The 56,201-nt window shown below is 48.7% G+C and carries 59 protein-coding genes and 1 CRISPR repeat array (2 of these 60 cut by a window edge); of the genes, 37 read left to right on the forward strand and 22 right to left on the reverse strand.

Going from position 1 to position 56,201, the window contains the following annotated elements; all coding sequences use genetic code 11:
* Positions 1-746: the 5' portion of an SDR family oxidoreductase gene (locus ACYQ2L_RS00255; RefSeq protein WP_460049806.1), read on the reverse strand. The gene continues 211 nt to the left of window position 1, outside the view; only the first 746 of its 957 coding nucleotides appear in the window; the start codon lies at positions 744-746; the stop codon falls past the left edge of the window.
* A 192-nt stretch (positions 747-938) separates the two neighbouring features.
* Here ACYQ2L_RS00255 and ACYQ2L_RS00260 point away from each other — a divergent pair, with 192 nt between their 5' ends.
* Together ACYQ2L_RS00260 and ACYQ2L_RS00265 are read left to right on the forward strand one after the other, a co-directional pair.
* Positions 939-1,349: an RrF2 family transcriptional regulator gene (locus ACYQ2L_RS00260; protein WP_460049808.1), complete on the forward strand. Its 411-nt coding sequence runs from the start codon at positions 939-941 to the stop codon at positions 1,347-1,349.
* Positions 1,346-2,074: a Crp/Fnr family transcriptional regulator gene (locus ACYQ2L_RS00265; protein ID WP_460049810.1), complete on the forward strand. Its 729-nt coding sequence runs from the start codon at positions 1,346-1,348 to the stop codon at positions 2,072-2,074. The genes ACYQ2L_RS00260 and ACYQ2L_RS00265 overlap by 4 nt, the downstream gene beginning before the upstream one ends.
* On the opposite strand, the gene ACYQ2L_RS00270 is transcribed toward ACYQ2L_RS00265, so the two are convergent.
* Positions 2,028-2,726: a ferric reductase-like transmembrane domain-containing protein gene (locus tag ACYQ2L_RS00270; RefSeq protein ID WP_460049812.1), complete on the reverse strand. Its 699-nt coding sequence runs from the start codon at positions 2,724-2,726 to the stop codon at positions 2,028-2,030. The genes ACYQ2L_RS00265 and ACYQ2L_RS00270 overlap by 47 nt on opposite strands.
* 85 nt (positions 2,727-2,811) lie before the next feature.
* Here ACYQ2L_RS00270 and ACYQ2L_RS00275 point away from each other — a divergent pair, with 85 nt between their 5' ends.
* The gene (locus ACYQ2L_RS00275) at positions 2,812-3,399 is read left to right on the forward strand and encodes a plastocyanin/azurin family copper-binding protein (protein WP_460049814.1); all 588 of its coding nucleotides are present in this window, start codon (positions 2,812-2,814) and stop codon (positions 3,397-3,399) included.
* A 42-nt stretch (positions 3,400-3,441) separates the two neighbouring features.
* A complete protein-coding gene (locus ACYQ2L_RS00280) occupies positions 3,442-4,746 on the forward strand; it encodes a plastocyanin/azurin family copper-binding protein (RefSeq protein WP_460049816.1) in 1,305 nt (434 codons plus the stop codon).
* A gap of 102 nt (positions 4,747-4,848) precedes the next feature.
* Here ACYQ2L_RS00280 and ACYQ2L_RS00285 read toward each other — a convergent pair whose 3' ends face one another.
* A complete protein-coding gene (locus ACYQ2L_RS00285) occupies positions 4,849-5,133 on the reverse strand; it encodes a metal-sensitive transcriptional regulator (protein WP_460049818.1) in 285 nt (94 codons plus the stop codon).
* 122 nt (positions 5,134-5,255) lie between these two features.
* On the opposite strand from ACYQ2L_RS00285, the gene ACYQ2L_RS00290 reads away from it, so the two are divergent.
* Genes ACYQ2L_RS00290 through ACYQ2L_RS00300 form a run of 3 tightly spaced genes read left to right on the forward strand, consistent with a single transcriptional unit; the run spans position 5,256 to position 7,408 of the window.
* Positions 5,256-5,834 carry a CueP family metal-binding protein gene (locus tag ACYQ2L_RS00290; protein WP_460049820.1) on the forward strand — a complete coding sequence of 193 codons (579 nt, stop codon included), beginning with the start codon at positions 5,256-5,258 and terminating at the stop codon, positions 5,832-5,834.
* Complete coding sequence (locus ACYQ2L_RS00295; RefSeq protein WP_460049822.1) at positions 5,827-6,804, forward strand: nickel/cobalt transporter; 978 nt, start codon at positions 5,827-5,829, stop codon at positions 6,802-6,804. Before ACYQ2L_RS00290 ends, ACYQ2L_RS00295 begins: the two co-directional genes overlap by 8 nt.
* 1 nt (position 6,805) lies before the next feature.
* Positions 6,806-7,408 carry a DUF1007 family protein gene (locus ACYQ2L_RS00300; RefSeq protein WP_460049824.1) on the forward strand — a complete coding sequence of 201 codons (603 nt, stop codon included), beginning with the start codon at positions 6,806-6,808 and terminating at the stop codon, positions 7,406-7,408.
* On the opposite strand, the gene ACYQ2L_RS00305 is transcribed toward ACYQ2L_RS00300, so the two are convergent.
* Both ACYQ2L_RS00305 and ACYQ2L_RS00310 read right to left on the reverse strand, forming a co-directional pair.
* A complete protein-coding gene (locus ACYQ2L_RS00305) occupies positions 7,405-7,599 on the reverse strand; it encodes a hypothetical protein (RefSeq protein WP_460049826.1) in 195 nt (64 codons plus the stop codon). The two genes, ACYQ2L_RS00300 and ACYQ2L_RS00305, sit on opposite strands and share 4 nt — an antisense overlap.
* Entirely contained in the window at positions 7,596-8,507 is a 912-nt protein-coding gene (locus tag ACYQ2L_RS00310; protein WP_460049828.1) for a hypothetical protein, read from the reverse strand. The genes ACYQ2L_RS00305 and ACYQ2L_RS00310 overlap by 4 nt, the downstream gene beginning before the upstream one ends.
* An 89-nt stretch (positions 8,508-8,596) precedes the next feature.
* Between ACYQ2L_RS00310 and ACYQ2L_RS00315 the strand changes: the two genes are divergently transcribed.
* Positions 8,597-8,929, forward strand: a complete 333-nt coding sequence (locus ACYQ2L_RS00315) for an LDCC motif putative metal-binding protein (protein WP_460049830.1) — start codon at positions 8,597-8,599, stop codon at positions 8,927-8,929.
* Here ACYQ2L_RS00315 and lnt read toward each other — a convergent pair.
* Complete coding sequence (lnt, locus tag ACYQ2L_RS00320) at positions 8,847-10,436, reverse strand: apolipoprotein N-acyltransferase (RefSeq protein ID WP_460049832.1); 1,590 nt, start codon at positions 10,434-10,436, stop codon at positions 8,847-8,849. The two genes, ACYQ2L_RS00315 and lnt, sit on opposite strands and share 83 nt — an antisense overlap.
* A gap of 3 nt (positions 10,437-10,439) precedes the next feature.
* Positions 10,440-11,294 carry a prolipoprotein diacylglyceryl transferase gene (lgt, locus tag ACYQ2L_RS00325; protein ID WP_460049834.1) on the reverse strand — a complete coding sequence of 285 codons (855 nt, stop codon included), beginning with the start codon at positions 11,292-11,294 and terminating at the stop codon, positions 10,440-10,442.
* Positions 11,295-11,494: 200 nt separating this feature from the next.
* Here lgt and ACYQ2L_RS00330 point away from each other — a divergent pair, with 200 nt between their 5' ends.
* From ACYQ2L_RS00330 to ACYQ2L_RS00355, 6 genes are all read left to right on the forward strand, one after another.
* Entirely contained in the window at positions 11,495-13,534 is a 2,040-nt protein-coding gene (locus ACYQ2L_RS00330; protein ID WP_460049836.1) for a heavy metal translocating P-type ATPase, read from the forward strand.
* Positions 13,531-13,908 carry a hypothetical protein gene (locus tag ACYQ2L_RS00335; protein ID WP_460049838.1) on the forward strand — a complete coding sequence of 126 codons (378 nt, stop codon included), beginning with the start codon at positions 13,531-13,533 and terminating at the stop codon, positions 13,906-13,908. Before ACYQ2L_RS00330 ends, ACYQ2L_RS00335 begins: the two co-directional genes overlap by 4 nt.
* Positions 13,901-14,518, forward strand: coding sequence for a DUF305 domain-containing protein (locus ACYQ2L_RS00340; protein WP_460049840.1), 618 nt, complete (start codon positions 13,901-13,903; stop codon positions 14,516-14,518). Before ACYQ2L_RS00335 ends, ACYQ2L_RS00340 begins: the two co-directional genes overlap by 8 nt.
* A 33-nt stretch (positions 14,519-14,551) precedes the next feature.
* Positions 14,552-14,887 carry a thioredoxin domain-containing protein gene (locus tag ACYQ2L_RS00345; RefSeq protein ID WP_460049842.1) on the forward strand — a complete coding sequence of 112 codons (336 nt, stop codon included), beginning with the start codon at positions 14,552-14,554 and terminating at the stop codon, positions 14,885-14,887.
* 48 nt (positions 14,888-14,935) lie between these two features.
* Positions 14,936-15,742, forward strand: a complete 807-nt coding sequence (locus ACYQ2L_RS00350; protein ID WP_460049844.1) for a CPBP family intramembrane glutamic endopeptidase — start codon at positions 14,936-14,938, stop codon at positions 15,740-15,742.
* Positions 15,743-15,826: 84 nt separating this feature from the next.
* Positions 15,827-19,426, forward strand: a complete 3,600-nt coding sequence (locus ACYQ2L_RS00355) for a DUF1565 domain-containing protein (protein WP_460049846.1) — start codon at positions 15,827-15,829, stop codon at positions 19,424-19,426.
* A gap of 36 nt (positions 19,427-19,462) precedes the next feature.
* On the opposite strand, the gene ACYQ2L_RS00360 is transcribed toward ACYQ2L_RS00355, so the two are convergent.
* From ACYQ2L_RS00360 to ACYQ2L_RS00370, 3 genes are read right to left on the reverse strand one after another with little or no spacing between them, the layout of a single operon-like run.
* A complete protein-coding gene (locus ACYQ2L_RS00360) occupies positions 19,463-19,834 on the reverse strand; it encodes a type II toxin-antitoxin system VapC family toxin (RefSeq protein WP_460049848.1) in 372 nt (123 codons plus the stop codon).
* Between the two features lie 2 nt (positions 19,835-19,836).
* Entirely contained in the window at positions 19,837-20,136 is a 300-nt protein-coding gene (locus tag ACYQ2L_RS00365) for a type II toxin-antitoxin system Phd/YefM family antitoxin (protein WP_460049850.1), read from the reverse strand.
* Positions 20,137-20,174: 38 nt separating this feature from the next.
* Positions 20,175-20,687: a hypothetical protein gene (locus ACYQ2L_RS00370; protein ID WP_460049852.1), complete on the reverse strand. Its 513-nt coding sequence runs from the start codon at positions 20,685-20,687 to the stop codon at positions 20,175-20,177.
* A gap of 145 nt (positions 20,688-20,832) precedes the next feature.
* Here ACYQ2L_RS00370 and ACYQ2L_RS00375 point away from each other — a divergent pair, with 145 nt between their 5' ends.
* Both ACYQ2L_RS00375 and ACYQ2L_RS00380 read left to right on the forward strand, forming a co-directional pair.
* A complete protein-coding gene (locus ACYQ2L_RS00375; protein WP_460049854.1) occupies positions 20,833-22,014 on the forward strand; it encodes an ATP-binding protein in 1,182 nt (393 codons plus the stop codon).
* Between the two features lie 287 nt (positions 22,015-22,301).
* On the forward strand, positions 22,302-22,598 hold the full coding sequence (locus ACYQ2L_RS00380) for a hypothetical protein (RefSeq protein ID WP_460049856.1): 297 nt from the start codon (positions 22,302-22,304) through the stop codon (positions 22,596-22,598).
* Here ACYQ2L_RS00380 and ACYQ2L_RS00385 read toward each other — a convergent pair.
* Positions 22,567-22,935: a hypothetical protein gene (locus ACYQ2L_RS00385; protein WP_460049858.1), complete on the reverse strand. Its 369-nt coding sequence runs from the start codon at positions 22,933-22,935 to the stop codon at positions 22,567-22,569. The genes ACYQ2L_RS00380 and ACYQ2L_RS00385 overlap by 32 nt on opposite strands.
* 142 nt (positions 22,936-23,077) lie before the next feature.
* On the opposite strand from ACYQ2L_RS00385, the gene ACYQ2L_RS00390 reads away from it, so the two are divergent.
* Complete coding sequence (locus tag ACYQ2L_RS00390) at positions 23,078-24,061, forward strand: DUF1295 domain-containing protein (RefSeq protein WP_460049860.1); 984 nt, start codon at positions 23,078-23,080, stop codon at positions 24,059-24,061.
* A gap of 42 nt (positions 24,062-24,103) precedes the next feature.
* Here the strand turns inward: ACYQ2L_RS00390 and ACYQ2L_RS00395 are convergent, their stop codons facing one another.
* Positions 24,104-24,538 (reverse strand): type II toxin-antitoxin system VapC family toxin, encoded by a 435-nt coding sequence (locus ACYQ2L_RS00395; RefSeq protein ID WP_460049862.1) that lies wholly within the window; start codon positions 24,536-24,538, stop codon positions 24,104-24,106.
* Positions 24,535-24,780: a type II toxin-antitoxin system Phd/YefM family antitoxin gene (locus ACYQ2L_RS00400; protein ID WP_460049864.1), complete on the reverse strand. Its 246-nt coding sequence runs from the start codon at positions 24,778-24,780 to the stop codon at positions 24,535-24,537. Before ACYQ2L_RS00400 ends, ACYQ2L_RS00395 begins: the two co-directional genes overlap by 4 nt.
* Positions 24,781-24,916: 136 nt before the next feature.
* Between ACYQ2L_RS00400 and ACYQ2L_RS00405 the strand changes: the two genes are divergently transcribed.
* Positions 24,917-25,165, forward strand: coding sequence for a DUF6364 family protein (locus ACYQ2L_RS00405; protein ID WP_460049866.1), 249 nt, complete (start codon positions 24,917-24,919; stop codon positions 25,163-25,165).
* On the forward strand, positions 25,165-25,584 hold the full coding sequence (locus ACYQ2L_RS00410; RefSeq protein WP_460049868.1) for a PIN domain-containing protein: 420 nt from the start codon (positions 25,165-25,167) through the stop codon (positions 25,582-25,584). Before ACYQ2L_RS00405 ends, ACYQ2L_RS00410 begins: the two co-directional genes overlap by 1 nt.
* 40 nt (positions 25,585-25,624) lie before the next feature.
* On the opposite strand, the gene ACYQ2L_RS00415 is transcribed toward ACYQ2L_RS00410, so the two are convergent.
* The gene (locus ACYQ2L_RS00415; RefSeq protein ID WP_460049870.1) at positions 25,625-25,867 is read right to left on the reverse strand and encodes a hypothetical protein; all 243 of its coding nucleotides are present in this window, start codon (positions 25,865-25,867) and stop codon (positions 25,625-25,627) included.
* Positions 25,868-25,869: 2 nt separating this feature from the next.
* The gene (locus ACYQ2L_RS00420) at positions 25,870-26,262 is read right to left on the reverse strand and encodes a type II toxin-antitoxin system VapC family toxin (protein WP_460049872.1); all 393 of its coding nucleotides are present in this window, start codon (positions 26,260-26,262) and stop codon (positions 25,870-25,872) included.
* A 224-nt stretch (positions 26,263-26,486) separates the two neighbouring features.
* On the opposite strand from ACYQ2L_RS00420, the gene metA reads away from it, so the two are divergent.
* Complete coding sequence (gene metA, locus ACYQ2L_RS00425; RefSeq protein WP_460049874.1) at positions 26,487-27,416, forward strand: homoserine O-acetyltransferase MetA; 930 nt, start codon at positions 26,487-26,489, stop codon at positions 27,414-27,416.
* A 13-nt stretch (positions 27,417-27,429) separates the two neighbouring features.
* On the opposite strand, the gene ACYQ2L_RS00430 is transcribed toward metA, so the two are convergent.
* Positions 27,430-28,641, reverse strand: coding sequence for an ATP-binding protein (locus ACYQ2L_RS00430; RefSeq protein ID WP_460049876.1), 1,212 nt, complete (start codon positions 28,639-28,641; stop codon positions 27,430-27,432).
* A gap of 211 nt (positions 28,642-28,852) precedes the next feature.
* Here ACYQ2L_RS00430 and ACYQ2L_RS00435 point away from each other — a divergent pair, with 211 nt between their 5' ends.
* A complete protein-coding gene (locus ACYQ2L_RS00435) occupies positions 28,853-29,431 on the forward strand; it encodes a helix-turn-helix transcriptional regulator (protein ID WP_460050469.1) in 579 nt (192 codons plus the stop codon).
* A 16-nt stretch (positions 29,432-29,447) separates the two neighbouring features.
* Here the strand turns inward: ACYQ2L_RS00435 and ACYQ2L_RS00440 are convergent, their stop codons facing one another.
* Entirely contained in the window at positions 29,448-30,008 is a 561-nt protein-coding gene (locus ACYQ2L_RS00440; RefSeq protein WP_460049878.1) for a hypothetical protein, read from the reverse strand.
* Between the two features lie 229 nt (positions 30,009-30,237).
* Between ACYQ2L_RS00440 and ACYQ2L_RS00445 the strand changes: the two genes are divergently transcribed.
* The 10 genes from ACYQ2L_RS00445 to ACYQ2L_RS00490 all read left to right on the forward strand — a co-directional run bounded on the left by ACYQ2L_RS00445 (position 30,238) and on the right by ACYQ2L_RS00490 (position 47,359).
* Positions 30,238-31,236, forward strand: a complete 999-nt coding sequence (locus tag ACYQ2L_RS00445; protein WP_460049880.1) for a helix-turn-helix transcriptional regulator — start codon at positions 30,238-30,240, stop codon at positions 31,234-31,236.
* 105 nt (positions 31,237-31,341) lie between these two features.
* Positions 31,342-33,630, forward strand: coding sequence for a CRISPR-associated helicase Cas3' (gene cas3, locus ACYQ2L_RS00450; RefSeq protein WP_460049882.1), 2,289 nt, complete (start codon positions 31,342-31,344; stop codon positions 33,628-33,630).
* An 11-nt stretch (positions 33,631-33,641) separates the two neighbouring features.
* Positions 33,642-34,313 carry a type I-C CRISPR-associated protein Cas5c gene (gene cas5c / locus ACYQ2L_RS00455; protein WP_460049884.1) on the forward strand — a complete coding sequence of 224 codons (672 nt, stop codon included), beginning with the start codon at positions 33,642-33,644 and terminating at the stop codon, positions 34,311-34,313.
* On the forward strand, positions 34,310-36,073 hold the full coding sequence (cas8c, locus tag ACYQ2L_RS00460; RefSeq protein ID WP_460049886.1) for a type I-C CRISPR-associated protein Cas8c/Csd1: 1,764 nt from the start codon (positions 34,310-34,312) through the stop codon (positions 36,071-36,073). Before cas5c ends, cas8c begins: the two co-directional genes overlap by 4 nt.
* On the forward strand, positions 36,066-36,941 hold the full coding sequence (cas7c, locus tag ACYQ2L_RS00465; protein WP_460049888.1) for a type I-C CRISPR-associated protein Cas7/Csd2: 876 nt from the start codon (positions 36,066-36,068) through the stop codon (positions 36,939-36,941). The genes cas8c and cas7c overlap by 8 nt, the downstream gene beginning before the upstream one ends.
* 61 nt (positions 36,942-37,002) lie before the next feature.
* Entirely contained in the window at positions 37,003-37,656 is a 654-nt protein-coding gene (cas4, locus tag ACYQ2L_RS00470) for a CRISPR-associated protein Cas4 (RefSeq protein WP_460049890.1), read from the forward strand.
* Positions 37,641-38,672, forward strand: a complete 1,032-nt coding sequence (cas1c, locus tag ACYQ2L_RS00475) for a type I-C CRISPR-associated endonuclease Cas1c (RefSeq protein ID WP_460049892.1) — start codon at positions 37,641-37,643, stop codon at positions 38,670-38,672. The genes cas4 and cas1c overlap by 16 nt, the downstream gene beginning before the upstream one ends.
* Positions 38,673-38,677: 5 nt before the next feature.
* Positions 38,678-38,968 carry a CRISPR-associated endonuclease Cas2 gene (cas2, locus tag ACYQ2L_RS00480; RefSeq protein WP_460049894.1) on the forward strand — a complete coding sequence of 97 codons (291 nt, stop codon included), beginning with the start codon at positions 38,678-38,680 and terminating at the stop codon, positions 38,966-38,968.
* A gap of 185 nt (positions 38,969-39,153) precedes the next feature.
* Positions 39,154-44,882: a CRISPR direct-repeat array (repeat unit 32 nt; unit sequence ATCGCTCCCCGTGCGGGAGCGTGGATTGAAAC).
* Between the two features lie 392 nt (positions 44,883-45,274).
* Positions 45,275-46,393 carry a HigA family addiction module antitoxin gene (locus ACYQ2L_RS00485; RefSeq protein WP_460049896.1) on the forward strand — a complete coding sequence of 373 codons (1,119 nt, stop codon included), beginning with the start codon at positions 45,275-45,277 and terminating at the stop codon, positions 46,391-46,393.
* 3 nt (positions 46,394-46,396) lie between these two features.
* Positions 46,397-47,359: a virulence RhuM family protein/type II toxin-antitoxin system death-on-curing family toxin gene (locus tag ACYQ2L_RS00490; protein ID WP_460049898.1), complete on the forward strand. Its 963-nt coding sequence runs from the start codon at positions 46,397-46,399 to the stop codon at positions 47,357-47,359.
* Positions 47,360-47,418: 59 nt separating this feature from the next.
* Here ACYQ2L_RS00490 and ACYQ2L_RS00495 read toward each other — a convergent pair whose 3' ends face one another.
* Together ACYQ2L_RS00495 and ACYQ2L_RS00500 are read right to left on the reverse strand one after the other, a co-directional pair.
* Positions 47,419-48,180, reverse strand: a complete 762-nt coding sequence (locus ACYQ2L_RS00495; RefSeq protein ID WP_460049899.1) for an RIO1 family regulatory kinase/ATPase domain-containing protein — start codon at positions 48,178-48,180, stop codon at positions 47,419-47,421.
* Between the two features lie 233 nt (positions 48,181-48,413).
* Complete coding sequence (locus tag ACYQ2L_RS00500) at positions 48,414-49,043, reverse strand: TetR/AcrR family transcriptional regulator (RefSeq protein ID WP_460049901.1); 630 nt, start codon at positions 49,041-49,043, stop codon at positions 48,414-48,416.
* A gap of 61 nt (positions 49,044-49,104) precedes the next feature.
* On the opposite strand from ACYQ2L_RS00500, the gene ACYQ2L_RS00505 reads away from it, so the two are divergent.
* From ACYQ2L_RS00505 to ACYQ2L_RS00530, 6 genes are all read left to right on the forward strand, one after another.
* Positions 49,105-49,830, forward strand: a complete 726-nt coding sequence (locus ACYQ2L_RS00505) for an ABC transporter ATP-binding protein (RefSeq protein ID WP_460049903.1) — start codon at positions 49,105-49,107, stop codon at positions 49,828-49,830.
* 1 nt (position 49,831) lies between these two features.
* Positions 49,832-50,554 (forward strand): ABC transporter permease, encoded by a 723-nt coding sequence (locus tag ACYQ2L_RS00510; protein WP_460049905.1) that lies wholly within the window; start codon positions 49,832-49,834, stop codon positions 50,552-50,554.
* Positions 50,555-50,692: 138 nt separating this feature from the next.
* Entirely contained in the window at positions 50,693-50,917 is a 225-nt protein-coding gene (locus tag ACYQ2L_RS00515) for a hypothetical protein (RefSeq protein WP_460049907.1), read from the forward strand.
* 11 nt (positions 50,918-50,928) lie between these two features.
* Positions 50,929-51,891 carry a DUF6976 family protein gene (locus ACYQ2L_RS00520; protein ID WP_460049909.1) on the forward strand — a complete coding sequence of 321 codons (963 nt, stop codon included), beginning with the start codon at positions 50,929-50,931 and terminating at the stop codon, positions 51,889-51,891.
* Between the two features lie 250 nt (positions 51,892-52,141).
* A complete protein-coding gene (locus ACYQ2L_RS00525) occupies positions 52,142-52,393 on the forward strand; it encodes a hypothetical protein (RefSeq protein ID WP_460049911.1) in 252 nt (83 codons plus the stop codon).
* Between the two features lie 113 nt (positions 52,394-52,506).
* The gene (locus ACYQ2L_RS00530; RefSeq protein ID WP_460049913.1) at positions 52,507-54,027 is read left to right on the forward strand and encodes a methyl-accepting chemotaxis protein; all 1,521 of its coding nucleotides are present in this window, start codon (positions 52,507-52,509) and stop codon (positions 54,025-54,027) included.
* A gap of 4 nt (positions 54,028-54,031) precedes the next feature.
* Here ACYQ2L_RS00530 and ACYQ2L_RS00535 read toward each other — a convergent pair whose 3' ends face one another.
* The 3 genes in view from ACYQ2L_RS00535 to ACYQ2L_RS00545 are tightly spaced (each overlapping or abutting the next) and all read right to left on the reverse strand, a layout consistent with a single transcriptional unit that may run on beyond the window.
* Entirely contained in the window at positions 54,032-55,054 is a 1,023-nt protein-coding gene (locus ACYQ2L_RS00535) for an alpha/beta hydrolase (protein WP_460049915.1), read from the reverse strand.
* Positions 55,048-55,749 carry a hypothetical protein gene (locus ACYQ2L_RS00540; protein ID WP_460049917.1) on the reverse strand — a complete coding sequence of 234 codons (702 nt, stop codon included), beginning with the start codon at positions 55,747-55,749 and terminating at the stop codon, positions 55,048-55,050. Before ACYQ2L_RS00540 ends, ACYQ2L_RS00535 begins: the two co-directional genes overlap by 7 nt.
* Positions 55,746-56,201, reverse strand: the 3' portion of a protein-coding gene (locus tag ACYQ2L_RS00545) for a response regulator transcription factor (protein WP_460049919.1). 402 nt of this gene lie beyond the right edge of the window; the window shows 456 of its 858 coding nt (coding positions 403-858); the start codon falls outside the window, past its right edge; its stop codon occupies positions 55,746-55,748. The genes ACYQ2L_RS00540 and ACYQ2L_RS00545 overlap by 4 nt, the downstream gene beginning before the upstream one ends.

Genomic DNA, 56,201 nt, shown 5'->3' on the forward strand with positions numbered 1-56,201 from the left:
ATAATATTTGACCGGATGCCGTAGGGAGCGAACTCAACTGCAATCGAGCGGCTTACTGCTTCGAGGGCTGTTTTCGCGGCGGAAACTGCAGCATATCCGCGCCAGGCAATGTCGTTGCCCTCGCTGGTCATGCCAAATACACGGGCATCTGCTGCAAACATGCCGTCGGCATGAAGGGCCTGAACCCAGGTCAGCAGGCTGGTTCCCATGCTGTATATAGTGCGATCCATATCTTCTTTTTCTATAAGATTATCGCCGTATACGGGTGGAACAAGCGCTGAAACGGCATCGTGACCTTCATCCAGCAGTTTTGCGAGAGCAGCCTGAACCGCATCGGAATTGCTGCCCAGTTCGTCTGCCAGGCGTGCCAGAAGGGCAGCATTTGCTTCCTGCCTGTCTTTTTTGACAGGGGCGATTGGTTTCAGGTTTCCGAAAGCTATCGAGTGCAGTAATACGCGGACGTTTCCGGCAGCTCCGGCATCTTTCAGTTCATTTATGGTTGTGGTCAGGCCTTCCGGGCTGAGCGCATCAAGATTAAGTGCAAGAAACCGGGCATTCCCCTGCAGGGAATTGCGTATAGCCGCGAACTCCTGCTCTATACGTGCCATGGCTCCTTTACGGTCCCGATGTACAACACAGACCGAGAGTCCTGCTTCACTCATGCGTTTGGCGGTGGCCAGGCCGAAGCCGCTTGAGCCTCCGAGAATAACAGCCCATTCCTGATCATTAAAAGCTAGTGATTTCATAGTTTTTATTTAGTCGGTTATTGACCGACATGTCAAGCCGGTTATCGACCGACTATCAATTTGGCGCACATCTTGAATTCGCTACTGATATGAAGAGGAAATTGCACGTAATTCTGCAATTTCCTCTGACAAAACGCGGATTTAATGCGATAATAGCATGTACTTATCCTATTTAACAGGAAGGAGCTAACTATGCTTTCAGTTACTGCTTTGCATGCCATAAAAGCCGCGGCCAGTCTTTCGGGCTTGCCGGAGGGAGAATTCGCCGGGGCGGGGGCTATTGCTGACTCCACCGGGGCGCCACCAAACTATCTTTCCAAGTTACTTAAGGGCCTGGCGGAACAAGGAGTTCTTGTTTCACGTAAGGGTGCCGGTGGCGGGTTTCGACTCGCTCGTGCTGCTGAGCTCATTTCACTCTATGAAATTGTCGAGCCGATTGACCGGGTCAGTCGATGGGAAGGGTGTTTTCTGGGACAGAAGGCCTGCTCGGATCCGCATGAGTGTTCTATACACAGGCGATGGCAGCCTGTTCGGGATCAGTATCTGGGTCTGCTTCATGATGCGACCGTTGCGGAAGTTGCCGCAGGGAGGGTAGAGGTATGAATATCTGCGTAACAGGTGTCAGATCAACTCGTGAATACCATGCCCAGGCGGGACACTGCTGCGCCAGGTGTTTTTTTCGATGCAGTCCGTCGGCAGAATCCAGCCGCATGATATCCAGTAACCGGGTTGATATCAATAAAGATCGTGGTCAGTATCTATTTCATACCGGGGATCAGCCATCCGGAATCTGGGTTATCTGTAAGGGAACAATAAAGGTATTCCAGGAAACCGAGGAGGGTAAGCAGCTGACCCTGAGAATACTGGGTCCTGGTGATATTGTGGGCTATCAATCCCTGTTGGCTGGTCATCCATTCAGTCATTCGGGTATTGCCCTGGAGGACACCAGAATTACCTTCCTGCCTGCTGGAGTAATAAAATCACTCATTGCCTCTGATCCCCTTGTCAGGGATGCGATCATCCATTTGCTGGCAGTCGAGGTGGATCATGCCGAGCAGCTGGCAACAAGAATGGCCTATTGCAGTTCAGGGCAGCGCTTGATCAGTGCATTCCGGGAAATGTGCAGTAAAACCAATGGTTGCGATATGCACGAACCCATGGAGATTACTGCTCCCCGGCAGGAACTTGCGGAGCTCGCAGGAATGACGGTGGAGGCTACCGTACGTACCCTGCGCCGGCTTGAGGACGCAGGGATAGTAAAGGCACATGGCAGGAAAATCCTTATCCTTGATCCACTGCGGCTTGCCGAGGACGCTGCTTCTTTCTGAAATCCTGTACAGCCTGCTGCGTACGGCGAACCAGGGTTACGAGATATATCCCGCCAAGGGCATAGAATAGTCCCATCAGCCAGCGGCTGCTCTGCAGGCTGGTTCCAAGGGCAATTGCATGATACAGCGCAAGCGGAAGTACCAGATATATCAGCCGGTGAATAGCCATCCAGGTTTTTCGTGAGAGTTTCAGCGGCTTCCACCACAAGGCAGCGCCTACCGATATAATCAGGATAAGCAAAGAGACGATACCGGCAAGTCGGGCTGCATCAAGCTGTACGGTACCTGACATTACAATGTCAAAGACAAGCATGAATAAACCATGCATCAGCATCAGCAGGAATCCGGTTAACCCAAGGTTTTTGTGCAGTTTGAATATGAGTGGCCGGGTGAAGGCCTTTTCTATGACTGCAAAACGGGTCGACATTACAAACTGATATACCATCAGTACAAATCCAACCAGACCCAGGGCGCGGGCCGGCAGATAAATCAGAGTGAACCAGCCCATGCCCATGGCCTGGTATATCGGGTAGGTTGTCTGCAACCAAACCACAATCGGCAGCAGGGGAAGGGTAATAGCGATCAGCGTAATAATCCAGCGTGCGCTCCGCATCTCGGGGGGTAACTTCAAGACAGTTTTTTTCTTACTCATATCAATAGAATAATCCGGAAAATAGCTGATTAAATTGATCAGGATCAATTTCGGTAGACTTTTTCTGCTGTATTCTGACTTTGTTATGAAATACACAACACGTTTATTGGCCGTCATTATGACCATGGTTCTGTTGGGATTCACTGGATGCGATTCGGATGAAACTGTTTCAGAGGCAGCATCAGAACAGAGTTCTGATCACACCGAAACTCAGGAGCAGACTGATTCCGGGAGCACCGAGCGTCAGATCGAAACAGATAATGGTGTAGTGATAATTGGAATGTATACCAGCGGAGGAAGCAGTTACAGCGATCCGGTTGGTATTCACGTGGAACCGGGGACTACAATCCGCTTTGTGAATCGATCCGGCATGCACTCAGCTACCGCCTATCATGGAGACTTCGGCAGAACGCTTCGGATACCGGAAGGGGCTGAACCCTGGGATACTTCACTCCTGACCCGGAGAAACGAGGAGTTCGAGATAACCCTGACAGTAGAGGGTGTCTATGACTATTTCTGCATACCTCATGAAGCATCCGGACATGTCGGGCGGATTATTGTCGGGAGTCCCGATGCATCACCCGCAGTTGATACGGCAGGCCTGCCGGCAGGCGCAGTCCGTGCATTGCCCGATGTCGAGCAGATTATGCGTGACGGCGTGGTGTTCTACTGATCAGAGATAGATCAGAGCTTGATATTGGACAAGGAGATAATTATGAAAGGAATGATACTGAAATCTGCCATGCTGGTTGCAATTCTGGTATTGCTGCTCAGCAGTTGTGATACCGGTACACAAGGTGGCGAGCTGCGGCAATTTGAACTGATTACCCGTTCGGACACCCTGAATATAGGTGACGGCGTGACTTTTGACGGCTTTACTTTTAACGGAATTATGCCGGGGCCACAGTTGATGGTGAATGAGGGAGATACCGTCGAAATCACCGTAATCAATGAGGACTCTGTAACCCATGGACTATCAATCCATGCAGCCAACGCACAAACCTCGAATTTTGTGGGAAATATTCCTCCCGGGGAAACCCGGACACTGACCTTCACCGCTGATTTTCCCGGGGTATTCATGTACCACTGTGCTCCAGGCGGGCACGGAATCATGACCCATACCATGGGTGGTCAGTTCGGAATGATGGTGGTCGAACCTAAGGAACAGTACCAGATGCAGAAGGATCTCGGCCGGGAACCAGATGTGAAGGTCTACCTTATTCAGCACGAGGTCTATGCCGATGGTCGTGATTTCTTTGACGGGAAAGCCCTGTACGTTATGTTTAATGGAGAAACCTTCCGTTACGTCCGTGATCCTATTCTGGTGCGTCCGGATGACTACGTACGCTTTTATTATCTGAACGTCGGACCGAACATGACATCAACATTTCATGCAGTCGGTGGAATCTGGGACCACATCTACTACGGAGGGAATCCGGAAAACCTCATGAAAGGTACGCAATCGGTGGTCAGCGGACCGACAGACAGCTGGGTAATCGACTGGATTGTGCCGGGAGAAGGCCCCTTCACCCTGGTGACACATGCCTTCGGTACCCAGGCAATCAAGGGAGCAGTAGGAATTATGCACTCCAGTCCCGATCACCCAAGGATCAGTGAGGTGCGCAGTGAAGGACTTGGAACCGATCCCATAGATAATCCAAAACGATTTGTAAGCCCATTCGGACTCGGTGATGAAGAGCTGGATATTCCGGTCAGATACCGTGATGGCGACCGAGTATATATTCAGATGGTCGGTAACAGCTATGTCCCGAAACGAGCCGAAGTCCCGGTCGGCACCACCGTGACCTGGATCAACGAAGACGTGTTTGACATGCTCGAAGGCGAACAAACCGGCAAGCATGATGTAGTTGTGGTACGTGCAGACGGTAACGAGCGATTCAGATCAGAGCTGCTGGATCATGCGGAAACCTTCAGCATGACATTCAACGAGCCTGGAGAATATGAGTACATCTGCTCGATTCACCCCTACATGAGAGCTAAAATTACTGTTGTTGATTGATCTTTCAAGTGTAATTATGGTGCTATAAAGAAGGACGGTTCTGGCCCTTCGGCAGGTTCGGGAGGGGTCAGAACTCTTGTTTACGGGAGAGGGATACAGGAATCAGGTGCTTTTCCGTATCCTGCTGATCAGTTCCATGATTTCGTCCATTTTGCGTGACTGCTCGTTGTGATCGCCGCTGCGGATAGCTTCGGTAACGCATGTGTGCAGGTGGTTTTCCAGAATATATTCTTCCACGCCACGGATTGCTGCAAAGACTGAGCGTGTCTGGGTGAGGATATCCATACAGTACCGGTCTTCTTCGACCATCCTGCGAATTCCTCTGACCTGTCCTTCAATTCTGCTGAGTCTATCCAGAGCTTTTTGTTTTTGCTTATCATCCATCATAATGTATCCTCGAAGTTTAGTTGAATAGTCGGTCAGCGTCAATTAAGCGAGCTGTGTATATATGTGGACATACTATACCCCCGTAGGCTATTATGGTCTATCAACTACTGGAGGTTATACGGATGAAGAGAAGGTTTGTGATGACAGGCTCGTTGACAGTACTCGCGGTACTTGGTGTGCTGACATATACACTATTTATAAATTATGAAGCTGAGGCGCTGATACTGAGGACAGGATCTGATCTCGACGGACCAGGCCTGGTAAGCCTGATTACCGAATGGACTGAAAGTAGGGCTGTCGTTCAATCCTGGGTTGATGATGTATCGGTTAATGCTGTTTTTCCCGATGGTGAGAGAATCAGCTTTCCTCTGGACGAGGATCGGATGTATATAGCAGTTGCACCATTTCTGGACATGACGCATCCATGCGACGTTCATTATCTCAGCAGCTGTAGCGGCGAGCTGAAAAACAGAGACATGAACATCGTTCTTATCAATGAGGACGGGGATATTGTCCAGAATAGTCGGATTTCAACAGCCAGAAATGGTTTTTTTGAAATCTGGATTGATCGTGATGCCGTGTACACCCTGGAGATAGAAATGGATGGTGCTATTGGATCAGGGACTATTTCCGGCACTTCCGGCAGCCGGACCTGTGTTACTGACATTCAGCTGGTGCAAAGTGAGCAGAACAATGCATAAATTGAATCTGTTATTTCTAATTCTGTTTATATCAATAATTTCAATGATCCGGCTATCCCCTGCTGCATATGCGAATCCTTTTACCGATGGCACCGGACAGCAAATGACTCCTCGAGCTGGAACTGAGAATTCCAGTGAGGCGGTTGATGGAACTGTGTTTAGAAGGGTATCCGGAATCTTCCCGGCTCAGGTGCAGAGAAGCTTTAACCGGCAGCTATCTGAGCTGATGGATGGAGGAACTGAAGCTGGCTTTTTAACAATGTTTCTGATCGCAGCGATTGCTCTTGGATACGGCATGGTTCATGCAGCCCTGCCTGGACATAGAAAAACCCTGTTGCTGGCATATTTTATAGGATCAGATTCCAGACCACGTCATGCGGTCATAGCAGGGATCAGTACGGCGTTACTGCATTCCTTTGCCGCGGCAGTTGTAGTTCTGGTGGCCTGGTTTTTCCTGAATGTGTCAATTACTGCAGCGGTCGGAAGTACAACTGTTGTGATCCAGCGGATTACTGCCCTGGCGGCAATAGCAATTGGATTTGTCATGCTCTGGCCAAAAATCAGGCTGATTAAAACCCCTGGTGATCACCATAGTTCTCATGCCCATGATGAGAACTGCAGTTGTAACCGGCCACCAGGTCGAATTGCGAGATGGGTTGGGCAGGGAAGGATGCTTCCCGCAATCGTGCTATCCTCTACATTTCCGTGCCCGGGATCATCAATGATACTACTGTTTGCTCTGGCTGTCGGTAACCTTGCTGTCGGACTATTGGCAATATCTATGTTTGCATTTGGTATGGCGATTACCCTGGTTACTGTTTGTCTGCTCGCGGTTACCGGTAAACATCATCTTTTTGAGCATGTTGGGGGTCGCTTCGGCAATGTACTGCATCATGGTATCGAGATAGTCGCCGCTGTAGCGATTATACTGTTCGGTATTTTCTGGATGTGGAGTGGACCGGTGTATTGATATGAAAAAGCTATTAATTCTGTTGTGTTTGCTGATTCTCAGCCCTAAAATGATCACCGCTCATCCTCACGTTTTTATTGAATCCTCAGTTGAGATAGAGTTTTCTGATGGAGTACCACATGGAGTTCGATTTCGCTGGAAGTTTGACGATTTCTTCAGCAGAATGATGCTGCTTGATTTTGCTGGTTCTGTAAGTGGTCCTCTTTCTGCAGAACAGATTGAGCGGCTGCGTGCAGGAGCATTTGAGAACCTTGCTAACTTCAATTATTTCAGTACAATTCTCATTGATGATTCACCGTTGAAGATTGAAGTCGTCGAAGACTTCCGGGCAGATGTCGCTCAAAGAACCTTGATATATGAATTCCTGGTTCCACTTCGTCAGCCAGGGGGGTCTTCCTCGTCCAGAATTGATGGTATGCGTGAACTCGCTATCGGATCATTCGATGAATCTTTTTATTCCTATATGGAATTCTCCGAAGAACCATTCAGTGTACAAGGTATCAGGCCAGCGGATATTACAAGTGAACTCCGCAAACGGCCTGATTATACTTATTACTTTGATTTAATAGTTCCGGAACTGCTGCATATAAAGTGGAATCCTTAATCCTGCTTGTGCTTGTGATTTCTGTGCATCAGGTACATCATTGGAATCATCATGAGCGGACAGAGCAGAAGTATGAAAGGTGCGAGATTAGCTGGTAGTGCGATAATTCCGGCAGTGAAGAGCAACATAATGACGATTGGAAGAGCACAGCACAGCAGCATCAAGCTCGAATGACTGATTGGTTTTTTCATCTGTTCAGCTCCCATGAGTAAATACGATCTACCCCATTGATGTTCCTGAAAATTAGTTCGACCCGGCGAGCCGGTAAACTGATTGCTTCAAAAACCAGAATACTGCTTCTATGATGTCCTCCCGGAGGATCACCTTCTTCCGACAGGAGTGCATATTTTCTGCCTGAATCGTCGCGTAATTGCGTGATTTCTGTGAGATCAAAATCCAGATCTGCAACATGTGTGTCAAAACTGACAGAAATTTCAAATTGTTGATTATCGGAGTCACTTCGCGGAACTACAGTTATTTCTACCCCATTATAGTTGTCATTTGCCTTGTGCAATAATTGACTGTCAGTTCCAGTTTGCGATTGACCGGCTGCTGACAGACCTGTCATTCCAATCAGTAATAGTCCGGTAATCAGGATAAAGACCCGGATCAGTTTCCAGTTTGGTGAAGATAGTCGTTCCATACGACCTCCTTGTGTGTATAAATTGTGGGATTTTATGGTCCCCATCATGACAGTAAAACCAATGGCATTTGACAGAATTCCAGAAAGAATCAGCTGCAGCTGGTACCTTGCAAGTAGTACAGCAAGGCCTGAAAGACCCAGTAAGGGCAGCAGTCCTACCAGGGCGTGAGCACAGCATGCCAGCATCGCTCCGCTGGATATCGTTCCGCTGGCAGCAAGTTCTGCAGTCAGGGATTTTTTACGCATGCTGGCATGAATATAACTGAACAAACCGCTTTGTAATCCAAATCCCGTCGAGAGTAGCAGAACCCAGTACCAGACTCGACTGATTTCGCGCTGGAGGCCTGTAAGTGAATTCCTGTTTACTGCAGCGGTAACGGTAAAAAAGATCATGGATAAAGCCAGGGCAGCGATACATCCAATCAAGATGTGTTTTTTGTTTTTTGACGATAGCATACCCCAGTACCCTATTTTAGTTTGTTGAGTTTGTCAAGTTAGATTGTTATTCCCTTGCATACCCTCGGGGGGTATGCTATAATGAAGGTATGTTGGAATTTACAGATATATCGGAAGTATTCAGACTGAAAATTTCCAGGGAGCTTACAGAACAGCAAAAGTCTGATCTCCTGAATCGTCTTGGTGAACTACCGGGAGTGGAAATAGTAAATCTGGTAGGAAGTGAAATCAGGTTGAATTATTATCCTCATGCAGTTTCTGATCAGGACATTCGTGCTGCAATAATTGAAGTTGGAGCTGTGGAGAATCTCCCAAAGAAGAAAAATCCGATCGCCCGTTTTATTGATCGTCTGGCGCGGGATAATCAGGAAAGTTTTGGCGGTCGCCGAATGGATTGTTGTGATCTTCCTGGTAAGGATTGATCGACTTAAGGAGTAGTGCTAAGCCCAGAAGTATGATTGATTTAATCAGAATGATGTAGGCAAATGTGTCATTGCCTCGGTGATATGGGGTTATTTCCATATTCGGATAGAGCGGAATAGTGCTCACAAGTGAAGCCTCTGTAAACATGGGGATGCTGTCAATAATTGCTCCGCTGATATCTACTGTGGATGTCAGTCCGGATATGGTTGCCAGAGCAAGAGGTCTTCGGGCTTCTACTGCTCTGAACCGGGTAACTGCAAATTGCTGATATTGTGCCGAGGCTGTCTGGGACCATGAATTGTTTGTCAGATTCAGTAGAAGATCTGCACCATTCATGACGAAGTCCCGGTTCAGTCCGGCAAATGATCCTTCAAAGCTGATGGGAACCCCGACCGATATATCAGCTTGCGGGCTGGCTTTTAATGGAATCTTGAATAGTACTACCTCGTTGGCAGGAGTCCATGTGGCATAGACTCCCAGGATATTCCGAAAAAACCATTGTGCCGGACCAGTCTCATGGAATGGAATGTGTTCTGCGAAAGGTACGAGATGTCGCTTGCCATATCTCTGGATAATATCTCCGTTTTCCGGATCAATGAGTATAACTGCATTCCATGCCTGACCACCTGGTAATGATCGAGAGAAATAGGGACTGCCAGTCAGGACTGGTGTACTCAGATTCCGAATGAATCCGAATTTTTCTCGGTGATCTTTATAGGGTACTGGAATTGAGCTTTCGCTCCATACTACAAGGTCAATATTGTTGTTATTACCTGCTGGCTCGGAAAGTCGTTCCAGAATTTCTATGGTTCCAGTAAGGCTGTCAGGCTGCCATGGGTTGGTGTTCTGCTGTACAAGCAGCAGGCTGATACCTGCGGAAGCAGGAGGTAGACTTCCTAATCGAATGTAGCCATATGCGGTAGTCAGGCCGAATAGCACAGCAGCAATCAGGAGGCCAATTGTTGTCTGCCTGTTTCTGCGGGCAATGAATTCTGCAATTAGAGAGTTAGTGTAGATTATTATGAAGCTGAGGCCGTACACTCCAGTAAGGTCAGTAATCTGGATGAGAGGAATAACATTACTGAAGCTGTAGGCTGCGTACCCCCAGGGGAATCCAAGGTAACCTTGACCTTTCAGAAATTCGAAGGCTGTCCATGTGATCGAAAAACCAATGGGTCGAAGTGCTCCAGGGAGTCTGCGCATAAGGTGGAGCATCGGGGCCAGGGCGGTATACATGAGTGTGTATGCGAGTACTGGACCTCCAAGAGACCAGATGGCAAATGAGCCGAAATTACCAAGCCAGTAATGCATAAACAGGGTTACTGAAGCGCCAAATACAGCAAGAATCAAGAGAGAGCTGCGAATAGTTCTTGATTTGATTATGTGAATATACAGCGGAACCAGTGCTATCAGTCCGATTATAGGACTTCCGAAGTTGAACAGCTCATTCGGCTGGGCAGCAGCATACAGGGCTGCTGAGGCAATACTCAGAATAATACCGATCATAGCTCAGACAAGCAGTACAAGGTGGATCAGGTAGTAGAGAATAACCGATGCTGATGCAAGGAGAGCAATCAGAATGCTGTCTCGTCCGTAGGATGTTGCTCGTGTTGTATGTTTGTTCGCCACAATGCTGAATGCTGCAGTTGTCTTGCGGCGATACAGGAAAATAAACAGTGCAGTAGCTGCCATAACAAGGCTTCCCGCATGGGCTACTGTCAGCTGGCCATATGCCTGGGGATTGCTGCGGAAAAACTCCACGACAAATCGATTAAATGCGAATCCTATGGCATAAATCAGGAAGAGCTCGCCATGACGATGAGTACGGTCGCGTAATCTCCAGATAAGAAGAAACAGGGCGTAATTCAGCAGGGACTCGTAGATCTGCACTGGATGGAGGTATTCTCCCTGGACCTGTACAGTCCAGAAAAAGGAGCGTGAGGCAGGTATTCCGAAAACATCGCAGCCAATGCGGCCTATGGCTTGCCCAAGGATAATCCCCGGTGCAAATATGTCGGCTGCCTGCCAGAAAGAATATTGTCTTATACGACAGTACAGGACGGTTCCGATAATACCACCAAGTAATCCTCCCTGTATCGAAAGGCCACCTTCATGGAATGCAAAAATTCTCATTGGGTGGGCCAGGAAATATTCCGGTGAAAACACGATTGCATAGTACAAGCGCGCTCCGACAATTGCGGATAAAATTGCAACCAGCCCGATTGAAAGGAGCTGGTTTTCATCATATGCCTTCTGCCCTGCTATCCTGCGGACAAGAATCAAGCCGGCTGTCATGCCGAGTGCGGAGAAAAGCCCAAGAAGGGTAAGGGTGAATGGCCCGATGCTGAATAATACATTGTGCATAATGTACCATACCCTGGTACCCTATAGGCTTGTCAAGTATGTTCTTGGTAGTATCTCGGGCCTGAAATCCTGCCTGCTTGGGGCGGTTGCTACCCGAGTTTCCGGAGCCTGGATACAAAAAAAAGATTAAACAGTTCGGCTGTACAGAGTGAATTTGACATACCCTATAGGGGTATATTATCTTAACATAGGAGGCGGTAATGCACGAACACGAACACGGAGAGCATCATCACGAACAGCACACAAAGGAAAATCATGCAGGACATGACCATAAAGAGCATGCAGGCCATGATCCTGCGATGTTCAGGGCGAAGTTCTGGATTTCTCTGCTGCTGACATTCCCGGTTCTGTACTGGTCGGGGCATATCCAGCAGCTGCTTGGTTTTACTGCCCTTGAAATTCCCGGAGCTCAGTTCATACCGTCGGTACTCGGGACTTTGATTTTTCTGTATGGCGGACTGGTTTTTCTGAAGGGTGCATGGCAGGAAATCCGGGCATTGCTCCCGGGAATGATGACCCTCATTTCACTGGCTATCAGTGTGGCTTTCACTTTTTCCCTGATTGTCGAATTCGGTTTGCTGGATGCTCAGGCCCTGTGGTGGGAACTGGCTTCCCTGATCACTATTATGCTCCTGGGCCACTGGATCGAAATGCGCTCAATCAGCCAGGCGCAGGGTGCATTGCAGGAACTGGCTAAACTGCTCCCCGATACTGCAGTTCTTGTCAGCGGAGGGGAGGAGCGTGAGGTTCCGGTTCATGACTTACAGAAGGGCGACATTGTGCTTGTCCGGCCAGGGGACAGCATTCCGGTAGATGGTCGTGTGCAGAGCGGTGAGAGCAAGATCAATGAGGCAATGGTGACTGGCGAGTCCCGACCGGCTACAAGAAGCAAGGGTGATGAGGTAATCGCCGGGACAATCAATGGATCGGGTTCATTACGGATAGAGGTAAGCGGTACAGGTGAGGAAACCAGGCTATCGGGAATTATGAGACTGGTATCTGATGCCCAGCAGTCAAAGTCCCGGGTCCAGCATCTGGCAGACAGGGCAGCTCGTTGGCTGACGGCTGTTGCACTCGTATCCGGTGTGACGACGCTGATTGTCTGGCTGCTGATTGGTGCAAGTATTGATTTCGCGATTATCCGGGTAGTAACCGTGTTGGTAATTGCCTGTCCGCATGCCCTGGGTCTGGCCGTTCCCCTGGTAGTTGCCAATTCTACTAGCCTTGGTGCGAAAGCGGGTCTACTTGTGCGGGACCGGCGGGGACTGGAAGAGGCACGCCATATTGATACCGTGGTTTTTGACAAGACCGGTACGCTGACTCTCGGTGAGTTTCGGGTGGTAGAAATGCAGACTGCAGATGGTATTGCTGAGGACGTGGCCCTGTCCATCAGTGCTGCAGTAGAATCAGAATCGGAACATCCAATCGCTCGCGGAATAGTAGCAACAGCCAGGGATCGATCACTTGAGATTCCCGGGATTGAAGGATTCAACTCGATACCCGGTAAGGGAGTTTCTGCAAAGGTAGATGGAGTTGAGTATGCGGTAGGTGGTCCTGCATTACTGGATGACCATTCGGTGGAGGTTCCTGAAGTCTTGAGGAAAGCAGCTGAAAGCGCTGCCGAGCGGGGGCAGGCAGCTATCTATCTTATACAGGATAGCAGTGTGCTCGCGGTTTTTGCGGTTGCTGATGCAATCCGGGAAGAGAGCAAAGAGGTAATGCGTGAGCTGCATGATCTGAATATCCAGATTGTCATGCTTACCGGCGATGCCAGGGCAGTAGCTGAATCAGTAGCTCGTGAACTGAACATCGACACTGTGTTTTCCGAGGTGCTTCCAGAGGACAAGTCGGAAAAGATCAAGGAACTTCAGAAATCCGGAAAAAAAGTTGCCATGGTAGGAGATGGCGTGAATGACGCCCCGGCTCTCGCAATTGCAGAACTTGGTATCGCGATCGGTGCAGGAACTGATGTAGCGGTTGAGGCAGGACATATTGTTCTGGTGCGTTCTGATCCACGCGATATTCCACGCATTTTTCACCTGTCAAGGGTGACCTACAGGAAAATGGTCCAGAATTTGTGGTGGGCAGCAGGGTATAATATTGCAGCAATTCCGCTGGCAGCAGGTGCGCTTGCTGCATTCGGGATTATGCTGTCCCCGGCCGTCGGGGCAGTGTTGATGTCGGCAAGTACGGTCATTGTAGCTGTGAACGCACAGCTTATACGACGGAGTAATATATGATGCATGGAATGGGATTCGGAATGGGTTTTTTCATGATGCTCGTACCCCTGTTTGTTTTCGGTGTTGGTGGATTCACTTTGTATCGATTGTACCAGCTCAGACACCGCAGAAATGCTGGAGAGAACACTATAAACGCCGGAACTGCCGGATCTACAGAGACTGCTGTCTACCGGCTGGCAGCAAGTCGCAAAGGTGCGCTGACCGTTTCTGATGTGGTGGTAGGACTGGGAATGGATGCCCTTGCCGCTGAAAACCTGCTGCAGTCTATGGTGGATTACCAGCGGGTACGAATGGAAGTCAGTGATGCCGGAAAGGTTGTCTATGAATTTCCCGAACTGCTGCCAGATAGCGAAAAAGGAGATAAAGATGTATAAGCAAAACAGAGAAGCTAAGACAGATAATCTCCATAGAAATCATGTACTTCGGCTGTATATCTATTTACCAGCTGTATTCCTGGTGCTCATGGCCCCTGTCCTGTTCGCTCAGGGAATGATGGGCTCCGGCCGAATGATGCAGCCTGGCGAGATGATGGGCCCGGATGGAATGATGGCGGCCGAATCAGAGGCGGAATTTCTTGCTATGATGATTCCCCATCATCAGGAAGCTGTAGATCGATCGATCGAACTGCTGCAACTCACACAACGCCTGGAAATGGCAGAACTACTGGAATCTATTGTTGTTGAACAGTCAGCGGAGATCGAATTGATGAGAGCTTGGCTGGAGAGCAGGCATCCTGACACAGTAGAGAGCGACTCCTATGTACCGATGATGCGGGATTATGATGGTCTCACCCCCGAAGAAGCCGACAAGGTCTTCCTTGAGGATATGCACATGCATCATATGCATGCCGTTATGAGTTCCCGAATGCTGCTTCGGCTCGGGGATGAGGTGCATGAGGATACCCGACAGCTGGCTGAAAGTATTATCAAATCACAACTGGATGAAATCCGGTATATGCAACAGCTGTATCGTGAATGGTACTGACACAGGTGCATTGCCTCATAGGAGAGGACGTTTATGGAAATAGAATTTCAGTATTTTAATGGTTGTCCAAACTCTGAGAAAAGTTTGAAGAATCTTCAGAACCTGGTAGAGTCCAGGTATAACAACACAATCAAAATAAAAATGATTGAAGTGCCAGCACCTGAGCTGGCCGAGGAGCTACATTTTCAGGGTTCCCCAAGCATTCTCGTGAACGGATATGATCTATATTCGAAAGAGAAGCCGACTGGATATAATTATAGCTGCCGAATATATAATCTGGATGGAAAAATGACCGGAGTTCTTCCGATGGACTTCATTGAGAGTCGACTTGAAGAATTTCTGGAACAGATGGATACGGTCGGATATTAGCTGTCCGGCTGGACAGCTGTATTTCGGGGCACTACACTCAAGTTTATTATGAAACTGAAAAATATAGTATATCTTGAAGAAAAGCCGCTGCAGGCAGCTATTATGACTGCGGTCATTCATCTCGGGCTCATGGTCACCATGGGATTTTTTCTTGGAGTGGTCAGCGGTATTACCGGAGAGCTGGGTCTGCCTTATCCATCCTGGCTGGATGGTTTCTCGATAGTTGCTTCCGGTGGAATTGCTGTGTGGCTGGCATTCAGGTTCCTGTCTCCGGATTCTGTGTTCCCTGATCTCAAGCGCAGACCGGTAGCCCGGGACTGGGTCATGGCTGGTTTCTTTGCACTGCTTGCCTATTTTCTGAGTCTGTTCGCAGCAATTATGCTTGCCATGCTGCCGTTTATACCGCAGGAATCCAATGTTGAAATGCTTATGGAATTAATGCCTAAGTCAATGATTGTCAGGCTGCTGCTTATGGCAGTCTGTGTCCCGATTATTGAGGAGATTCTTTATCGTGGGGTGGTTCTGGGGCAGCTCGTCCGGAAAATGCGGCCGGGTTACGCGGTGCTTGTTTCAGCCGTAATATTCGGTGCAATCCATCTGGATCCATTTCAGTCCCTGTATACATTTTTCCTGGGACTTTTTCTTGGGTGGTTCTACCTGCGTACCCGCAATCTGCGTCTGACAATATGGATTCATGTTGTATTCAACAGTTATGGACTGTTGATATCGGAATTACAGCTGGAGCAGTATGGTGAAGAGGTGGTCCTCATGTACACTCTGATTTTTCTGCTTGTGGTTGGTATTACAGGAGCAATGGCTGTCAGCCATTTCCGGAAATTCAGTCCGGAAACGTAAAAAACCGGAAAATTTTCAGCAGTTCCTGAGCAATTTACTCGGCAATACAGTATATTATTATATATTGTATTTTTCGGGGGCTGTATGAAAGTAGTATCCCATGTGGTATTTCTTCTGTGCGTGGTTTTATTGATTTCAGGCTGTCTGAATCCTCTCGGCACTGAGCTGCAGGATTCCACCGATGCCGAACGAACCTCATTGCATGTAATACTCGGTGCTGATGAAACAGCGCGTACGATATTGCCAGCCGGTTACAGTGCTCCCGAGTTGTCCTACTCGGCTCTGCTCACCCCGGATGGCGGTGGGCCGACTATGCAGATTGACGATGTTCCTTATGACGGAATTCTGTTCAATGATATTGCCGCGGGTGATTATTTTATCGAAATCGCTGGTTTTGACGCTGACTCCCGTGCAGTCTATGCATCCGGAATGGTTCCAATTGTCCTTGTAGCGGGTGCCAATTCAATTTCTATTAACCTGTTTCCTCTGGTATCCGGGAATGGAGGCCTTGAAGTGTCGCTGACCTGGCCACCGGAATTGATTGACAGCGTCTCGGTGTACTGGAGCGATTCAGTGAGCGAACTGGATATGAGTCCACCTCTGTATATCAGTGAGAATCTTACTATCGATACCGTCCTGGGTGAATTGAGCATTAGTACTGATGATTCTGCGATTCCCTCAGGAACATGGTATCTCAGTATTAACCTGCTTCGGGGGGGAGAGGTCGCGGCGCGGATTATCGAGGCCGTGCGTATTCATGATTATCTGATTTCAGAAGCTGGATTTGTACTCCCGCCTGAACGGATTTCACAGCCGCCGGAAGCGCCGGATTCAGCACAGGTTGAACTGAGCGGCCCGGGTTATTTCAATGTCACCTGGCTTGATAATGCTATTACCGAGATCGGGTATCGTCTCTATGAAGGAACCCCAGGCAGCGGAACAATGATTTCGACTGTTTCTGCGGCAAACCAGATTTTCGGGAATATCTATGCTGTTCCAGGCACCCCATATGACTTCTACATAACAGCATATAATAATTTCGGAGAATCCGATCCGCTTGTATTCGAAGTTATGACCATTGAATCGTTCAGCAGCTATCTGATTACCGGAGCCCCTGTGCTCTTCGAGGAATGGGCTCCTCTGGATGTACTTATGGACTGGGAACCCGCCCCCGGGGCTGACAGCTATAATCTGTATTTATCGCAGAATGAATCACTCGTACAGACAAATGATCCCTCAGCATTTATTGCAAGCTACGGCTCGGGTGCTGTTGATCCTTCGCTCTACGCAGCAATTATTCCGGGAGAGCAGTGGTTCTGGTCAGTCGAGGCAGTGAACGCCTATGGATCAATATCAACAGGATTTGCTGAATCATTCACAATTCGGGAGGCGATTTATATAGATAATCTGATTGGTGACGATGCGAACAATGCGACAGCCGGGTCTCCTCTGTACTCTATAACTGAAGGTGTGGCCCAGGCACGTGATGGCGAGACGGTTACGGTTCTTGACGGGGATTATCTGTACAGTGAATACGGGCTGGTCATTGACAAGGACATTGTCCTGCAGGCAGAAAGCTCGGCCGAGATTGACAACACCAATTTTGATACCGGTCCTACTATCACCATGAGTCGGGGAACTCTGCGGAATTTCAGTATTCAGCCCGCAGAATCAGATCCGGATCCGCGGGTAAGTATCCGGATTACCGACACCCAGGGGCCGGTACTGCTTGAGAATCTTCGGGTTGTGGTGGATGATTTCGGCATTGAATTGCCTGACAACGGAAATTATCAGCATGAAATAGTAATTCGTAATAACCGCTTTATTGCCTATGAAGGCAGTACGTCCTTCTATGCCGGCAGCGGCAGCTATGCAGAACCAATCGTTTTTGATTCAAACCAGATACAGATTCTGAATATTATCGGTGAGGATTCACCCGTCTATGGAGTATATCGCCGTGACAATGCAGACATATATGTGACGAATAATGTCATTGAAAATCGACTGCACACCAGCGGTGCCAATAGTTTCTATGCTGTGTATGTTGAAGGACCGGGACCGGCATATGTTCTGCATAATAGCTTTATAAACCGGAATGAGTTCATGCAGGCACGCCTGATCGAGCATGGTCCCGATACCGATCTCTATGTGACGAATAATATTTTTTACGGAAACGGGATATCAAGCGAACTGGCATATTCATCCAGTCTGGACACCAGTCCTGCTGAATGGAACAACAATATCTTTTTCGGTCTGAATATGATGATGACCGCGGTAAATCAGTGGTCCAGCATGACAGGTTTAAATGCAGAAACATGGGCAGAGAACAATGTTTTTGTTGATCCCGCTCTGGATGTTCAGGATGTCGCGGCAAATCCACAGCCGGACTGGTATGCGCCGACACTCATGTCTCCGGATGCCCTCACGATTGGCGGATCGACGATATGGCTCAACGATGTGCCGGAGGACCGGCTGGGAGCAGTCCGCAGTGCGCCAGTCAGCATTGGCCCCTTCCAGGTCGAGCAGAACACGGCAGCCTCTGCTGCGGTATACGTGGCTCATCCGGCAGAGGGAGGAAATGATCTTAACCTCGGCACGGAAGAGTATCCCCTGGCTACCATTACCGCAGCAATCGCCCGGGTTGAAGCAATGGGTACCGTATTTGTCGGACCCGGTCTGTTCGTGGAAACAGTGCTGGTGAACAAGGAAATTACACTCGAAGGCAGCGGAGATGACACCATTCTGCGGGCGTCTCCCGGCGATGGAACAAGCCTGAATCTTACTGCTGCGGGGGCAACCGCCAGATACCTGCAGGTTCGACCGGGCGATACCGGTACAAGGGCTGCAGTAAGACTGGGGAATCAGAATACAACAATAGAATACAGTCTGATTACCGAGGATCCTAATGAACCGAACGGCACTACGCTGCGGGGTATAACCGCTGTCAGCGCCGGTGCACACATCAGGAATAACCGGATTGTACTTGCGGACACTACCCATGAAATGTCGACCCGCTATGCAATCAACCCCACCGAGGCTGCGGCGGTTGATAATCCGGGGATTATTGAAGGAAACCACATCTATTTCGGCAATGCACCGGGAGCATTTGTAATCGGTATTCAGGCAAACGATTACTACATAATCCGTAACAATGTAATTCAACAGGGTGGTACGGGAACCGGAGCAACCTTCAATGGCATTCGGGTAATACTAACCGACAATAATTCCTACCAGATACTGCATAATACCATTGTGAACACCAATGCCGAGCTGAACACGGTCAGGTTGATAACCATAGATAATTTGGTTAATCCGGTAATCAGCAACAATGTGCTTCTTTCGAGCGGGAACGGTACTGCTGTGCATGTGTCCGGCGCCGGGCAGGAGCCCAGCGAGCTGCACAATAACCTCATGTGGGGAGCCACATTACTGTATGACGGTTTTGCTGACATAAATACTCTCGTGGGTCTGAATGACCTGCCATATGCCCAGGATAACGTCAACATTGATCCTCAGCTGTTGGAGGGAATCCTTGGTGGAAATGACTGGTGGGCACCATCGCTCAACTCTCCCGTCGGATTGACTGAAGGCGGCACCGATGCATGGCTCGGGGTGGTGCCGGAGGATATCCTCGGGAACCCGAGAAGTGTCCCGGTCTCGATTGGAGCATACGAAGTAGATTAATCTATAGGTGAATCGCGAGGGGGAGGCCTGCATGTTTTATAGGAGTTGTACCGGGTATTCTTCCATTATCTTATCCCGGCTGGCGAGGATCATGTTTTCAGTTATAGCCTGGGAAATAATGAGCCGGTCGAAGGGGTCTCTGTGAATCAGTGGGAGGCTTGCAACTGATGGAGCATGGCTCCAGCTGATTGGTAATGGAAGGAATCCCTGTTTCCTGAGAATAGTCAGGTAGTTGTCAGGTATCGAAATCTTTCCAAGACTTGATTTAATTGCAATCTCCCAGACACTCGCGCTGCTCAGAAAACAGTTGTTTTTCGGTACTGCAAATTCACTGGCCCATTGTTCAGGCAATTCAGGGCTATCGGAAAGCCACCAGATAATAGCATGGGTGTCCAGAAGAATTTCCATTTCTATGCTTCCATACCAAATGCTGCCGCAATGTCTGCAGGGAGTTCGTCAAAGTCATCTTCAACCCTGATTTTATCCCGTAAGGCCCCTGGCTTCTGGGAGATTGTATTATCCTGATAGGGCATAATAACCGCGACAGGCTTCCCTGCTCTTTTCAATATAACTTCCTCACCCTCGATAACCTTTTCAATAATGGCAGAAAGATGGGCCTTTGCATACGTAATAGTGTTGACAACCATATTGACTCCTGACCATGCCAGATCTGGTCTTTTAAATCTAGTATCTGAGAGTTCAGAAGTCAATCGTGTAATATAAAATAGGGAGCTTTTTGATTTTCATTTTATGGATGAGTATTCACGAAATCCGGAACATCGGTGATTATGTATTCGCCTTTGTTGATTCCCAGGGCAGCAGCAAAGGAATGAAACCAGAAGTCGTTTCGCAACAGGATGGCGATCTGATGATCATGGAACTGATAGTTGATAATGGATATTCGATACGTATCTTCAGCATTCTGGTCAGGCTTGAGAAGTCTTGCAGCTACCTGGAATGCATCATAGGAATTTCGGTCAAGACCTATTATACGGCCGTTTCGGATCAGATGCATTGCTTCAAAGTCTCCCGACCATTCAGTGTTTGGTATGCGGGTATTCCAGTTCCAGTCACGTTGAATTATTACCAGATTGTGTTCCAATGAAACCGTGTGTTCCCTGTTGTTTATGACGTCCTCAAGGATCTGCAGGTACTCTTCTATTCCATGGGTAGAAAAATTCCATCCACCTGTTTCAGCTGTTAGATAAACCGGCACAATCAAAATCAACAGGATCAGAATTACAACACTTACTTTCCGCATGCAGGAAATTGTAGTTCCAAGCCGGCATAGATGCAAATCAATCCTGGAGTAACAGCAATTCTGGATGTGCACCTGTACATGCTGATTATATATACTTATATCACAATACTTTGACAATTCGTGACTACAGATATATTATTGCAGTATGATCAGGCGTTTAATGAAAGACACTGTAATTCAGGCCAGTCAGCAGTTTCCGGTTGTCGTTTTGACTGGCGCACGACAGACAGGTAAAACCACCCTGTTGCGGGATTGTTTCCCCGACTACTCATATGTAAGTCTGGATCTGCCTTCATTGGCTGCACAGGCAGAAGAGGATCCCGAGTTGTTTTTCGCTTCTTGTCGCCCGCCGGCCATCATTGATGAAGTACAGTATGCACCGGCTCTGTTCAGGCATCTGAAACAGCAGGTCGATAAGCAGCGTCACAGTATGGGCAGCTGGATTTTGACGGGAAGTCAGCGATTTAATCTTATGAAAGGGGTCAGTGAGAGTCTTGCTGGCAGGGCTGCTATACTTGAGCTGGAAGGCCTGGCATGGAAAGAGCTGCGTGACCTTGATGTTTCTATCCTGTCCTACCTGGATCGCGGTAGCTTTCCGGAGCTGTACCGGCAAAGAGAACTCGATGCGAATATGTATTACTCCAGCTATATGGCAACATATCTCGAACGCGATGTCCGCCAGATCCTGAATGTAGGATCCCTCCGGGATTTTGACCGCTTTATTCGCTTGTTGGCTACGAGAAATGCCCAGCAACTGGATAAATCCGCCGTGGGAACTGCTGTAGGCGTCAGCGCAAAAACAATCAGTGCCTGGATCTCCATTCTGGAGGCCTCCGGTCAGATCAGCCTGCTCGAACCCTGGTTCGGAAATGTCGGCAAACGTATTGTAAAAACACCGAAAATCTATTTTAACGACACCGGTCTGTTATGCTGGTTGCTCGGATTGAATGAAACAAAATGGGAGAACAGCCCGTTTATGGGATCACTCTGGGAAACCCTGGTCTATTCAGAGTTCCGCAAGCTGCTGGGTATGCAGGGACGTAAAGGCCAAATCTATTACTATCGTGACAACCAGGGACTCGAGGTAGATTTCCTGCTTCCCGGAAGCCCCTTTACCGCGGTGGAAGTAAAATCTGCATCGGAAATCAAGACTCGAAATCTTGAAAACCTCTACCGTTTTGCACGCATTGCGTCACAGTCCGCCGAGCCAGGTCTGCAGAACCTGCAGCTGGTATGTATACGCCGGTCGGAAATTCAAAACACCCTTCGCACCGCGGATCAACCCGATATCGCTTTGTCGGGAATTTCCGATATTGAAAATTTATGATTTTCAAAGAGCTTTTAAATGAAACAGTTGCTATATAACGTGCTCGAGAAATTTTATCCTCCAGATTGTCTTGAGTAGTAGGAAGATGGCACCATCTATCACGGCCAAGCTTTTTCTCTGTAACACATTACAGGCATAATTTATGTCAAAGGCTTCTGTCTTTAATAGTCCCGGGCCTTGGTCAGATTCTCAGTCGTCAAATACTTGCTGGAGAGGGAAATCTACCAATACGCTATAATCCTGTAGAAAATGAATCTTATCTTCTGGTCGAACCCAACGTAGGACGAATGTCTTCACTAGACGAGAATTTCAATGCAGTCCCTGGAACCCGAATTACACTGACCAATCGACTTGCTCCTCCAAGCGCCGATGGCCCCTTTCTGCATACTGTGGAGGCACGTCAGGTTTCCCGTGTCGGTCTCCCGAAAGCTTCTGATGCCTTGAAACTCATTCTTGGGCGGATGATAGAAACTATCTTTATGGGAATAAAGGCAAGGTTTCAAACTGCATCAATGCTGGAGCCTGTTTACAAAGGTTCATATGACCTGTCATCTACCCAACAAAATAGGTATGCGCGCTTTTGACCAAGGCGTCCCTGGCGGTGTTAACAAATCTAACCACATTACAGAAATAGAGGAGATCTCCATCTTCGAACAGCAGTTTTCCCTCACACATAGCCCCGTTCCCGTGACTCAATGCATTTTCGATTTTAATTTCTGCAACATCAGGTCGCACTGACAATTGTTGAGGCAGGTCGTCATATGAAATTACTTTATTTGTACCGACAGTAGCCCAAACAAAGTCCTCGCGTATATGCTGTCTGGCTGCCTTGAAATCCTTTTCCGCCAATGCAATGGTCAAATCAATTACGCGCTCCATTTTCGGAGCGTTTCCGCAGTGAAACATGACTTCTTTTATCATATACCCTCCTGCAATCAAATATACTTCATGTATCTGCCCATATCCTGATGACCTGCGGGTATTCCACAATTCCTCCAAGTGGTAGACCGGCTTTATCACATTGACTGTGCTTGATCTGAAAATCATGGTGTATAATGAAGCTATGAAAATACTACGTTTTACAAGCGGTGATGAGGTGTCGCGATCAGTGCGAATGGTGCAGACGGTGTATATTCTGGTGTTCCTCGGCATGGCTGGGATCGGAGCCTTGTGGGTGCTGTCAGCTGAAGTGCTGCAGCCTGATATTGATCCCCTGCTTCAGGTCATTGCAGTGACTATCCTGCTGGCCCTGTTGAGTTTTACTGCGGGACTGCTGACTCACGACTATTCCTGGACTGATAGATTATGGAGTACCGCTCCGGTAGGATTAGCCTGGATCTATGTCATTGCCGCCGACTGGGACACCCGCGTGCTTGTGGCCGCTGTGCTGGTTACTCTCTGGGGCGCCCGGCTGACGTTTAACTTTGCCCGTCGCGGGGGTTATTCCGGCATGGAAGACTATCGCTGGGCAATCCTGCATTCGCACATCCGCAATCCCCTGGCATGGCAGCTGTTCAACCTGGTGTTCATTGCAGGATTCCAGCACCTGCTATTTATCGGTTTCACCCTTCCGCTTTATGTACTCTACCTGGAGCGCGGCAGCGAACCGGGGCTTGGTTTCTGGCTTGGCTGCGCTGCGCTTCTGTATTTCCTCATGCTGGAAACAATAGCCGATCAGCAGCAGTGGGAGTTCCAGAAACGAAAAAGCGCAGCAAAAGTCGATGCAGAGTCTGCGCAGACAGAGGTTTCAGAAGCAGTCGATCCCAGCACCGACGAGGACCTGCGCCGTGGCTTCCTGAGTACCGGTCTGTTCCGCTGGTCGCGGCATCCCAATTACCTGGGCGAACTCGGTGTCTGGTGGAGTGTGTACTTCCTGGGAGCTATTGCCGCCGGAAGCCTCCTGCATTGGAGCATAGTCGGTCCGGCTTTGCTGAGCTGCCTTTTCGTCGGCTCGACACGCTTCACGGAAAAAATATCAGCATCAAAATATCCCGGGTACCGGGAGTATCAGAAAACAACCTGGCCGATTCTGCCCAGACCCTGGTAGAGTGCCGGAACCCGTTTGTACATGCCGCTAATGATCGCCTTTCTACAGAGTGCTGACCTGCAGCCCGCATAGGCGGGCAAACTGAGCCTGGCGCGTATCGCCGGTAATAAATAATGTACAGTGATTATACACCGCAGCCGCAACATGCATAATATCCAGGCTGCGTGCAAGCGTATCGCTGGTGAAATTCCGGCTGAATTCCATAGCGCTCTGGAATACCGCTGACCAGTCAAGCGCAGTCCGGTGCAGACGACCCTCTGCACAGTCAAGCTCCAGATAATGTTCAGCAGCAGTACGTTGAATGCTGTTGATACCACCGCGTCCCTCGAGAGCATGAAAGGTGTTACGGATCTCAAGCTCCTGCAGCCTGTTGATGTGAATCACCGAATGCTGCTGTATTAGATCTATTGCCATATTTGAATTTGGTTCGCGAATATACAGCTTGATCAATACTCCGGAATCTACATACACGCTCACGTATTACCTCTGTCGTCATAGAGCAGCTGCGAAGCTGATTGTGAAACTGGTCCATCCGGGAACACCTGCTCCAGCCGTCCGGCGACATCAGGCCAGGGTGACGCCTCGGCAGCTTCATACTCCGGCACAATCCTCGCTATCAACTTGCCGCGCCTCCGTACTTCCAGCACTTCACCAGCTTCCACTTCGTGTAGATACTGACCCAGATGATGTTGTAGATTCCGAACGTTAACCGTCTTCATGTCTAACATTATGTATTACAATGGTGGATTGTGCAATCTCCAGCTCGATGTTCTAAATGAAAGCCATGCCCTATCTTGACTGCAAATACCAAAGCATCTATTATATATGTGTGCACATACTGCACAGGGGGTGCTGATGAATATTACATTGTCGGCAGATGAGCGCTTGATCAGCAAGTCCCGGGAGTATGCCCGGCGGCACAATACCTCGCTGAATCAGCTGATTCGTGACTACCTGCAACAGATTACCAATACTACTGACCTGCACAGCGCTGCTCAGGAATTTGAGAAGCTCTGTTTCGAGCAGGCCGGAAAATCGCCGGATCAGTATCGATTTTCGCGTGAAGCTGAGTATCAACGGGGCAGCAGAAGTCAGGAGCGCTGATGGCAAAGTATTTTATTGATACTAATATTCTGATTTATGCCAATGATCAACGGGATCCAGTCAAGCAGAAGACTGCCGCTCATCTCATAAGCCGGCTCATGATCAGCGGCGAAGGCGTGCTATCCACCCAGGTCCTGCAGGAGTACGCCAATGTGGCGCTGACCAAACTGGGACAGAATGAAGAAGTGGTACTGCGTCAGCTGCATCTGCTGGAGCAAATGGAAGTAGTGCGTCAGACCCCATCCATGATACGCCGTGCGGTTGAAATCAAAAAGACGTATAACATCAACTTCTGGGACGCGTGTATTGTCAGCAATGCCGAGTACGCACAATGCGATACGATTTACTCGGAAGACCTTAACACCGGACAGTACTATTCGGGAATCAGTATCCGGAATTCTTTGACTGAAAGCTGGTAGTAATTCCTGTTGTTTTCTATCGAGCTTTTTGCAATTTCCTCTATCTGTTTTGCCATTTTGCAGAAGAGGCTCTGCGGGCATCAGAAAGCGCATTGCTCAGCTCACCTGGCAGTAAATGTACATCCACATAAATTCCTGAAAAAGGGGAGCTGTCAGGTTGTTCCGGAGACAAGCGGAATTGACTGCCATCAGCCCGCCGAATAATTACTGCGCCTTCGTTCTGGGCTCTGTCCAATACTGCGGCAAATGTCTTTCTCGCTTCTGAATAGGTAACAACAAGCATTCTTATACCTCCACAACAGAAATGTTCCGCTTTCCTGCAAGCTTTGCCATATGAGCATCCAGCGTGAGCAATGGTATATTATAGCGTTCAGCACAAGACAGGTAATATGCATCGTATGCATATATGTTGAATGTGTCGGCCATGAGAAGTGCGGCAGGAATATCTACTGTTAACTCTCTCATTGGTATCCGCATATATGCGTGATATACCGCAACTGCATCCGTTGATGATATCCTGGACCGCTTGAGCATTGCAGATAAAGCATTGCCGATTTCAAATTGCAGACATCCTGGTGCTGCAATTGCACAACCTTGAGTAAGGGCGATGATCTTCTCCCGCTCAGGTTCATTCATCAGTACAGCAAGTATAGCAGATGCATCCGCTACCATATCCATGGTACAATTGTACAACTCATTCTGGAATAAATCAATGTGATTCTGATTAAACCGTTGAGACCACCGCGGCTGATGCATCGTTCCACGTACACTCCAACAGTACATGCTTGCATCAATCCGGTTTTAGTTTTAGTATTTTTTGTTCAGACCATAGATCCGCCGCCTCCACCTAAAACGCCCCCGGCGTACAGGTTGTGGGCGTTGGTGTATCAGGAGAGCTCTATATGCCAATAAAAATCCTCGACGCCTTACCTGCCAGAGAGCATCTGGAGCGAGAGAATATATTCGTAATGACCGATGAGCGTGCAGAGCATCAGGACATTCGTCCGCTAAAAATTGCGATCGTCAATCTTATGCCAACCAAAATAGCGACCGAGACTCAATTGCTGCGGCTGCTCAGTAACACTCCCTTGCAGGTTGATATCGATCTCGTGCATACAAGTTCGCATGAATCCAAAAATACCGATCCGGAGCATCTGGATCGATTCTATACCTCGTTCGAACATATCCGTAGTAATCGCTATGACGGAATGATAATTACCGGGGCTCCTGTTGAGACCATTCCATTTGAAGATGTTGATTACTGGGACGAGCTGGCGGCTATTATGGATTACACCCGCAGCAATGTCTGTTCTACGCTGCATATCTGCTGGGGAGCGCAGGCCGGCTTGTATCATCATTACGGCATCGAGAAATATCTTCTGCCGGAGAAAATCTTTGGTGTTTATATGCACCAGCGCCATGTCGACCATATGCCGCTGTTTCGCGGGTTTGATGAATGGTTTCCTATACCTCATTCACGCTACACGGATGTCCGCCAGCAGGATATCGAGGCAATACCGGAACTGCAGCTGATTGCCACCTCGAAGCAGGCAGGCGTGGGAATTGTTTCGGCACATGAGGGACGCCAGATATTTATTACCGGTCACCTTGAGTATGATGCCGATACCCTGGCGCAGGAGTATCAGCGAGATATCGACAAGGGACTCGAGATCAAGGTTCCCGAGCAATATTTCCCTAACGATGATCCTGGCAATGCTCCGATTGCGACCTGGCGTGCCCATGCCCACCTGCTCTTTGTGAACTGGCTGAACTACTATGTCTACCAGGCAACACCCTTTGATCTTGCTGATCTGCCGCCGATAGAGGGATAGGTGCAGTCTATTTTCAGTAGAGAAACCCGAACAGGTACAGTGGGATCTCGTATTTGGAGCCGTAAAGGATGTCGTCCTTTACGAGGTATGCCTGCCCGAGTTGTTCCTGTATCTGTTTGGTGGATTTGTTTCTGCCCCCGATCTCGAACCATGTGCCGTTGACACAAAAATCACCGATAGTACTGTAGAACACGCGGTGGCCGGAATTCCTCAGCATGTTCAGAAAGAATATTTCGCGAATGGATCCGGTGTGTGCTTGATATCCGGTGTTGTTCATCACAGCCTGGTAGAGATTAGGGTTTTCAAGAAATATTTTCTCCCGCTGTTTTAAAGCGTTGCTGCCCGATTTCTCACTGGCTATGAGGGACAGCAGTCCACTGTCCTCCATTATAGACAGATAAGTCTGCACCGTTCGGTTATCCAGTCCAATATTCCTGGATATACTGTTCCGATTGAGTTCCCCGGGAGGAATGCTGGCTACATATGCCAGAATTTTCTTGAAATAAATCAGGTTTTCGGTTTTGAGCCGGTAATAGTTAGGAATATCCTCGTAGATAGTCTTTTCGATTACCCGGAACAGTTTTTGACTGTACGAGGCGATATCCTCCATAAAAAACGGGTAGTATCCATGCTGCAGGTAATCCCTGAAATGCCCGCGCAGTTTATTAATACCACCGATATGCTGTTCATACCTGGACGCATGCTGAAGCAGATCGTCATAGGAAATTGGATCGATTCTGGCGATTCCTCGAAACCACAGGTATTCACGGAACGACAAACCATGCATTTGCAATAGTACGCTGCGCCGGGACAAATCGTGACTGCCATGGATTAGATCAATGCTGGAACTCCCGGAAAATACAATTGAGATATCCGGGTAGGAGTCATAGATGTTCTTCAGCTCCTGGTTCCAGTTCTGGTATTTATGTATCTCATCCAGAAAAAAATAGCGGACCCCGTTTGTTTCATATTGCTCATGTACAAAATCGATCAACCCATGCTGTGCGAAGTAGATGTGATCAAGTGAAGCATATATGCATGAATCAATATCGGTGATCTGTTCCTTGATGTACTGTAGCATCAGGGTTGTCTTTCCGGTGCCCCGTGGTCCAATGAGGCCTGTCAATCGATTGTGGAGATTAAACTCTGGGTACAGATAGCGATGCAGTTCACAGCTAGTGCTTGCCAGCAGTCGCTTGTAGGTGGCGGTAATGGTCTGCGTCATTGGACTACACTCCAGTTATTATGTAGTATAATTGGAGTGTAGTCTAATTGCAAGGCGAAGATGAACCCTGCAGCTGGATAATCCAGCCGTGGGAACTGCGGTAGGCATCAGCGCAAAAACAATCAGTGCATAGATCTCCATTCTGGAGCATCCGTTCAGATCAGCCTGCTGCACCACTGGCGAGTGCAAGTACTGTAGTGTTCTTGTACGCCTGGCACGGACACTCTCCGGTCAGCAGATACATCCGCTTGAGGTGAGTTTTATGTACCCCGAGCCGGAATCACGCATCGAGTATGAACGCATCTTCAACTGCCCGGTGCGCTTCGGGCAGAAAGCAAATTCCATGACGGTTCATACGCGAATGGGCCGTCTGCCTGTGCGTATGGCCAACCCGATCCTGCTGGAGCAGTTCGAGAACTATGCCCGGGATGTACTGGCCAAAATGGAAGGAGACAATACTGTGAGCCAGTCGGCAGGCAAAATCATTCTGGCACATCTGGATGATCAGTCCCTGAGTATCAAAAAGGTAGCCCGCGAGATGAATGTCAGTGTACGGACTCTGCAGAAACGTCTGGAAGGTGAGGGCCTGGATTTCAGCGCTCTACTGCGTGACATCCGCCGGCAGCTGGCCAGAAAATACCTCGGTGAGAACTACAGTGTGGAACAGATCACCTACCTACTGGGCTTCTCCGAACCGAGTGTCTTTCGCAAATCCTTCAAGAAGTGGGAAGGGATTACACCGAGGGAGTATCGAAAAAAAACCGGGGCGGGGCCCCGGCTAAATTATTGATAAGAGGAGTACCAACTTAGAATGCGTATGCTGCTCCAAGATTTATACCAAATCCGGTAAAAATATGGCTCTGATTCCCGATTGTCTGGGTAATACCGGACGAGCGGAAACCTGCCGTCACACCAATCTTTTCGCTCAATGCATGCATGTAGCCAAGTTCAGCATAGCCTCCCATACCAATATCATTGATGTTCTCATCTGTGGCCATAAAAAGACCGGCTGCGAGGTCAATATAAAGCCAGTCAAGACTCAAACGACCCATTGCCAGAACGGGTATGTAGCCAATGGTCATTCCATCTTTGATCGAAAGCACATTCGACAGGTACCCGGTGGTAAGACCCACAGCTACCTCCGCCATTCCGAAATCTTCAATTTCGAAGGTAACGTCTTTCAACTGATACAGGGCGAACAACTGAATAGGGAAACCGATGTAGGACACATCACCTAAAGCATCGTAAGCATCTTTTTCACTGTTCAGGGTGTACTGAACTCCAACCCCACCACCAGCAACGATCTGTGCAAATGCTCCCCCTGTTGATAGCACCAGAACAAGCAGCACAAGTAGTAATTTTTTCATATAAACCTCCAGATGTTTATTGGATCATCTGATCCGTCGCTACGAACTTACATCTACAGGTCTTAAATCAATCTTAAAAAAATCTGGTATTTTCTAATCAGGTACTCCCGTCATTATTTCTGTTTTTAATAATAATAGTGATTAGATTGATGCAGAATCTTAATCCTGTCAGGCATATATCATCAGTGAAATGTTGCATTTTCCAAATACATCATCGAAACTTGAAAATATGTCTACTAATCAACGCGACCGGCTTCAACAACTGGAGCAACTGCTGCTGCACACCAGCCGCGGTTATACCCAGGCAGAGCTCGTCAAACGCTTGGGTGCCAGTAAGCCCACAATACATAGAGATATTCAGAAGCTATCCGGTGAATGTCCCTTACTTGAAGAGGAAGGAAAGCGCTACCGCATAGATCCTTCCGGATATCTACACAATGTTCGTCTGAGCATGCATGAGCTGGAAGCACTGCACCTGTCTGCGCGGCTCTTTGCCCGGGTTATGAAGTTTCCGTTTCCGCATGCATCCGCCGCGCTGCGGAAGCTGGCGGATGCCCAGAGCAGGGTCAGCAAGGCCCTTGCTGATCAGATTCTGCAGACAGCTGAGGATATTGACTGTTTTGAAAGTCCTATTGATTACTCGCGTTACCGCGAAATAATCGAGCTCATTGGCCGTGCAATGAGCGAATCCCGTCCGCTTGAGGTGAGCCACTACTCGGCAAAAAAACAGATTGAGCAGCAGTTTACCCTGTACCCGATTACCCTCGAGCCCCACCACGAAGGCCGCGCTGTACACCTACTGGCCTGGGATATTTCGACGCACACCGAGCAGTTCCGCACAATTAAAATCGAACGGATTTCGGATGCCAGACTCCTGCCTCCAGAACCCGATATTCGCAAGCGCATACCCGAAGAAGAGATGAGAAAGCGTTTGAAACAAGCCTGGGGAATCTGGAGCAGTGATGAAGCACCCCACGAAGTACGACTTCTGTTTGATTCCACCGTTGCTCTGCGGGTCAAGGAAACCCACTGGCACCACAGCATGAGCGTTATCGATTTACCCGACGGTAAGCTTGGCTTTACCGTCCAGGTTGCCGAACCCCGCGAAATGTACCCCTGGATCCGCGGCTGGGGCCCCGCCGTACAGGTCCTGGAGCCAGCCTGGCTGCGCGAGCAGCATATAGCCGACTGCCGGGCTATGGCGGAGATGTATGGGGAAAACGAGTGATATTTGTGCTGATATGCTAAAAAACTGGAATAAATCCGGAAATTGTTTCATTAGGTGAAACTGGGGGATGGTAGAATAGTAATATGGAGGGAGAGCAAATTTCAAATGAGTTCTGATTATATCGCACATGTTAAGCAAGATGCCCATGGTAAGTGGGAAGCCCCTCATGATCTCTATTCTCATCTTGTGGAGGTTGCTAAACGTGCTTCAGATTATGCCTCTGGTTTTGGCAATCCCGATTGGGCAAACGTTGCTGGTTTGTGGCATGATTTGGGGAAGTATAAACCAAGCTTCCAAAGCTATATCCGGACAGCGTCCGGGTATATGGGTGAGATAAACAACGAGGGAGGGGTGGGAAAAGTAGACCACTCAATTGTCGGAGCGATACTGGCAAAGCAGAAGTACGGAGATTCCGGCATTTGCTTTGCAAAGGTTCTTGCATATTTAATAGCAGGGCATCATGCGGGTCTGCCAGATTTTGATCATACTGCTGGTATTGGTGGTGCGCTTTCCATGCGCTGGAGAGAAGAAAAACATCTGAAAGAGGCAATGCACTCCGAAATACCTTCTGAAATCATCAGCGTGGATCTACCTGCGTCAATGCCTTGTAAGCTTGAAGCAGGGCCGGAGACTGAAGCATTGATGGAGGAGAATCTCCATTTGTGGATTCGTATGCTTTTCTCTTGCTTGGTGGACGCGGATTTCCTCGATACTGAAGCCTATATGAGTCCTGAATCCGCTGATCAGAGAGGCTCTATTACCATCAGTATGCAAAGTTTAAAGCTGAGAATTGATGATTATCTGTCTCAGCTCACAGGATCTTCGGATTCAAGCAAAGTGAATCAAATTCGCGCCTCAATATTGCGGCAATGTCGAGATAATGCAGGAAAACAACCAGGAGTTTTTTCTCTAACAGTTCCAACAGGTGGAGGAAAAACCCTGTCGGGAATGGCGTTCGCACTGGAGCATGCACTTAAGCATGGCAAGCAACGCATTATAGTTGCTATTCCATATACTAGTATAATTGAACAGACTGCCGAACAGTATCGGAAGGTGTTTGGAGCAGATGCCGTAATCGAGCACCACTCGAACTTGAATCCGGACACAGAGACAAGTGTAGCAAGACTCGCCAGTGAAAACTGGGATGCCCCCATTATTGTAACTACAAATGTACAGCTATTCGAATCACTTTTTGCTGCTCGCACCTCGGCGTGTCGGAAACTGCATAACATAGTGAATTCGGTGATTCTTCTTGATGAAGCACAAATGCTGCCTCCGCAATATTTGCAGCCAATCATCTCCAGTATGCGAGGACTGGTAAAGATGTTTGGTTGCTCAATTGTATTGTCAACGGCAACACAACCTGTTCTTTCCGGCACAATCGATTTGGGCATGGAAGTGCTTAATGGATTTGATCCAGCTGAAGTATCAGAAATAATCGATAAACCCGATATGTTGAGTAGTCAGCTGCAAAGGGTTCAGATAACAACACTGAAGCAGGATGATGGAAAATCCAGTTGGCAGGAGATAGCGGATGCAATGCTTGAACACGATCAGGTTCTGACAATAGTTAATTCACGACGTGATTGCAGGCAATTATTTGATTTGTTGCCTGAAGGCACTATTCACCTTTCGGCATTGATGTGTCCTGAACATCGTTCTGAGGTAATTCATTTCATCAAGGGAAAGTTGAAGCAGAAAGAATCATTACGTGTTGTCAGTACTCAACTTGTAGAGGCTGGTGTGGATATTGATTTTCCTGTCGTATTTCGAGCAATGGCTGGGTTCGACTCTATTGCTCAGGCGGCAGGTCGGTGTAATCGGGAAGGTAAGTTGAAACAACTTGGAAAGGTTTACATTTTTCGGCCGGAGCATGACGCCCCACCGGGATTGTTGAGGAAGGGGCAGTACGCAGGGGAGGATGTATTACAAGCCTTTCCGGAAACCGCGACAAGCCTTGATCCAGAAATATTCCGAAGCTATTTTAATCAGTTTTATACGCGACTCAGCAGCTTTGATGAAAAAGGAATCATGAATTTGCTTGCTGGTGACCGCTCCCGAGATTTCTGCTTTCAGTTTCGCACTGCAGCCAGGGAGTTTCGTCTCATCGATAGTTCTGAACAACGTTCTATTGCTGTATGGCATAAACATGGGGCGAACCTTATCGAACAATTGGAATTATATGGACCAAACCGACAGCTGATGCGTAAAATCCAACGATTTACCATCTCGGTTCCGAATCCCATTGCTCAAAAACTCGAGTCACAGGGTTCAATCCGTAATGTGCATGGGATGGATGGCTTGTATGTGCAAAATGCTACGAAACTGTACAGTGAAATATATGGATTGAATATGGACGGCCCGCAACTGACAGCAGCGGATTGTGTCTGCTAACAAAGGAGGTAGTGTTGGACCATTTTTACAAGACCTTTTGCCTTGAGGTAGAGGGAGAGTATGCATGTTTTACCAGACCCGAAATGAAGGTCGAGCGGGTGAGTTATGATGTAATTACTCCTTCTGCAGCACGGGGGATATTTGAAGCTATTCTCTGGAAACCTGCAATTTCATGGCAAATCAAGAGAATAGAGGTGCTGAATCCGGTCAGGTGGACATCTGTACGCCGAAATGAAGTAGGTTCTTATATCAGCCCGCGTACAGATGGAGTGTTTATCGAAGATACGCGTCAACAACGAGCTGGACTCTTGTTACGCGATGTGCGGTATCGACTATATGCAGAGCTGCGCTTTACTCCTGGTCACGGAGAAGACAGAAAGGACGAGAATCCTGCTAAGTACAATGCAATGTTCGAGCGAAGGGCGCAAAAGGGGCAGTGCTTTAACCAGCCGTATCTTGGCTGCAGGGAATTTAGCTGTCGCTTTAAACTCATTGACAATGACGATTCCGATAGAACTAAACCTGTTCTGGAGGACATGGATCTTGGGTTCATGCTGTACGATATGCAGTTTCCCAATCCCAGCGATGAGGATCAGGAAATCCGGCCTGCCTTTTACCGACCGATTATGAAACAAGGCGTAATCGAAGTCCCAGCATGGAACAGTGGAGAGGTATATCTATGATTATCCAGGCACTGTATGAATATTATCAGAGAAAAGCGACTGACCCAAACAGCAAAATTGCTCCAGAAGGGTTTGAGTGGAAGCAAATACCTTTTTTGATCGTTCTTGATATGCAAGGTAATCTGATTCGATTTGAAGATACGAGGGAGCAGCAGGGGAAGAAAAAGATAGGTAAGGCTTATTTGGTGCCACAGGGTGAGAAGAAGGCAATGGGAATTAAAGCAAATTTATTATGGGACTCAGCCGAATATGTATTAGGTGTTAACCCAAGAGACCGTGGTGACATTATAGAGCGACATAAGGCTTTTGTTGACAAACAACAAAGGGTACTAAATGGATTGGCTGCTAAACCTCAGGTTGCCGCTATTTTGCAGTTCCTCGAGCATTTTAATGCAGAAGTTTATGCCAAAACCAATGCAGATGATTTATGGAGAGAAATCACGGAGACGAATGCTAACCTGACATTCAGAATTCAGGGAGACACAGGAATTACTGTAGCCGACAGCTTAAAGGATGCATTAACCGGTATTGAGACTGCGTCAACCGGTGATTTTATTCCCGGTAGATGTTTGGTAACCGGTGAAGAAGGTCCTATAAACCGAATTCATCCGGCTATAAAAGGTGTATATGGTGCACAGGTGGCAGGGGCAGCACTTGTGTCTTTTCAAAAGCAGAAAGGATACGATTCATATGGGAAACAGCAGAATTACAATGCGCCAATAAGTAAGACTGTTACTTTTGCATATACCACAGCATTGAACCTCCTTCTTGCCAAAGGTTCTCAGAATAGGATGCAGATTGGCGACGCATCGGTTGTTTTTTGGGCACAGAAAAGTGACTCAGTTATGGAAAGCCATTTTCGGTCATTCTTTTCTCCACCCAAAGAGGAGCGAGATAACCCAGATAAGAATGTAAGAGATGTTTCTAACACGTTGTACTCTGTACTGACGGGTATACCCCCAGAGGAAAGCGATACTATGTTTTACGTTCTTGGGTTGGCACCCAATGCAGCCAGAATTTCTGTTCGTTTTTGGCATCAAGGTTTTGTTCAGGAATTTGCTGATAATATTCTGCAACATTTTGCTGATTTGGAGCTTGCTGGGGGACATGTCGAAGAATCAAAGCTTGCGTTGTCTTATTTACTAAAATCAACAGTGCTCGATTGGAAGACAGATAATGTACCTCCGAATCTTGCTGGAAACATGATGCGTGCAGTAATAGCAAACCAGCCATACCCAGTACCATTGCTTCACCAATGCATCCGGCGTATTCGCGCGGAGCAGAAGATTTATCATATTCGAGCAGCGCTCTTGAAAGCCTATTTGAACCGAAAAAATAGAAGTTCATACCAAAATTTTGAAAAGGAGATAACAGTGGCACTAGACAAAGACAATACCAATGTCGGCTATCGACTTGGTCGGTTGTTCGCCGCCTTGGAGAAGATCCAGGAAGATTCCAGTACAGGGCGGACGCTCAACACAACAATTCGGGAGAGATATTATTCTTCTGCCAGCTCGAGTCCAGTAACAGCATTCCCTCAATTGCTAAAGTTGAAAAATCATCATCTTGCCAAGCAGGATAATCCAGCATTTAAAATTGCTCATGAGAAACGACTTGCCGAGATCATGAGCGAGTTACCGACATCAATCCCTGCGCATATGAACATAGAGGATCAGGCCAGATTTGCGATCGGTTATTATCATCAAAGACAGGATTTTTTCAAGAAGAAACCAACAGTAGAAGGAGAAGAAAATGAGTAATGCAGTAAGTCGAAGGTATGACTTTACCTATCTGTTTGATGTGCAGGACGGGAACCCGAATGGAGATCCTGATGCCGGAAATCTGCCACGGATAGACGCCGAGACAGGTATGGGACTTGTGACAGATGTGTGCCTGAAGCGAAAGATTCGAAACTATGTGCAGATTGTTAAGGGAGCTCAGAAACCATTTGATATTTATGTGAAAGAGAAGGCAGTCCTCAGCCGGACGCAGGGAGAGGCTTATCAGGATGAATCTGTGAAAGCAGCCGAAGAGGGTGGAAAAAAGGTCGAGAAGGGACGTGAATTCATGTGTCGTAATTTCTATGATATCCGAACCTTTGGGGCAGTCATGAGCTTGAAAACAAATAATTGTGGGCAGGTGCGTGGTCCAATTCAGCTTGTTTTCGGGCGCTCGGTTGAACCGGTAGTTACCTTGGAACACAGCATAACTCGTATGGCCGTCGCGACAGAGAAGGAAGCGGAAGATCAAAAAGGTGACAACCGAACTATGGGGAGGAAGTATACAATTCCATATGGGTTGTACCGGACCCATGGTTTCATCTCTGCACACCTGGCTGAACAAACCTTCTTTACCGAAGACGATCTGCAGCTTTTCTGGGACGCCTTGATCAATATGTTTGAGCATGATCGCTCGGCTGCCCGGGGACTCATGGCTGCTAGAGGATTATATGTATTCGAACATGATTCCTCCCTCGGGAATGCACCGGCGCATCAATTGTTCGAGCTGATACAAATTGCCCGTTCCTCAGATAATACAGGCAAACCCGCAAGATCATTCTCAGATTACCTGATTACAGTTGATAATTCGAGTTTGCCCGCCGGTGTGAAACTCCACTCCATGATTTAATTCCAGGCCGGGGTCGAAGGATCCCGGCTTGTTAGGGCAGGTAATGTATTCTGAGTCAGATTTGATTCCAATTTCCGCACTCCAGCATGTCTTGTTTTGCGAACGACAGTACGCTCTCATACATATTGAACAGGTGTGGGCGGAGAACAAATACACCACAGAGGGGAATATACTTCATGAACGGGTTGATGTGGTGCATCATGAGTCGCGACGTAGTAACCGTACAGAATACGGTTTGGCTTTACGATCCCTGCATCATGGCTTGGTAGGCAAGGCCGATTTAGTTGAATTTGAAAAAGCACCCGATGGGAAATATGATTCAATTGTACCGGTGGAGTTCAAGCGTGGCAGGAAAAAGGCAGACAACTTTGACCTGGTGCAGCTGTGTGCTCAGGCACTATGTCTTGAAGAAATGTTCAACGTGGTAGTACCCGAAGGTCAAATCTACTACCTGCAGGAGCATCGCCGAACAACAATTTCATTTGACGACCTACTAAGGGAAGAGACGATTGCAACTGTTGTGCGTACAAGAGATATCTATGATTCGGGTTTAACTCCACCTGCAAAGTATTCCAAGAAAAAATGTGATCGGTGTTCTCTAATCGATATTTGTATGCCACGTACGATGGCACCAAACGGAAAGCAGATTATGAGATATATGAAAAATCAGATTCGGCGAAATCTGCAGGAGGATACCGAATGCGAAAACTTCTAAACACACTATATGTTGGAACCCAAGGTAGCTATCTCAGAAAAGAAGGTGAAACCATTGTGGTCGAGCAAGAAACAAGAAAAATATTACAACTCCCAGTTCATACAGTTGGTGGAATTGTCGCTTTTGGTAATGTTCTGTGTTCACCGTTTCTTCTTGGCTTCTGTGCAGAAAGAGACATAGGAATCTCTTTTTTAACAGAATACGGGCGATTTTTGGCATCGGTGAATGGCCCTGTACGAGGCAATGTACTTCTTCGCAGAGCGCAATACCGTCAAGCAGACAATCCTAAGGTAACCAGCTCACATGCATCAAACTTCGTTGCTGCCAAAATTGCAAATAGTCGCTTGATTCTTCTTCGAACGCTTCGGGATCATAAATCAAAAGTGAATCATAGTTCATTGGATGGTGGAGCTCGTCAACTTGCACAATATCTTAAGCAATTGGAAAAAGTATCGACCACCGATGAGATCAGAGGTGTTGAAGGTGCGGCAGCAGCCGTGTACTTCAGTGTTTTCAATCATTTTATTATTGAACAGAAGAATGATTTTTGTTTTCATGAACGTAGTCGGCGGCCTCCTCTTGATGAAGTAAATGCGTTGCTTTCGTTTACATATACTTTGCTTGCACATGATATGCGATCAGCACTGGAAACAGTTGGGCTTGACCCAGCTGTTGGATTCCTCCACCGCGACCGACCAGGACGCCCAGGTCTTGCACTCGACCTAATGGAAGAGTTACGACCAGTGATTGCTGATAGGCTGGTTTTATCATTGATCAACAGGCGACAGCTTCGAAAAAAAGATTTTAAACGAGCAGAAAATGGTGCGGTGACAATGAATGATGATGCTCGAAAGATTTTACTAACAGAATACCAGAACCGAAAGCAGACAGAAGTTTTTCATCCCTATATTGAGGAAACTATTCCCATTGGTTTGCTTTTTTTCGTTCAGGCAAATTTGCTTGCTCGAAGTATACGCGGCGACATCGAGGGGTATCCTCCCTTTTTTTGGAGATAAATGCTATGATGGTTTTAATAAGCTATGATGTTGCAGTTACCAGTCCTGGTGGAGCCAGACGATTAAGAAAAATTGCCAAGGAATGTCAAAATTATGGGCAACGTGTGCAGTATTCAGTCTTTGAGTGTGTAATTGATCCCGGGCAGTGGGCGCGGCTTAAACATACTCTAGAAGGAATCATTAACGCAGAATTGGACAGTTTACGATATTACTATTTGGGAAAGAACTACCGGAACAGGGTAGAGCATGTTGGTGCGAAGCCTGCACTCGATGTTGATGAACCACTTATAGTATAAAATATCCTTCGCGAACCATAATGATACAAGAAAACAGGGAGCCATCGCGTTGTAGCTAAATATTTACAATGCAATGATCTTTGAAAGAATAGAGAAGGAATTATGAATCCTCATTACAAAAAAAGGGATAGTTCGCGCTTATACTGGTTTAACTCAATACTGAGTAATGATATATTATAGACTGTATCGCTCCCCGTGCGGGAGCGTGGATTGAAACGAGTTTAGCAACCATGTCAAGTTGTTCCTCTGTTATCGCTCCCCGTGCGGGAGCGTGGATTGAAACAAGCATATCCTGACGCAATTTTTTCCAAGCGTCAATCGCTCCCCGTGCGGGAGCGTGGATTGAAACAGCTTCTCCAACAACTTGTTAGCTGTCCACAACGATCGCTCCCCGTGCGGGAGCGTGGATTGAAACAATTGCTGTACCTGACGCTATGTCATTACCTCCCATCGCTCCCCGTGCGGGAGCGTGGATTGAAACGTCCATGTTTTGTATTTTACCCAGCCATCTCCTGATCGCTCCCCGTGCGGGAGCGTGGATTGAAACGTGTTTTGACGACTGGTTTTAACGTACCCGCCACATCGCTCCCCGTGCGGGAGCGTGGATTGAAACGTTTCGACAACGGTAAAGTGGTGTCAGATAACAAATCGCTCCCCGTGCGGGAGCGTGGATTGAAACGTTTTCGCCCTGCGCTGTTTTTCTGCCGTCTGAAATCGCTCCCCGTGCGGGAGCGTGGATTGAAACATAGTTGCCTTCTATTAACTCTTTGACGTGCGTTATCGCTCCCCGTGCGGGAGCGTGGATTGAAACCATAGAAACATGTGCTGCAATATCTGATAATCGTATCGCTCCCCGTGCGGGAGCGTGGATTGAAACTTTGCCCGTGTGTTTAACATCGCTCGTGTCAATCATCGCTCCCCGTGCGGGAGCGTGGATTGAAACCTTGATTCAATCGGTTTTACCGGAGAGTTGGCCGATCGCTCCCCGTGCGGGAGCGTGGATTGAAACCCGCTCGTGGATTGTTGTCTGACGGCGATGAAGAAATCGCTCCCCGTGCGGGAGCGTGGATTGAAACATGTAAATCATCGCCATTATCGGCGTTAGTATTAACATCGCTCCCCGTGCGGGAGCGTGGATTGAAACAACCCAATCACCCCCCGAATCAACAACAGTCTCACATCGCTCCCCGTGCGGGAGCGTGGATTGAAACTCTGCCGAACATTGAAGCTGCGTAAACAGCGCCGATCGCTCCCCGTGCGGGAGCGTGGATTGAAACGTTGCCCCCTTACACTTATAATAATAGCGCATCTATCGCTCCCCGTGCGGGAGCGTGGATTGAAACGAAAATCTCTTCTAACAATTCAATGTCTTCAATGATCGCTCCCCGTGCGGGAGCGTGGATTGAAACAAAACTTTGGTAATCGACAGCATTACACAGCTGAAATCGCTCCCCGTGCGGGAGCGTGGATTGAAACACTATCATCACTACAGGCACCGAGCAAACGCCCGATCGCTCCCCGTGCGGGAGCGTGGATTGAAACCATGCAGTAGCCTGATTGGTACCGAACAGTTTTTATCGCTCCCCGTGCGGGAGCGTGGATTGAAACACACCATCATCCAAACTCCTAAGCATAGGCTCCAATCGCTCCCCGTGCGGGAGCGTGGATTGAAACATCGTCGGCGGGTCGTACAGGCAGTTAAGGCTGGATCGCTCCCCGTGCGGGAGCGTGGATTGAAACCTTTGCAAAAAACGTGACAGCGTGCAACGCTGGCATCGCTCCCCGTGCGGGAGCGTGGATTGAAACCAGTCGCCCTAACCTGTTCGCAAGTGCGCGCTTAATCGCTCCCCGTGCGGGAGCGTGGATTGAAACATCAATTGCTGCTTTGATGTACTGCAGTGTGGTATCGCTCCCCGTGCGGGAGCGTGGATTGAAACCATGCGACCGTCGAATGGTGACAGTATAGAGCGCATCGCTCCCCGTGCGGGAGCGTGGATTGAAACTCAGGGTCGGTGTCGGTGTTGCTCGTAGTAACATATCGCTCCCCGTGCGGGAGCGTGGATTGAAACATGGCTCGGGGTGCCGTATACCGATACTACCGGACATCGCTCCCCGTGCGGGAGCGTGGATTGAAACACCATTCCGGGTGACAGCTCTGCGGTATCAAGCGATCGCTCCCCGTGCGGGAGCGTGGATTGAAACTTTCCATCCGGGGATTTCCAAACAAAAATAGGCGATCGCTCCCCGTGCGGGAGCGTGGATTGAAACTCTACTGAAACAGATGAAAACGGCTATCCAATATATCGCTCCCCGTGCGGGAGCGTGGATTGAAACAGAATATATGGTCAAAGATCATGCAGGGTATGCTATCGCTCCCCGTGCGGGAGCGTGGATTGAAACCTTAAAACGGCACATCATCATCAAAGCCAGTGCCAATCGCTCCCCGTGCGGGAGCGTGGATTGAAACCCTGGACCAGCGGACAGGCGGGGCTGCAGTTCTTATCGCTCCCCGTGCGGGAGCGTGGATTGAAACATAAACACCTGCAATGTTTGTGAGTGGATTGGTCATCGCTCCCCGTGCGGGAGCGTGGATTGAAACATTGAAGTCTTTGAACTTGTCTAGAGCTATGTCTATCGCTCCCCGTGCGGGAGCGTGGATTGAAACGGCTATCAGGAAGCCATTTAGAGGAATCCACCTTGATCGCTCCCCGTGCGGGAGCGTGGATTGAAACATGTTATCTTTTTTCAGTCTGACCTTAAGAGCAGATCGCTCCCCGTGCGGGAGCGTGGATTGAAACACATGCTAGGTCAGTCGAAACAAAGAAAGTAAAAGATCGCTCCCCGTGCGGGAGCGTGGATTGAAACTCGGCGGTCGTGACGGTGGACAGCAATCAGCGCCATCGCTCCCCGTGCGGGAGCGTGGATTGAAACCGCTGTCGTCTATCGTGTAGACCCTCTCAACGCTATCGCTCCCCGTGCGGGAGCGTGGATTGAAACACACTCATGAAGATGATAATATCTTTGCTACTAAATCGCTCCCCGTGCGGGAGCGTGGATTGAAACTTGTAGTCATGTGCGTGATTATGTTCATACTATCACATCGCTCCCCGTGCGGGAGCGTGGATTGAAACCTGGAACTTTGCGCGCTGCTGCTCGGCTAATGTTATCGCTCCCCGTGCGGGAGCGTGGATTGAAACAGCTCACCGAATAGAGCGCCAGCGTTCTGGGCATATCGCTCCCCGTGCGGGAGCGTGGATTGAAACTCCGGGAGCTGCGTAGAACTCGGCAAAGCCCTCTATCGCTCCCCGTGCGGGAGCGTGGATTGAAACAGCGCCCGCATGAACTTCGATTCGCCCAGCATCTTATCGCTCCCCGTGCGGGAGCGTGGATTGAAACCTGCTTAACAGTTATCGGAGTGCGTTCCACATCATCGCTCCCCGTGCGGGAGCGTGGATTGAAACTCTGCACGCATTGCAGCGCGCACTATTTCGCAGTCATCGCTCCCCGTGCGGGAGCGTGGATTGAAACCATTTGTGGGCAACATAGACACGAGAGCGCCTAATCGCTCCCCGTGCGGGAGCGTGGATTGAAACGCCCTCTGCCCCAATGCGGCGTCCTGTATGTCGGATCGCTCCCCGTGCGGGAGCGTGGATTGAAACACAGACCGCCTTGCTTTTGACACAAGACGTTTACATCGCTCCCCGTGCGGGAGCGTGGATTGAAACACTACAGGCACCAAGCAAGCGCCCGATTATAGCAAATCGCTCCCCGTGCGGGAGCGTGGATTGAAACGTCACGGAATATTATGTTTCCGTATCTGCGCTCTTATCGCTCCCCGTGCGGGAGCGTGGATTGAAACTGGCAGGATATTGTTGGCACATCAGGCGATGCACATCGCTCCCCGTGCGGGAGCGTGGATTGAAACACCGTCGATACTGACACGGTGGAGTGTTGCGAAGATCGCTCCCCGTGCGGGAGCGTGGATTGAAACATATCGCACATTTTACAATTAGTCATACCACTCCCATCGCTCCCCGTGCGGGAGCGTGGATTGAAACGAAAATGTATCAATGAGAAACAAAGACCGATCAAATCGCTCCCCGTGCGGGAGCGTGGATTGAAACCAAATCCGTTCAACCCTTGCCCCGTCTAATATCTCATCGCTCCCCGTGCGGGAGCGTGGATTGAAACTGTTTGCCGGTATACAGAGCATAGATAAACACGATCGCTCCCCGTGCGGGAGCGTGGATTGAAACATGGATAATGATTTGTGTCTCATGAAGCAAGGCAATCGCTCCCCGTGCGGGAGCGTGGATTGAAACCCGAACCGAACTGACGTTCCGTCACGCCAAAAGATTATCGCTCCCCGTGCGGGAGCGTGGATTGAAACCGCAGAGGCCAGAACGAAGAGCAGCAGATTGTGGATCGCTCCCCGTGCGGGAGCGTGGATTGAAACACAACAAATGCACAAAATAATGCAAATATTTTCACATCGCTCCCCGTGCGGGAGCGTGGATTGAAACGTGTATGTTGCCTATTACTGAGCAGTCAATCGCTATCGCTCCCCGTGCGGGAGCGTGGATTGAAACTGTTAGTTATAGAGCAAGCGACCTTGACCGCAAAAATCGCTCCCCGTGCGGGAGCGTGGATTGAAACTAATTTAGGCACCTGTGCTGTTTCGCTAAAGTCTGATCGCTCCCCGTGCGGGAGCGTGGATTGAAACCACATATTCCTTACTCTCGCAATCCTTGCAGTATATCGCTCCCCGTGCGGGAGCGTGGATTGAAACATTGGTAAAAACAGGTCAACGGGATTGTCAGGCACATCGCTCCCCGTGCGGGAGCGTGGATTGAAACAACAACCTGAACCTTAACAACCCGAATCAGCAGGCATCGCTCCCCGTGCGGGAGCGTGGATTGAAACGCCGGTGCGGTATTTGTGTATTATATCCTCGCGTATCGCTCCCCGTGCGGGAGCGTGGATTGAAACATGGTCAACTACCGGGTTCACTGCGTCCACTGATATCGCTCCCCGTGCGGGAGCGTGGATTGAAACTCGACAAGAGGGTGTTTGAGGGGAAATCCTACGTATCGCTCCCCGTGCGGGAGCGTGGATTGAAACCTGAAAAAGACATCGTATTGTTCACAGGGGCAGGATCGCTCCCCGTGCGGGAGCGTGGATTGAAACTTGGTCTCCCCATGTTGTCCTCCTTTGGGAATGGATCGCTCCCCGTGCGGGAGCGTGGATTGAAACCCGTCATAGAAGTCAGTATATTCCTGCAGCTCTGATCGCTCCCCGTGCGGGAGCGTGGATTGAAACCCAGTGTCTGCTCTCCATCATCCAGCTCATTGTATCGCTCCCCGTGCGGGAGCGTGGATTGAAACCACGGCCAGTGGATTATCGTCAAGCTGCGCGAACATCGCTCCCCGTGCGGGAGCGTGGATTGAAACTACACTAGCCATGAAATAATCCCTGAAGTATCCTATCGCTCCCCGTGCGGGAGCGTGGATTGAAACTAAGTCAACTATAGTGCCCTTTGCTTCAAAAGTCATCGCTCCCCGTGCGGGAGCGTGGATTGAAACATTGAAGACAACCGCAAGCTCTCCACCTGTGACACATCGCTCCCCGTGCGGGAGCGTGGATTGAAACAACTGTACATGAGGAAGTCCGCGAACGCACGACCATCGCTCCCCGTGCGGGAGCGTGGATTGAAACCACGGCCAGTGGATTATCGTCAAGCTGCGCGAACATCGCTCCCCGTGCGGGAGCGTGGATTGAAACCAGTCGGACAGCCGCCGTGCTTGATCAGTGTAAAATCGCTCCCCGTGCGGGAGCGTGGATTGAAACGATATATCGAACACCACAAAACATTCCCATTCACTATCGCTCCCCATGCGGGAGCGTACATTGAATCAAATCAGCCGACCTATACTAATGCGATGCATTGCTCAATGATTAAGTATCAAAACAATCCGTATATGCAAATATTAATTTACCTTTAAGGTAAAAAACAGTTTGACAATTCAGCATAGTCACCCGATACTATACTCAAATGAAATCCTGTTTTGTCGTCAGGTTTATTGAGACTGCGAAAGACATTAATGGCTTTATGTCATGGAGAGCCATGCACTTTGATAGATTGCAGGAATTCAGGAACCGGTATTCCTTCCGGCTGACAGGAAAATACCGTCTGGAAGTTGAAATTAATAGGGAGAATGTTGAAAGGACACGTTTGTGTAGTCGGTAGTGACGAAATTAGGAAGCAATATAAATAAAACCGGACTATCGGGTAATAGGAGCAGAGACATGATTGATTCCAGCGATGTAAAGTCCTTTATTACTGTGGGGCCGGGACAATATATAAAAGATTATCTTGAAGACAGGGACTGGAGTCAGGAGGAGCTGGCAGAGCTTATCGATCTGTCACCCAAGCAGCTTAGCCAGATAATCAATAATAAGGTCAGAATCACTATTGAAACGGCACGGTTGTTGGGTAAAGCATTTGAAACGAGCGCTGAATTGTGGCTCAATCTGGACACTCAGTATCGGCTGTCCATTGAATCAGATTCAAAAAAAGAGAATGAGACAGAAAGAAAACTTGAAATAATTAAAAGAATGCCGGCGTCGGAAATTCTGAAGAAAGGATGGTTTTCAGGAGATACAAGCGCTGAAGGATATGAAGATCTTTATCGAAGCATTTGGTCCACTGAGCCTGATGACTGTTCAGTATACGACAATGCCGGGCAGGAATATTGCGCCAGGCAAAAAAAAGGGAAAAGCGAATACACAAGCAACTATACCCTCACCTGGAGGAAAGTAGCCGGAATAAAATCAAAAAAAATCGAAGTTCCTGAGTATGATAAAAAGAAGCTTGAAGAGATCGTTAGCATGTATTCAAGGTATACCTTCATGAAAGATGGAATAGCTCGACTTGTTTCCGATCTGAATGAGGCAGGAATAAAGTTTTTTGTGCTCTCTCATGTTTCAAAGACATATCTGGATGGAGCCTGTTTCCTGGATGAGGGTAATCCGGCAATAGTTTTTACCGCGCGTCATGACCGTGTGGATATTTTCTGGTTTACCCTGGCTCATGAAATTGCCCATGTGTTGTTACATCTGGACAAAAAAATCTGTGATGCCTTTCTCGATGATATTGTTGAGCATATCGGTGGTGATGAAAGGGAGAATGAAGCTGATGTCAAAGCCGAAGAAATGCTGAGGGTTGGTGAGATCCTGCAGAAATCACAGCCGTACCTGAATTATTTCTCTGAAGTTAAACTGAAAAAGATTGCCGAGGAATTACAGATTGAAGAATCAGTTATTCTTTGGGTACTACATCAGAAGGGCCATGTTGATTACAGAAAGGTGAACAAGTACAAGAAAAAAGTACTGCCACTTATTCCGAAAGAATTGGTTATGGGGTAAAAGATGGAAAATAAAATTGAGATTTACAAAACAGCAAAAGGAACTGAAATCAGTGTAAGACTGGAAGAAGATACTATCTGGCTTGACGCCCATTCCATTGCAGAACTTTTTGAGGTGAAAAGACCGGCAATCGTTAAGCATATTGGAAATATTTACAACTCTGAGGAACTGGAAAAAGAATCAACCTGTTCCATTTTGGAACAGGTTGCCGCAGATAAGAAAAAAAGAAAGATGAATTTATATAATCTGGATATGATTTTATCTATAGGTTATAGGGTCAATTCTTCACAGGCTACACAATTCCGCCAATGGGCAACCCAGCGCCTGAAAAACTACCTGGTTCAGGGCTATGCCATAAACGAAAATCGGCTGCAGCAAAAACAGCAGGAAGTAGAATATCTGAAAACCGGCATCCGGATTGTCAGCCGGGCCATTGAAGCAGCTGCAGATGAAAAAGATCGGGAAGTCTTTCATCTCTTTTCTCATGGTCTTGCCCTTCTCGACGACTACGACCATGAAGCCCTGGACATAAAAGGAAACACCCGGCAAACGGCTGTCTATCCTAGCTATGACGACTATATGAAACTCATAAAAGATATGTATTCCGATTTCAAATCTGATGTGTTTGCTCAGCCTAAAGATGAAAGCTTTAATAGTTCTATTGGTCAGATTCAACAGAGATTTGGCGGAACAGAACTATACCCGACCATAGAGGAGAAAGCGGCCAATCTGCTTTACTTTATTACCAAAAACCACTCCTTTGTGGATGGAAACAAACGCATTGCCGCAGCCTGTTTTCTCTTGTTTCTGGAACAGAATAATATCCTGATTAAAAAGGACGGCAGCCTCATTATGGACAACAATACTCTGGCGGCCGTAACCCTGTTTATAGCCACCAGCAAAGCGGATGAAGCAGACATAGTGAAACGGTTAATAATCAGCATCCTCAACAGGAACCAGGAGTAGGAAATAAACAACTCCTGTAAGATAAAAGTGCAGGATGATCGACGGCATAAGCCAGGCTATTAACCTGGCCCCATCCTTATTGGATCCCAAAATCGGGATGTCAGCTGTGCTGCTTCGTGTTCGGGTGGTATCTCGGGATCCGGGCAATAGCGGCAGATATTCAGGATGTCGCGTTCAAGCATTGCCTGCCCGCGAGTGTTGTACCTTACGTCAACTGCTTGCGGAAAATCTATGATTACCGGCTTGCCCTTGCTTACGAGAACATTGTACGGGGAGAGATCTCCGTGAATAATGTCAAGATTCAGCATGTTATCAATCGCATTCAGCAGAATGGACTTGATCTCCCGGCGTTCTTCACGCTCGCATCGGTAATCCCGCAGCCGTGGAGCTGCTTCGAATGTTTCGTCATCTGCATAGATAAATTCCATCGCCAGTGCAGTTGTGCCTTTGGCAACAGGAAACGGTACGGGTAGTCCTTCATCATACAGACGCTGAATTACCGAGAATTCTGAATCCACCCAGAATGCCTGGAGCAAGCTCGGTGTCGAGAGAATATGCATTGTGTCCCTCCGGTTGATTCCGGCTTCGATAAACCTGCCCTGGAGGTAGCCCGACATGGCCTTGAAGCTTCGGTGTTCGATGTTCTTGTAGACCTTGACGGCCACTTCAGGTGAACGTGCCATTTCATCTGCCGGACACCGATATACACAGGCTTCCTTTCCCTGTTTGAGAACAGGTCCGCCTGCGGAGATAACACCTTCTGTAATAAAGTATGCGAACGCGGAAAGCTCTTCCGGTTCATCAAAATCAGTAAAATTCATGGTAATCCTTACGGCGCATCTTTAATGCGCGTCAATTGAGTAGCCAGTTTGTCGATTACGATACTGCCGTCAGGATTCTTGCGTGCTTAGCGTGAATGTAGGAAGAGTGACAGTACCGCCCCTGTAGTGATCGAGTTATTCTGCATGTACTGCCTCCTTGCTTCGGGATGTGATAAAGAAACTGTAACCGGTGCTCCTATGATATAACAAGTGAAAGAACAGGTTTAATTATTCTAGTCCTGGAGAAATACTGAATGAAAAATTGATTCGAGGTCTCCGACCGGAGCAGATTCAGGATCAATCAAAAAATGTAATGCGAATCCGGTATCTAGTGCCATAAATAATTGCGCGGCAGTTTCTATGGAATAGCGTGGGGTTTGTTTACTGCTTGCGTATGCCTGTTCAATCATTCGGGTGATTCCATGTAGTGTATCTCTGAAAAATTTTCTCACCGTGTCGTGTAGGTGCTCTGTTCTGGCAGCATGGAGGAAAAATTCCACTTTGAGCAGAATCCATGTCCGTAGCTCCGGTGGGTTCCGTCGATATTCATCCTGGTATCCACGGAGTATCTCGTCAAAGCCGGCTCCGGCTGCAAGCGCCTGCTGTGTCTCATGCATGGTTTCATTATTCTGCTGCATTATTACACGGAGAAAAATTTCTTCCTTGTCTGCAAAGTGGGCGTAAAAGGCTCCCTTGGTATACCCTGCAACTTCGACAATTTTATCTATTGATGTTCCATGGAAACCGTGCTCAGGGAATGACCTGGTTGCTGCTGCAATCAAATCTGCACGGGTCTGTTTTTTCTGTTCCTCACGGTTAAGTCTTTTTTTCTGCATTTCTTTCCTGATTTCTGGATTTTTCATATACTATGTAGTATTAATATACTATCTAGTATATTAACGCATATTACAGAAGGAGACAAGCATGCTCAGCATTGATTCGTTGGTGAAGGTATACCCAGGAGGTGTCCGGGCCAATGATGGTATTACACTGCAAATTGAACGCGGTGAGGTTTTCGGTCTTCTGGGACCGAATGGTGCAGGAAAGACTACTTTAGTCTCGCAGGTAGGTGGGTATCTGAAACCGACATCTGGCAGGATGCTGCTGGATGGAGTTGATCTGGTTCGTTCCCCGCGACACGCCCGCAGTCGCTGTTCTATTCAGCCGCAGGGACAGATCACATTAGGAGGATTATCTCCGACACAAGCGGTGCAGACCGTCGGGCTTATCCGGGGAGGTAGCCGAAGCGATGTTAAAAAACGGACGGCGCATCTGTTTTCAGAACTGGAGCTGAATGAATGGGCCAATGCAGGAGGTGAACATCTCTCCGGCGGTGTGAAGCGTCTGGTTACCTTCTGCATGGCGGCGGTAGTACCAGGGGATGTGGTGATACTCGATGAGCCGACCAACGATGTGGATCCTATGCGGCGAAGACTGCTGTGGAAGCAGATTCGAGCATTGAAGGATTTTGGTGCTGCGGTATTTCTTATTACCCATAATGTGCATGAGGCAGAGGCTGCAGTAGATCGATTATCAATCATTGATCATGGAAAAATACAGGCCATAGGAACCCCGAGGGATATCGCTGGAGACAGCTCACTGGAAGATGTATACATCAGAATTGCTCATCTGAGTATGGAGGAGAAGTAATATGGGATTGTTCTATTATATGTATTGGCAGTTTAACCGGAACCGTCTGCATGTTCTGCTCTTTTTCATTGTCCAGACCCTCATTTCTGTGGGAGTGATTTTTGGATTCTCGTTTCTGCTGCCGGAAATTGACACGATGACGGCCTTGTATCTTACTACCGGTGCGCCGACCGTAATTATGCTCACCACCGGACTTACTATTCTGTCACAAATGGTAGCAGAGGATAAAACAAAAGGAATTCTGGAGTATATGCTTTCATGGCCAATCGGGCGCTGGGTATATATAGTCGGGGATTCAATCTACTGGTTCTGCATAACCCTGCCGGGGATTCTATTGGCATTCGTAATTGGATCCTGGTATCTGGACATCAGCATTACTATCTCGGTTGCTGGAATTATGGTGTTGTTATTCATCGGGTTCACTTCAATGTGCATTGGATACGCCATGGCAGCGCTGCTGCCGCCAAAAACAACGCATTTAATGAGTCAGATCCTGATTTTTGCGGTTCTGCTGTTTTCTCCTATAAATTTCCCACCCGAACGCCTGCCTGGCTGGTTAGCGGCTGTTCATCGCTGGCTCCCGCTGCAGCATGTAGCAGATACCATGCGAGCTGCCTTTGCTCCTGATTATTTCACTGCTGAGCTGCAATCTTACGTGATTGTTGCAGTCTGGGCGCTTGTCGCATTCCTGGCAGCCCTGTGGTCCCTGCGAAAGCGTGGGTAGGAAGCACAGCAGGGCGATCGGCGAAAATTCTTCCGGTTTCTCCGTCAGGACCAGAAATTTTTACTGTAATTTTTTTGACTTTCCAACAATCAGCTACTACAGTACAAATCAAGGTAACTGATTCAAGGAGGAGGATAAATGATTCCCGATATTACTGACACTCGATGGGAGCAGCTTGTGACAGGCGGTATAGCTCATCAATTCAAATCGACCCCGGCTGGGATGTGCGTTTCCAGGAACGTTCGCAGATTGGCTGGTGATGGTTCAGCCGAGACCCGGCAGAAGGCTGTCTCGGAGGTTCACGCTTTTTTTTCCAAGTATGCACATATTCTTGGTGAAGACATTCAGGCAGTATTCGGTTAGGAGAACAACGTATGCTCAAGACAACTCAGGAATTAGAGAAAGATATCAGCGCCGGTAAGTGTCTGTTTATTGCTGGTGAAGAGAGGCTGTTGAAACAGCTTCCAAAGGGTAACTGGATTGCCGGGACTATTCCCTATTTCATGGATGAGTCCGGTGGGACCGTAAGCCAGGACAGGGTTTTTGTAACCGAGGCTCCGGGTGCGGTAATAAACACCAGAATCAAGATGTACGAGGAAAAGGCCTTGCCGCAGATTCCTGCTGATGCTCCGGAAAATGGCTTTTCACTGGTCATTATTCCAGCTACCAGCCCTGCGCACACGGCATATGCTCAGAACGCTCCTGATTATGCGGGGCTGTTCATGAAAAGCATTATCGGCTGGATTGCCGGGGTACATCTGGATGATCTGGGCAGCATTACACCCAAGGTCTTCGACGGCAGTACCGGGCAGGTCTCGGATCAGGCAGCGGTGGTCATGCACTGCGAAATTCAGGCGGGTCGGACACCGGAAATCGGCATCATAAACCTGTTCCGGCAGGGGAATGGCGATACGATTACCTTCAGTGAAACCGGCTTTTCTGCCGGTGATTGTTTCGTTAACGGTGTACAGGAAAACCTGGCTGCCTATCTGAGACGAATCAATGCTGATACAAGATTGCCGCTGGTTGCCAATTACAGCGGTGCAATGGTGAATGTCAGTTTCCAGGCTGTCAAAGACAATACGGTTGATTTTTACGCACCGGTTTTCTCCGGCGTTGAGTACAGAATTGCCAGTCCGATTCAGGACTATGTCACCGAATTCACCAAGGCTTTACCCAGTGACGTCGAAACCGCATTCTCATGCAACTGTATTCTGAACTTCCTGTACTCGGAACTGGAAGGAAAGCAGACTCCTGGAATGTCGGGGCCGATTACCTTCGGCGAAATAGCCTACCAGCTTCTGAACCAGACGCTGGTATATCTGCAGATCAAGTAGAGACCTGCAACTACCGTTTTAACCGCTCGGCAGGCTTGTTCTGTCGGGCGTTGTTTTTTGGAATTACAGGCGTTCCCGGAATAATTTTATGAACTCAACCGGAAGCATGGCAGGGAATTCTCGATATCTATAAAAACGATAACACGTGAGGAAATTGCAAAATGACGTGCAATTTCCTCCTCGCATTAGTAGCGAATTCTCAAGTTGTTTTATGTAAACAACTTGAGAATTTATAATCTTGCGAATGCTCATGCAAAATGTAATTTTGCAAAAAGCTCACGTATTTGTCAAATCCTGCGCCAGGGATCGCAGCGGTACCCCGCAGGGTGTAGAGATTCGCGAAGCGATATCTCAAACCCGAGGAGTTGAAGCGGAGAGCCCGACCCGCTACCTGCCGGTAGTGGGTGGCGCCCTCATGTATAAGCTCGTGAGCAACTATGATATAATTTATTATACACAGGAAATTGCAAAATTATGTGCAATTTCCTCCTCGCATCAGTAGCGAATTCTCAAGTTGTTTTATGTAAACAACTTGAGAATTTATAATCTTGCGAATGCTCATGCAAAATTTAATTTTGCAAAAAGCTATTAAATTGCTTCATTGCCGGAGGGCTTATGATTGTTGCAGTGGGAGTTCTTGCGTTTCTGCTTGGGCTGGGTGTGGCGTCGCTGCTGTTTTCTGTTCGTGTACGCCGTGACCGGCAGGCAATGCAGGCAGGTGAGCGGGAGCTGCATTCGGCGGAGGACTCTGTGGGCTCGCTGCGTTCGGCCTTGCAGGAGCTGGGAGATGTTGAGGGGCGGATTTCGCGGCGGATGGCGGTGACCAGAACGGGGACGCGGTACATCAGCATGGCGATTGGCGAGATGCGTCAGGCGGTGAATACACTGTCGAGTGAGACCCAGGATACCACGGCGGTTATCGAGCAGATCAGTCAGTCGATCGGTTCGTTGAGTGAGTTGATTCAGGATCAGTCTTCCATGGTGGAGGAGGCTTCGGCTGCTACCGAAGAGATGGTGGCGAATATTTCTTCCTTGCGGCGCATGCTGGATTCGAACTCCGGACATTTTGATACCCTGAACCAGAAGTTCCAGCTGGGCAAGGATCACATGACTCAGCTCGATACTTTGATCCGACAGATTGCGGCTGAGTCGGATGGGCTGGAAGAGGCCAATGAGGTGCTTCAGTCGATTTCATCCCAGACGAATCTGCTGGCTATGAATGCGGCGATCGAGGCGGCTCATGCAGGAGAGTCGGGGCGCGGCTTTGCGGTAGTTGCAGCGGAAATCCGCAAGCTGGCCGAGAATGCGGCTGCGCAATCGCGGTCGATCAGCAATAATCTGACGAAGGTCAGAACCAGAATCGGAGATACCGCAGAGGCCAGTGAGGTGTCCCAGCGGCTCATTGAGGAGCTTTCGGGCGTAATCCGCAATGTGCATGACCGGGAGCGGGAGATAACCATGGCGATGCAGGAGCAGGCTGAGGGCAGTGGGCAGGTTACGCAGGCTCTGGAGCGGATGATCGGCTTGACTTCGGAGGTTTCCAGCGCATCCATGGAGATGGCAACGGGGCGTGAGCGCATGGTGCATTCCATGCAGGTAATCGGGAATGCCAACCAGGCCTTGATGGAACGGGTCGAGGGGGTTTCCGATCAGAGCGAGGAGCTCGACAGGACGGTGAGCGAGGTTTCGGCGGCGGCGCAGGATATTGTTCAGGTTCTGGAACGAAACGGGGTCCGGTCCGGGGCTTCTGCCGGGGATCTGTATGAGTTCCGGTTTGATGCTGATACAAGGATTATGCATGAGGTAATTCGTGGGGTCTGGCAGGAAGATGATGCACGAAGATATCTGCAGGATTTTCACAATGCGATGCAGGGACACACGGCTTCGGCCTGGGGGCTGGTGACCGATCTGCGTGAGTGGGACACTGCTGATGAAGCAGTCGAAGCGGTTATTATGGAATCCTTTCAATGGAACCGTGAGCATGCTATGCAGGCCAACGCCAATGTGGTTCAGAGTGCGCTGAACCGTATGCAGATGCAGCGGATGTTTGCCGAGGGCGGGGTTGAGGATATCTGCCAGGCTTTTGTAGATATTAATGAGGCTGTTGACTGGGTTGCGGCTCATGTCCGGACCTGAGTATCTATTCCAGATAGTCCCTGACTGCAAAAAGCAGGCTGCTGCTGTCTTCCTGGATCAGACGGTGTCCGCTGTTCGGAATGAGAGCCACGCTGGCGCCGTTCGGGAACAGGGGGAGATGCCAGCGGGACTGGTAGTCAGCGCCGAGGGCGCTGGAGCTGCTGCCTACAAATAACACGGGGTTTGGATAGTCTTCTGCTCCATGCGCAAAGTCATAACTGAATCCCTGGCCGAGTGCATTGCTTCCCAGCAGTGAGCTTCGGTAGATTTCTGCCCAGCCGCCGGAGCGCCAGACTGGCCAGGCAGGTGGGTTGTCGGGATCCACGTGATAGTTGGTCTGGGTTCCGTTGAGCAGTATCATCCGGGCGCGATAGTCAACTGCTTCGTGGTTCATCGGGCTGATCTGCTCGGACTGCCAGAACAGCGAATTCATTTTTGGATTGAACAGGTTTATGCTGATAATGTCATTGAATGTCTGATCGAAAATTTCGCCGTTGAGGGCGGCTGGTTCTATCATGACTGCCTGGGCAACGCGTTGAGGTCGTTCGGAGAGGTAGAGAGCGGTATACATTGCACCGAATGAGTGTCCGATCAGGCGGACCGGCTGGCCGGGAGCAAAGTAATCGGCAACTGCATCAATTTCTTCAATAATCGATTCCAGTGTGTACTCAGCAGCGGTAATCCGTTCGGAAAGTCCATTTCCACGCTGATCCCAGAATACTACCCGATATCCGTCATCTGCCAGAGCAGCCAGGGGCAGCATGGATCTGGAATCGGATAGTGAGCCATGCAGTATAAGAATGATCGGATCGCCGCTATTTCCATACGTCCGTACATGTACAAGGCGTGAATGCCCGGCAGCCTCCAGGGCGATAGAAGGAATGGCCGAATCCTGCTCGGCAGTGAGCGGAACGAGCAGGCCGGGGTGGTGGAATGTTGTGCAGGTGGAGAGTAACAGGATGCTGAGGAGAATGCCGACACGCAGTAGAATCCCGGTATAGAAGCGATTCGTTCCTGTAACTACCATGAATAGCCTCCCGCAATTTCTGCATAAAAGGGCAGCGGGAAAATCGGTGGAGCAGCCTGATCTCCGGCAAGCGACCAGGATTGCTCGAGTCCGCCCCGCACAGAAATCTGCCATGGGGCAGGTGATGCAGCTGTACTGATTCCGATACGCGTTGACTGTGAACTCAGAAGATACGGGCCGCTGTGGGCACGACCGCCACTGTCTCCGGGATAGCGGTCTGAGAATGCAGCGTGTACATGATCAGCATGTCTGAACCAGGTGAGCAAGGCTGCACGCCAGCTAGTCTCCAGGGCAATATGCCATGATTCCCTGTAGATACCAGGTGCCAGGGATGTCCGTGCAGTCCAGGAGATTCTGCTTCCAAGGTCATCGGAGGACCATGCGATGCCGGTAAGGGCCCGTGTGGACATGCCCCAGCCCATGACTGCTCCCTGCAGTATGGAATCAAGACCGGTTTCGATTTTCCCTCCAGAAAATAATCCCTCGACGAATACCGGCAGACTGAGTCTGGTAGTCCAGATTGAACCGGGAAGTCTGTCTATGGAACGGGAATAGTCCAGACCGATTATCCAGGTTGATTCCCAGCCGGCATAGAGGCTGATCTGTTGGGTAGAAGTCTCGTTGGTCTGTGCTGGCAGGCTGATGACGGCAAGGAATGTGAGCACTATCATGCTCATAATGTGTTGTTTCTTCACGGGAGTTGCCTTTCACTGACGGCATTCAAGAGCTCGAAACGGCTGTGGACTCCCAGCTTTCTGTAGATCTTTTCGGTATGACGTTTGATTGTCGGAAGTGCTACATGCAGAATTTCAGCAATTTCGCTTCGGCTTTTTCCACCAAGCAGGAGCAATGCTACTTCCTGCTCGCGGGGACTCAGACCTTCAAGTTCTCTTCTATCTTCAGGATCAGTACAGCCTGACATGGCTTGAGCAGAGAAGGAATCCAGCTCATCGCTCATTTCATCGAATGCGCCGGACAGCTTCCAGGATACCCGTAGTCCAGTGAAGAGTCTTCGGAATAAATTCCTCTGCTTCAGCTGTATGCTGCAGGCAATAACAGCTCCGGCTTCAGGCTCGATGTCAAGCAGTCTCGCTTGCGGCATGTGCTGTTGTATGAGTCCGAACGCATAACCTGACTGAACGCAGGA

The organism is Spirochaeta dissipatitropha (genome assembly GCF_054657935.1).

Coding starts and splice junctions, on each gene's coding strand:
- ACYQ2L_RS00285 (WP_460049818.1), bottom strand. CDS start 5,133: ATGATGGATGATAAGCAAAAACAAAAAGCTCTGGATAGACTCAGCAGA.
- ACYQ2L_RS00265 (WP_460049810.1), top strand. CDS start 1,346: ATGAATATCTGCGTAACAGGTGTCAGATCAACTCGTGAATACCATGCC.
- ACYQ2L_RS00360 (WP_460049848.1), bottom strand. CDS start 19,834: ATGGAAATTCTTCTGGACACCCATGCTATTATCTGGTGGCTTTCCGAT.
- ACYQ2L_RS00400 (WP_460049864.1), bottom strand. CDS start 24,780: ATGAAGACGGTTAACGTTCGGAATCTACAACATCATCTGGGTCAGTAT.
- ACYQ2L_RS00535 (WP_460049915.1), bottom strand. CDS start 55,054: ATGGTAGTTACAGGAACGAATCGCTTCTATACCGGGATTCTACTGCGT.
- ACYQ2L_RS00520 (WP_460049909.1), top strand. CDS start 50,929: ATGCTCAAGACAACTCAGGAATTAGAGAAAGATATCAGCGCCGGTAAG.
- ACYQ2L_RS00330 (WP_460049836.1), top strand. CDS start 11,495: ATGCACGAACACGAACACGGAGAGCATCATCACGAACAGCACACAAAG.
- ACYQ2L_RS00380 (WP_460049856.1), top strand. CDS start 22,302: ATGTCTTCACTAGACGAGAATTTCAATGCAGTCCCTGGAACCCGAATT.
- metA (WP_460049874.1), top strand. CDS start 26,487: ATGCCAATAAAAATCCTCGACGCCTTACCTGCCAGAGAGCATCTGGAG.
- lgt (WP_460049834.1), bottom strand. CDS start 11,294: ATGCACAATGTATTATTCAGCATCGGGCCATTCACCCTTACCCTTCTT.
- ACYQ2L_RS00355 (WP_460049846.1), top strand. CDS start 15,827: ATGAAAGTAGTATCCCATGTGGTATTTCTTCTGTGCGTGGTTTTATTG.
- ACYQ2L_RS00295 (WP_460049822.1), top strand. CDS start 5,827: ATGCATAAATTGAATCTGTTATTTCTAATTCTGTTTATATCAATAATT.
- ACYQ2L_RS00375 (WP_460049854.1), top strand. CDS start 20,833: ATGATCAGGCGTTTAATGAAAGACACTGTAATTCAGGCCAGTCAGCAG.
- cas3 (WP_460049882.1), top strand. CDS start 31,342: ATGAGTTCTGATTATATCGCACATGTTAAGCAAGATGCCCATGGTAAG.
- ACYQ2L_RS00275 (WP_460049814.1), top strand. CDS start 2,812: ATGAAATACACAACACGTTTATTGGCCGTCATTATGACCATGGTTCTG.
- ACYQ2L_RS00415 (WP_460049870.1), bottom strand. CDS start 25,867: ATGCTTGTTGTTACCTATTCAGAAGCGAGAAAGACATTTGCCGCAGTA.
- ACYQ2L_RS00410 (WP_460049868.1), top strand. CDS start 25,165: ATGGCAAAGTATTTTATTGATACTAATATTCTGATTTATGCCAATGAT.
- ACYQ2L_RS00300 (WP_460049824.1), top strand. CDS start 6,806: ATGAAAAAGCTATTAATTCTGTTGTGTTTGCTGATTCTCAGCCCTAAA.
- ACYQ2L_RS00440 (WP_460049878.1), bottom strand. CDS start 30,008: ATGAAAAAATTACTACTTGTGCTGCTTGTTCTGGTGCTATCAACAGGG.
- ACYQ2L_RS00270 (WP_460049812.1), bottom strand. CDS start 2,726: ATGAGTAAGAAAAAAACTGTCTTGAAGTTACCCCCCGAGATGCGGAGC.
- cas2 (WP_460049894.1), top strand. CDS start 38,678: ATGATGGTTTTAATAAGCTATGATGTTGCAGTTACCAGTCCTGGTGGA.
- ACYQ2L_RS00405 (WP_460049866.1), top strand. CDS start 24,917: ATGAATATTACATTGTCGGCAGATGAGCGCTTGATCAGCAAGTCCCGG.
- ACYQ2L_RS00260 (WP_460049808.1), top strand. CDS start 939: ATGCTTTCAGTTACTGCTTTGCATGCCATAAAAGCCGCGGCCAGTCTT.
- ACYQ2L_RS00505 (WP_460049903.1), top strand. CDS start 49,105: ATGCTCAGCATTGATTCGTTGGTGAAGGTATACCCAGGAGGTGTCCGG.
- ACYQ2L_RS00420 (WP_460049872.1), bottom strand. CDS start 26,262: ATGGATATGGTAGCGGATGCATCTGCTATACTTGCTGTACTGATGAAT.
- ACYQ2L_RS00490 (WP_460049898.1), top strand. CDS start 46,397: ATGGAAAATAAAATTGAGATTTACAAAACAGCAAAAGGAACTGAAATC.
- ACYQ2L_RS00510 (WP_460049905.1), top strand. CDS start 49,832: ATGGGATTGTTCTATTATATGTATTGGCAGTTTAACCGGAACCGTCTG.
- ACYQ2L_RS00515 (WP_460049907.1), top strand. CDS start 50,693: ATGATTCCCGATATTACTGACACTCGATGGGAGCAGCTTGTGACAGGC.
- ACYQ2L_RS00305 (WP_460049826.1), bottom strand. CDS start 7,599: ATGAAAAAACCAATCAGTCATTCGAGCTTGATGCTGCTGTGCTGTGCT.
- ACYQ2L_RS00500 (WP_460049901.1), bottom strand. CDS start 49,043: ATGAAAAATCCAGAAATCAGGAAAGAAATGCAGAAAAAAAGACTTAAC.
- ACYQ2L_RS00350 (WP_460049844.1), top strand. CDS start 14,936: ATGAAACTGAAAAATATAGTATATCTTGAAGAAAAGCCGCTGCAGGCA.
- cas8c (WP_460049886.1), top strand. CDS start 34,310: ATGATTATCCAGGCACTGTATGAATATTATCAGAGAAAAGCGACTGAC.
- ACYQ2L_RS00385 (WP_460049858.1), bottom strand. CDS start 22,935: ATGATAAAAGAAGTCATGTTTCACTGCGGAAACGCTCCGAAAATGGAG.
- ACYQ2L_RS00370 (WP_460049852.1), bottom strand. CDS start 20,687: ATGCGGAAAGTAAGTGTTGTAATTCTGATCCTGTTGATTTTGATTGTG.
- ACYQ2L_RS00290 (WP_460049820.1), top strand. CDS start 5,256: ATGAAGAGAAGGTTTGTGATGACAGGCTCGTTGACAGTACTCGCGGTA.
- ACYQ2L_RS00310 (WP_460049828.1), bottom strand. CDS start 8,507: ATGCTATCGTCAAAAAACAAAAAACACATCTTGATTGGATGTATCGCT.
- ACYQ2L_RS00280 (WP_460049816.1), top strand. CDS start 3,442: ATGAAAGGAATGATACTGAAATCTGCCATGCTGGTTGCAATTCTGGTA.
- ACYQ2L_RS00315 (WP_460049830.1), top strand. CDS start 8,597: ATGTTGGAATTTACAGATATATCGGAAGTATTCAGACTGAAAATTTCC.
- ACYQ2L_RS00445 (WP_460049880.1), top strand. CDS start 30,238: ATGTCTACTAATCAACGCGACCGGCTTCAACAACTGGAGCAACTGCTG.
- ACYQ2L_RS00345 (WP_460049842.1), top strand. CDS start 14,552: ATGGAAATAGAATTTCAGTATTTTAATGGTTGTCCAAACTCTGAGAAA.
- cas7c (WP_460049888.1), top strand. CDS start 36,066: ATGAGTAATGCAGTAAGTCGAAGGTATGACTTTACCTATCTGTTTGAT.
- ACYQ2L_RS00485 (WP_460049896.1), top strand. CDS start 45,275: ATGATTGATTCCAGCGATGTAAAGTCCTTTATTACTGTGGGGCCGGGA.
- ACYQ2L_RS00335 (WP_460049838.1), top strand. CDS start 13,531: ATGATGCATGGAATGGGATTCGGAATGGGTTTTTTCATGATGCTCGTA.
- ACYQ2L_RS00390 (WP_460049860.1), top strand. CDS start 23,078: ATGAAAATACTACGTTTTACAAGCGGTGATGAGGTGTCGCGATCAGTG.
- ACYQ2L_RS00525 (WP_460049911.1), top strand. CDS start 52,142: ATGCAAAATGTAATTTTGCAAAAAGCTCACGTATTTGTCAAATCCTGC.
- ACYQ2L_RS00430 (WP_460049876.1), bottom strand. CDS start 28,641: ATGACGCAGACCATTACCGCCACCTACAAGCGACTGCTGGCAAGCACT.
- ACYQ2L_RS00495 (WP_460049899.1), bottom strand. CDS start 48,180: ATGAATTTTACTGATTTTGATGAACCGGAAGAGCTTTCCGCGTTCGCA.
- ACYQ2L_RS00340 (WP_460049840.1), top strand. CDS start 13,901: ATGTATAAGCAAAACAGAGAAGCTAAGACAGATAATCTCCATAGAAAT.
- ACYQ2L_RS00530 (WP_460049913.1), top strand. CDS start 52,507: ATGATTGTTGCAGTGGGAGTTCTTGCGTTTCTGCTTGGGCTGGGTGTG.
- lnt (WP_460049832.1), bottom strand. CDS start 10,436: ATGATCGGTATTATTCTGAGTATTGCCTCAGCAGCCCTGTATGCTGCT.
- cas1c (WP_460049892.1), top strand. CDS start 37,641: ATGCGAAAACTTCTAAACACACTATATGTTGGAACCCAAGGTAGCTAT.